The sequence below is a fragment of the Nocardia sp. NPDC004718 genome (assembly GCF_053601535.1).
Genome location: NZ_JBSGCA010000008.1, coordinates 1 through 54,583, shown reverse-complemented (window position 1 = coordinate 54,583; position 54,583 = coordinate 1). Strand labels below are relative to the sequence as shown.

Here is a 54,583-nt window from a genome sequence, read left to right as displayed (position 1 = left end):
ACGTGGCCGCGGTATCGGCGAACTGGGCGCTGGCGCAGCCCGACGCGAGCCGGGAGCATCGCGAGCGCACCGACGACGACCTGGAGATCCTCGCCTACACCGTCGCCGCGGAACTGCCCGCGGCCATGCAGAAGTGCCATCACCTGCACGGCGGCCTCGGCGTGGACGTGACCCACCCGATGCATCGCTACTACTCACAAGCCAAGGACATCGCTCGCTGGCTCGGCGGCGCGTCGTTCCGGCTCGACCGATTGGGGGCGAGATGTTCATCGACCTGACCACCGAGCAACGCGCGCTGCGCGACGAATTACGTGCCTACTTCGCCGATCTCGTGACTCCCGAGGAGGAGGCCGAGATGGCGGTGAACCGGCACGGTGACGCCTATCGCGCCGTGGTGCGCCGGATGGGCCGCGACGGCTGGCTCGGCGTCGGCTGGCCCAAGGAATACGGCGGCCAGGGCTTCGGGCCGGTCGAGCAGCAGATTTTCTTCAACGAGGCGGTCCGGGCCGACGTCCCGCTCCCGCTGGTGACGCTGCTGACCGTCGGACCGACTTTGCAGCAGTTCGGCACCGAGGAGCAGAAGCGGCGGTTCCTGCCCGGAATCCTCTCCGGCGACGTCCATTTCGCGATCGGCTACTCCGAGCCGGACGCGGGCACCGACCTCGCCTCGCTGCGCACCTCGGCGGTGCGTGACGAGTCCGGGGACTGGATCGTCAACGGGCAGAAGATCTTCACCACGGGCGCGCACGAGGCCGACTTCATCTGGCTGGCCTGCCGCACCGGCTCGACCGAGTCGCGCCACCGCGGCATCACGATCCTGATCGTGGACACCACCGACCCCGGCTACTCGTGGACGCCGATCATCACCTGCGACGGCGCTCACCACACCAACGCGACCTATTTCGACAATGTGCGCGTCCCGGCGAACATGCTGGTCGGTGCGGAGAACCGGGGCTGGAAGCTGATCACGACGCAGCTCAACCACGAGCGGGTGAGCCTGGGGCCGTCCGGCAAGATCGAGCAACTCTACGACCGGGTGCGCGACTGGGCGCAACCGCGCGGCGTGCTCGCCGAACTCGACGTGCGCAGGGCGCTGGGCCGCATCCACGCCATGGTCCGGTTGAACGAACTGCTGAACTGGCAGGTCGCCGCGGCGTCTGATGGGCGGCGGTCGCAGGGCCCTGCGTGGTCACGCTCCGCTACCGCCTCCGGGCCCGGCGCTCCCGCCGCCGGCGGCGACGGCGACCAGGCGCAAGTGATCGCCGACGCGTCCGCGACCAAGGTCTACTCCACCGAATCGCTCCAGGAGGCGGGCAGGCTCGCCGAGGAGATCGTCGGCCGCTACGGCGACCCGGCCGACCCGGCCACCGGCGAGCTGCTGACCTGGCTGGACCGCAGGACCAAGCAGAACCTCGTGGTCACCTTCGGCGGTGGCGTCAACGAGGTGATGCGCGAACTGGTCGCCTCGTCCGGTCTGCGGTTGCCGCGAGTACCCCGATAACGAGACAAGGAGCAGCGCGTGCCGGAAACCACTACTCCGGAAGCGATCGTCGCCGCAGCCGAAGCCATCAAGGCGGCGGGTGCGAGCGCGCCCCGTTTCGGGCGCGATCCGGTGAACCAGCCGATGATCAACAACTGGGTCGAGGCGCTCGGCGACGCCAATCCGATCTATGTCGACGAGGAGGCGGCGCGCGCGGCGGGACATCCCGGCATCGTCGCGCCGCCCGCCATGGCCCAGGTGTGGACCATGTTCGGGCTCAACGGTTCTCGTCCCGCCGACGACCCGATGGGGTCGGCCACGGAACTGCTCGACGCCGCGGGCTACACCTCCGTGGTCGCCACGGATTGTCAGCAGACCTACCACCGCTACCTCGCTGTCGGCGAACAGGTCTCGGTCACCAGCACGCTGTCGGACATCCGCGGCCCGAAGCGCACCGCGCTGGGTGAGGGATGGTTCGTCACCTTCCAGACCACCTGGCGGGTCGGCGATGAGGTGGTCGCCGAGATGCTGTTCCGGCTGCTGAAATTCGCTCCCGGCACCGCCGCGCCGAAAGCCGCGGAGGGCGCGCGGGTCAAGCCGCTGGTCTCCTGGGACACCGAATTCTTCTGGGAAGGAACGAAAGCGGGCGAGCTGCGCATCCAGCGGCTGCCGGACGGCTCGCTGCGGCATCCGCCCATTCCGGCCATCTGGCAGGACAAGGCGAAACCGACCGATTACGTGGTCGCCTCCGGGCGCGGCACCGTGTTCAGTTACGTCGTGCACCACGCGCCGAAGGTGCCGGGGCGGCAGTTGCCGTTCGTGGTGGCGCTGGTCGAATTGGAGGAAGGCGTGCGCATGCTCGGTGAACTGCGCGGCATCGACCCGGCCGAGGTGCGGATCGGTCTGCCGGTCGAGGTGGGGTTCGACAGGCTCGACGACGACGCGACACTGCCGGTCTGGCAGGTGGTCTCGTGAGCGCCGCCGTGCGCGTGGGCACGGTCCTGCCCGAGCTGGTGATCGACGCCGACCCCACGTTCGTGATCAGCACCGCCCTGGCCACCAGGGACTTCCAGGACGTGCACCACGACAGGGACAAGGCCGTCGCCCGCGGCTCGAAGGACATCTTCGTCAACATCCTCACCGACACCGGCTTGGTGCAGCGTTTCGTCACCGACTGGGCGGGCCCGCGCGCCGTCGTCAAGTCGATCGCGCTGCGCCTCGGCGTACCGCTGTACGCCGGGGACACGCTGACGCTGACCGGCACGGTGACCGCGCTGGAGGGCGACGACATACACATCGACGTGGTCGGCAAGGACAGCCTCGGCGACCACATCACGGCTACGGCCGTCATCGCGTTGCGGAGGGCCGATGTCTGAGCAGAAGATTTCCGGCCGCGCGGCCATCGTCGGCATCGGCGCCACGGATTTCTCCAAGGACTCCGGACGCAGCGAACTGCGCCTTGCCGCCGAGGCGGTCACCGCCGCACTGGCCGACGCGGGCCTGACGCCCGCCGACGTGGACGGCCTGACGACGTTCACCATGGACACCAACACCCAGGCCGCCGTGGCCAGGGCGGTCGGCATTCCGCAGCTGAAGTTCTTCAGCCACATCGGATACGGCGGCGGCGCGGCCTGCGCCACCATTCAGCAGGCCGCCATGGCGGTGGCCACCGGCGTCGCGGACGTCGTGGTGGCCTACCGGGCGTTCAACGAACGGTCGGTGTCGCGGTTCGGGCAGTTCTCCACGGCGCTGGCCAGCGCGCCCACCTCGTCGGGCATCGACGCGGGCTGGTCCTATCCGCAAGGGCTGGGCACCCCGGCCGCGCAGGTCGCGATGGTCGCCCGGCGCTACATGCACGTCTACGGGGCCACCAGCGAGGACTTCGGCCGCGTGGCCGTCGCCGACCGCAAGCATGCCGCGGTGAACCCCGCGGCCTTCTTCTACGGCAAGCCGATCACGCTGGCGGATCATCAGAATTCCCGCTGGATCGCCGAGCCGCTGCACCTGCTGGACTGCTGCCAGGAGTCCGACGGCGGCGTCGCGATCGTGGTCACCAGCGTCGAGCGGGCTCGCGACCTGCCGCAGCGGCCCGCCGTCATCGCCGCGGCCGCCCAGGGTTCCGGCGCCGATCAGTACGTGATGACCAGCTACTACCGCGACGCCATGACCGGCCTGCCGGAGATGGGCCTGGTCGGAGCGCAGCTGTGGGCGCAGAGCGGGTTGCGTCCGGAGGACATGCAGGCCGCCATCCTGTACGACCACTTCACCCCGTTCGTCCTCATGCAACTGGAGGAGCTCGGGTTCTGCGGCCGGGGCGAGGCGAAGGAGTTCATCGCCGACGGCGCCATCGAGGTCGGCGGACGCCTGCCCCTCAACACGCACGGCGGCCAGCTCGGCGAGGCGTACATCCACGGCATGAACGGCATCGCCGAGGCGGTGCGCCAGATTCGCGGCGTCTCGGTCAACCCGGTCTCCGACCTGACCAACATCCTGGTCACCGCGGGCACCGGCGTGCCGACCTCCGGCCTCGTACTCAGCGCGGATTGATCAGGTCGGCCGCGCCTGCTCGCGTCAGCACTCCGGCACCCGTCATGGTGGGTCCGGAGTGCTGACGGGTGTGCGAACAGTCGCCGGTGCGGGGGTGGCGCGTAGCTTGGGGCAAGTGGTGGCCAGGCATTTGGTGGATGTGCATGTGTTGCTGCTGCGCGGCGCGGAATTGTTGCTGAGCAGGCGGCGCAGCGCGGACGAATTCGACGGGTTGTGGCACCTGCCCGCCGGAAAGCTCGAGGTGGGGGAGTCGGTGCTCGCCGCGGTGGTCCGCGAAGCGCACGAGGAGGTCGGCGTGGTGATCGACCCGGCGGATCTGCGGCACGTCCATTCCGCGCATGTCGTCGATTCCGAACGGGAAGCCCGGGTCGGGTTGTTCTTCCAGACGCGCCGCTGGTCGGGCGAGCCGGTCAACCGCGAGCCGGACAAGTCCTACGAGCTGCGGTGGTTCCCGCTCGCGAACCTTCCGGAAACCCTCATTCCGTATCCTGCCGCCGGTATCCACGGTTACCTCACCGGCGTGACCTACAGCCAGCGGGGCTGGCCGAGCTGATCACACACGCAAGTGCGCGGCGAGAACGCGGGCGAGCTGCCGGACGCTCTCCGGTGTGTCCGGGCGCAGGGCGGTGCGATTGCCCGCGAAGCGGTCGAAGACTACTCCCTCGATGACGGCGACGAAATCCTCGGCCCTGGTATCCGGATCGGGCGCGCCCATGGCGCGGAACAGGTCGCGGGCGCGGTCGATGGAGAACAGGCTGTGCACCAGCCGGGGATGCAGGTCGGGATCGTCCAGCAGATCGATCAGCAGAGCGTGCCGTGCGATCAGGTGAGCGCGCCGTTGCGCGAGTAGCCGGTCCAGCCAGGCCGCGATGGCTTCCGCGACCGGTTGCCGGTCGGCGGTGGGCGTCAACGCGGCAGCGGCGAAGTCGTCGCGGGAGCGGGTGGTGATCCGCTCCACGATGGCCTCGATGAGGGCGCGCTTGGTGCGGAAGTAGTAGGAAGCCGAACCGGCGGGCAGGCCCAGCGCCGTGTCCAGCGCGCGGTGGGTGAGCGCGCGCAGGCCGCGTGCCGCGATCACTTCGATGGCCGTGTCGACGAGGAGCGCACGCCGGTCGCCTGTGGACATGATCACCCTTCCTGGCCGCCGCGCGACCTCGTCCTCTACAAATGTAGAGGACTTTGGAGGTGCCGTGGAACTACGGTGGGATGCCGAGCAGGCGCGGGCGGCGGCGCGGTTGCGCGAGTTGGTCGATCGGCGCGGCAGGCCGAGCCGACGGCGCCGTGGCGTCTACCTCCACGGCAGGCCCGGGCGCGGCAAGACCATGCTCATGGACCGGTTCTTTGCCGAGGTGGCATCGGAACGCAAGCGGCGCTACCACTTTCACCAGTTCTTCGCGAGCCTGCACGCCGCGGCACACGTGTCCGGCTCGATCGATGCCGCGGTGGACGCGCTGCTCGGCGACGCCCTGCTGGTCTGCTTCGACGAATTCCACGTGCACGACATCGGCGACGCGATGCTGATCGCCCGGCTGCTCGACGCGCTGTTCGCCCGCCGTATCGCGCTGGTGGTGACGTCGAACTATCCGCCCGCCGAGCTGCTGCCGAATCCGTTGTTCCACGACCGGTTCGTGCCGACGATCGAGCGAATTCTCGCCAACATGGACGTGGTCGCCGTCGACGGCGCGATCGACTATCGCACCATCGAATCCCGAAGCGCCGGTTGCGGATTCACGGCGGGGCGATACGTCGTGGCGCCCCGGCGGCGCATGAGCGTGGATGCGCCGCCGGCTTCGTCCTCCCGCAATAATGATGCGGCACAACAGGAAATCGAATCGATCGTCGAGATATCCCTCGGTGCTCGAAGTTTGCGGGCGATTGCGACGGACGGAGGCGCACTCGTCATCGACTTCGCCGCATTGTGTGGGACCCCAACTTCGGCGACGGATTATGTTGCGCTGGCCCAACGTTTTCCGCGCTGGGAAATCCGGGATGTACCACCGTTGCGTGCAGTTCCGCCCGACTGGGCGATGCGTTTCGTGAACGTCGTCGACGTGCTTTATGACGCCGATCGCGCACTCACCGTCGTCGCGTCTTCCGCGCTCGGCGAGCTGGTGCGGGAGGTGCGGGAAGTGCCGGATATCTCACGTTTGACGAGTCGGCTTTGTGCATTGTCCCAATCCTCGGCCGAAATCGCCCGGTAGTCACCGTCGCGATGGCCGACCCGCCGCCTCCCCGCACAGTTGCGGTTTAGGAGGAGGGACGCCGAAGTATTCCATTCCATCCCGAGCGGACCGCCCGGCATGTAACTATGTGGCTGTTTTGTGGAGTACTCAGATTTGGTGGTAACGCAGTGGCCAGGGCGCGAGCGCCGATATCGCGCGTGATCGTGCTGATCACGCTGCTGGCTTTTGCCGCCATCGCCTTGCACGGATACATCCCAGGAATCACGGCGAGCGAGTCGCGCAGGCAGGTCCCCTCCGCGTTGTCGGTCGCTCTGATGCCCGTGTTGCTGACCGTGTCCATCGTCATCCTGCTGGCGGGCGTCATCGCGAGCCAGCACCGGTTGCCGCTGGCCATGCCGGAGCCCGAACGCGCGGACGAGCGCAAGCAGTGGCGGCTGGGGCGCGTGGGCCTGGCAGTGCTCGGCGCACTCGCGCTGCTCGGCGTGCTGTTCGCGGCCGTGACGGCGATCTACTTCATCGGCGCGGGCAGGCCGAGCGAACCCGCGCGCCCGGCGACCCCCGCAACCACTACGGGCGCCGCGCCGGAGCAGGGGACCCCGCCGCCCGCCGAACGCGAGCCCAGGTCGGCGGAGTTGACCGGAACGGCGCTGGTGCTGGCCGGAATCGCGGCCGCGGGCCTGGTGACGGTGGCGATGAGCGGTTTGGTCGCGGTCGCGGTGTCGTCCCGGCGCAAGCCCGTCCCGGCGCAGGCGCCCGTGGTCGCGCCGACCCCCACCGTGACCGACTCGCTGGCCCGCGCGGCCGAGATGGGCTTGGCCGCGATGAACGCCCCGGGCCAGGACCCGCGCACCGCGATCATCGCCTGCTACGTCGCGATGGAGCGCGGCCTCGCCTCCGACCGCGCCGCCGCTCCGCTCGCCTCGGACACCCCGATGGAAGTGCTGGCCCGCGCGTTCGAACGCGGCGCGCTGCACGACGCGTCCGCCCGCGAACTGGTCGCCCTGTTCGAGGAGGCCAGGTTCAGCCCGCACGCCATGCTCGAATGGCAGCGCATGCGAGCCGAGCAGCTGCTGCGCATCGTGCTCGCCGATCTGCAAGGGGACCCCGCGTGACCGGCCGGGTGAGAAAGGACATCGCGTGAATCGGATGGGGGTGGTGATCACCGGGGTGATCGTCATCGCGGTGACCGAGCTGGTCGCCGTCGAGCGCGCCCGCGGGCTGCTGCTGATCGTCGCGGGCATCCCGGTCGCGGTGGCGCTGGGCTGGCTGATCTGGTCGCTGCTCGAGCGCGCCGAGGCCGGCGACGCCGACGAGTTCGACGACATGGAGAACGGCCCGGCCGAGATGCTGCAGCGCTGGCACGCCAGGGCGGAGATGCTCGCCGACCGGGCGGACGGCAGTCGTGCCGATTGGGACCGGCACCTGCGTCCTCTGCTGGCCAAGGAGTTCGAGCTGTCCAGCGGCCAGCGGGTGGCGAAGAACCGCAGAGCGGTCGAGGCGGCGGGTGTCCACCAGTTCGGGCCGGAACTGTGGCGCTGGGTGGACCCGGCCAATTCGGCCCTTCGTGATCAAGCCGGCAGGGCACCGGGACGTGCGGCGCTGGACGAGATCCTGAGCCGCCTGCAGAGAATGTGAAATGGGTTGAGGCAAGTGCGGGTACACACATGACCATGCCGATGGACGTGACCATCCAGCGCAGCGAGGCCGTGCTCCGGGAGTTGTCCCGGGTCGTGGTCGGCAAGCAGGACGAGTTGCAGTTGATCATGATCGCGGTGCTGTCCGGTGGGCATGTGCTGATCGAGGACTTACCCGGCCTCGGCAAGACGCTCATCGCGAGATCCTTCGCGGCCGCGCTCGGGTTGCAGTTCACCCGGGTGCAGTTCACCCCGGACCTGCTGCCCGCGGATCTGCTCGGTTCGACGATCTACGACATGTCCTCGGGCCGGTTCACCTTCCGTCGCGGGCCGGTGTTCACCAACGTGCTGCTGGCCGACGAGGTGAACCGCACACCGCCGAAGACACAGGCCGCGCTGCTGGAGGCGATGGCGGAGGGACAGGTCAGCATCGACGGCGAGACGTTCCTGCTGCCGCAACCGTTCATCGTGCTGGCCACCGACAACCCGATCGAGTACGAGGGCACCTACCCGCTGCCGGAAGCGCAGCTCGACCGCTTCGCCATCCAGCTGCGGCTGGGCTACCTGTCCGAGCACGACGAGACGCAGATGATCCGCCGCAGGCTGGAGCGCGGGGCGCAGGTGCAGCAGGTCAACCAGGTCGTCGACGCCAACGGTTTGCTGGAGATGCGGCAATCCGTCGAGTACGTGACCGTGCACCCCGACGTGGTGAGCTATGTCGTCGCGCTGGCGTCGGCGACCCGAGGGCACCCTCAGGTCGAGGTCGGCGCCAGCCCTCGCGCGGAACTGGACCTGGTGCAGATGTCCCGTGCGCGGGCTCTGCTGCTCGGCCGCGACTACGTCATTCCCGAAGACGTCAAGGCGCTGGCGGTCCCGGCCATGGCGCACCGGATCACGCTGCGGCCGGAGATGTGGGTGCGCCGCATCCGCGGCGAGGACGTGATCACCGAACTGCTGCGCCGTCTGCCGGTACCGCGCGCCACCGTGACATGAGGCACCGCGACGCCAGCTCCGCGGTCGACGCCGAATTGCGGTGGCGACCCGCACCGCTGGTCTTCATGCTCGCGGGGTGCGCCGCCGCGGCCCTGGTGCTCGCGGTGGTCCTCGGCCGGTGGCAACTGCTCGTGTTCGCCGCGCCGCTGCTCGGCGTGCTGGCCACCGCGCCATGGCAGCAGTCCTCGACCAGGATCCAGGTCGACGGCGGCGGCACGCTGCGCTGTTTCGAGACCGAGGAAGTGACCCTGACCGTCGCCGCCTTCGTGGAGAAAGGGCACGCGCTGCTGCGCCTGAAGCCGGAGAGTTCGGCCGGCCTGGAGGTCCAGGTCGAGGAGGCCAGCGATTCCGGAATCGCGCCCGCCGGGTTGCGGCTCGCGCTCTCGGCGGCCAGGTGGGGACGCTACCCGATGTCGGTGCGGGTCTCGGCGCTGAGCCCCGCCGGGCTCGCCGTCGCCACCGCGGTGCTGCCCGCGGGGCAGCTGTTCGTGTACCCGATCACCGATCCGCAGCGAATGCGGCTGCCGCGCACCGAACTTCCCGAGCGGCTCGGCACCCACCTGACCCGCAGGCACGGTCCCGGCGTCGAGTACGCGGACATCCGCGCCTACGCCCCCGGCGACCAGTTGCGCATCGTGAACTGGCCGGTGAGCGCGCGGCGCGGGCGGCTGTACGTCACCGAGCGGCTGACCAATCGTTCGGCGGACGTCGTTGTGCTGGTGGACACTTCGCAGCAAGCACCGGGACCGGCCACCGATTCGCTGGAGCTGTCGGTGCGCGGCGCGGCGCAGGTGGTGCAGTCGACCTTGCAGGCGGGCGACCGGACCGCGGTGGTCTGCTTGGGACAGGCGCCGCGCTGGCTGCGGCCGGACATCGGGCGGCGCCAGTTCTACCGCATCGTGGACACCGTGCTCGACGTGGGCGACGAGCACATCCCGACCACCGGCACCCTCGCGCCGCACTCCGCCGTGCCGCTCGGCGCGATCGTGGTGGCCTTCTCCACCCTGCTGGACACCCAGTTCGCGCTCGCGCTGATCGATCTCCGCAAGCGCGGGCACGTGGTGGTCGTGGTGGACGTCCTGCGCGGCACGCCGTTCCGGGAGGACCTCGACCCGATCCTGGCCAAGATGTGGCAGCTCGAGCGCGCGGCGATGTACCGGGACATGGGCACCGTCGGCGTCGACATCGTCGCGTGGCCGGAAGACGCGCGCCTGGACCAGATCATGCGGGTGCTGCCGGAGCACCGCAGGACCGTACGGGTGCGCCGATGACCAGATTCCTCGCCGTTCTCTCCGGGGTGCTGCTGGTGGCGTCGGTGGCGCTGCTGGAGCCGTGGATCGGCATTCCCGCCCTGGTCTTCGTCGCGCTGGGCTGGTGGCTGCGGCCGCTGGCGGTCTGCGCGGTGCTCCTCGCGCTCGCCGTGCTGGCCATCGCCGACGCGGGTGTGCTCGCCTCCGCGGCGACGGGATTGGTGGCCACGACCTATCTGCTCAACGCCGCGACCGTGACCGCGCCGCACGGAGTGGTGCCCACCACGATCCCGTCGGTGACCGGGGCGGTCGGCTTCGCGGCGGTCGCGGTCGTCGCCGCCCTCGTCCCGCTGCGCCTGGCATGGGCGCCGCTGGCCGCGCCGGTGCTCGTGCTGCTGTTGTACGCGCTGGTGATCCAGGGCGCCGCGGCCCGGCGCGGGCGCGGCGATCGCGAACTTCCGGCGTCGGGTGCAGTCTGACGCGCCGACACACCGCAGCCCGCGAGCGCGCCCGCAGGCCGGGACGCCGACCGACCCGCCACCCGAAGGACCCACCGAGGAGTCTCACGCTGTCTGCAGAACTCCTCATGAGTTCGACTTCGCCGACAAAGTGAGGTGCCCCCACGCGTGGAGGTCTCAGGCGGGCCGGAATCGCAGCTCGACGTCGCCGAGGACCGCTGCCTCGTCGCGTTCGACCACGGTGGCGGCGATGGTGAGCTCGTCGTCTTGGCGCCAGATTCGGGTGCGGATCGTCTCGCCCGGGTAGAGCACCCCGGCGAACCGGGCGCGGAAACCGATGACGCGGCTCGCGTCGGAGTCGAGCACGATATCGGTCGCGGTCTTGCACACGATGCCGTAGGTGCACAACCCGTGCAGGATGGGCGCGGGAAACCCGGCGGCGCGGGCGAATTCGGGGTCGGAGTGCAGCGGGTTGCGGTCGCCGGACATCCGGTAGAGCAGCGCCTGCTGCGGCAGCGTCGGCGTGGTGACGTCGAAATCCGGGGCGCGATCGGGCAGTTCGCTCTTGGTGCTCGGTCCGCGCTCGCCGCCGAAGCCGCCCTCGCCTTTGGCGAAGATCGAAGAGCGCTCGGTCCACAGCGGCGCTCCGTCGGAGCCGGTGACGGTGTGCTCCTGCACGATGACCGCGGCCGAGCCCTTGTCCCAGATCTCGGCGATCCGGCTGACCTTGGTCGCCTTGCCCGCGGCCGGGATCGGCCGGTGCACCTCGACCTCCTGATGACCGTGCACCACCTTCGCCAGATCGATCTCCACGCCGGGGAAGCTCACCCTGGGCGGCTCGGTCTCGTGCACGGTGGCCGCGACGGTGGCGAAGGTCGGCAGCACCTGGGGTTCCCGATCGTCGAGATAGCGCAACTCGGCAGGCTCGGTCCAGCGCGTGCCCGCGCCGAGGCCCAGTTGATAGAGCTGCACGTCCGACGGGGTCCAGGCGAACTCCCGGCTCGGGAGCTCCGCGCCGAGCGCGATCTTCGGGTCGATGGGCATCAGTTCTCCTTGTGCATGAATGTGGATCGATCCGGATCTACCGCGCCGCGCCCGCGGCCGCGCCGGAAATAGCTGCGCCTTCGGTTCGATCCTGCTCAGCGCGACCGCGGCTCGCCAGTGCGCCGTCCGGTCGGTGGGATGGGCGAGTCGCGGTACGGCTCGTGCTCGGCCGCGCCCCGCATCTCGTTCTCGTGGTCGGCGCCCAGTTGTAGCCGAGGGCGCTCCTTTCGCGGTAGCGGCGGGCTTTCCTTCGTCAGGCCTCTGCCGCGGCGACTGCGGGCTGCTCCTTCTTGCGCTCGACGATGTCCAGCACCGCGAGGTAGCCGAAGGCGATCGCGGGGCCGATGGTGGCGCCGGGCCCGGCATAGGTGTGGCCCATCACCGGTGTGGAGCAGTTGCCGGAGGCGTACAACCCCTCGATGACGCTGCCGTCCTCGCGCAGCACCCGTCCGGCGGTGTCGGCCACCAGCCCGCCCTTGGTGCCCAGATCGCCCGGCACGATCTTGGCGGCGTAGTACGGGCCCTCCACCAGCGCGGCCAGGCACGGGTTGGGCCGCACGGTCGGATCGCCGTAATACCGGTCGTAATGGCTGTCGCCGCGGCCGAAGTCCTCGTCCTTCCCGGTCTCGGCGAAGCCGTTGAAGCGGGTGACGGTCGCGGCCAACTCGTCGGCGGGCACGTCGATCTTGCCTGCCAATTCCTCGATGCTGTCGGCCTTGACGATGAAGTCGTTTTCCATCCACCGGGACGGAAAACGCTGACCGGGCTGTAGCCCGGCGAAGATGTAGCGGTTCCGGTAGCGCTGGTCGAACACCAGCCACGCGGGGATGTTCTCGCCCGGCCCCTCGCCCTGCCCGTACTCGCCGCCGTACATGGTGTGCACTGCCTCGACGTAAGGAGCGGACTCATTTCCGAATCGCTTGCCGTCGGCGTTCACCATGATGCTGCCGGGCAGGTTCCGTTCGGCCAGCGCGAACCACGGTTTGCCGCCCTTGAAGATGGTCGGCCCCCACCAGGCGTCCTCCATGAAACCGATGGCCGCGCCCGCCGCCATGCCCGCTTGGATGCCGTCGCCGGTATTGGCGGCCGCGCCGGTGGTCCACTCGGTGGTGATGGGCTGGCGCTGGTATTTGGTGCGCATTTCCGCGTTGTGCTCGAAACCGCCGCTGCCGAGGACGACGCCGTAGCGGGCGGTGAAGGTGACCTGCTCGCCGTCGTGCAGCGCGCTGACGCCGGTGACGACGCCGTTCGTCACCACGAGGTCGGTCATCGGGGTGTTCAGCAACAGCGGCACGTTCGCGTCCATGAGCCCCTTGCGCATGCCCGCGATGATGGCCTGCCCCATGCCGACGATGTGTTTGCGGGTGAACTTGGCCCAGTAGGTGCGCGCGCCGACGCGCATCGCCCGGAGCATGCCCTTCGGATGCCGCCGAATCAGATTGAGCTGGACGAAGTCGGCCTGCATGACCACCACGTTCAGCGGAGCCTTCGCGTACGGCGGCTCCAGGTTGAACCGCTCGTCGCCGAGGATCTTCGTGTCGAACGGCTTGGGCTCGCACGAGCGCCCCTCGGGCCGCCCGCCCGGCGCTTCGGGATGGTAGTCGGAGTAGCCGGGCACCCACGTCATCTTCAGGGGCGAGTGATCGAGCACGAAGTCCAGCGCTTCGGCCCCGCGATCGATGAAGGTGTCGACCCGTTCGGAGGGGACGACGTCGCCGATGATGCTGTGCAGGTAGGTCCGTGCGTCCTCGCGGTCGTCGGGCCGACCGGACGCGCGCAGCGCCTTGTTGCCCGGGATCCACACGCCGCCGCCGGAGCGCGCGGTCGACCCGCCGTAGTGCGCGGCCTTCTCGATGACCACCACGCTCAGGCCGTTGTGGGCCGCGGTGAGGGCGGCGGTCATGCCGGCGGCGCCGCTGCCGACCACCACCACGTCGTATTCCCGATCAGTCATGTAGAACACGTTATAGAATGGACGCGCCATTGGTCTATGTTGTGTGGCAGAAGACTTGCTCGACGTTCCGTTTGTCGAGGAAACTTGTTTCAGTTTCAGACCGGAGTTAAGAACATGGGCCTCGAATGGGACCTGGCCACCGACGTTGTCGTGGTCGGATACGGCGCCGCGGGGGCGGCGGCCGCGCTGGAAGCGACCGAGGCGGGCGCGCAGGTGCTCGTGCTCGAACGCTTCGCCGGAGGCGGGACGTCGGCGCTGTCGGGCGGCATCATCTACGCGGGCGGCGGCACCTCCGTGCAACGGGAGGCCGGGGTGGAGGACACCCCGGAGGCCATGTACGCCTACCTCGAGCGGGAGGTCGGCGACGCGGTCGCCCCAGAGACGTTGCGCCGGTTCGTCGACGAGAGCCCGGAACTGATCGAGTGGCTGAAGGCGCACGGCGTTCCGTTCGAAGCCTCGCTGTGCCCGTACAAGACTTCCTACCCCAACGACCACTACTACCTGTACTACTCCGGCAGCGAGATCTCCGGCGCGTTCCGCGACATCCCGGCCGCCCAGCGCGGACATCGGGTGAAGGGAAGGGGCACTTCGGGAAAGAAGCTCACCGGCCCGCTCGCCGCCGCCGCGTCCAGGGCGGGCGTGCGCGTGGAGACCCTCACCCGGGTGACCGGATTGATCACCGACGGCGCGGGCGAGGTGATCGGCGTCGAGTGCCACACCCTGCGCGACGCGCCTGGCCGGGTCCGCGACCGCTACACCCGCATGGCGAACGTCGCGGCCAAGCCCGGCATCTACTACCCGCCGCTGCGACGGGCGCTGGAACAGCGGCTGGACCGGCTGGAACGCCGGTACGGCAGCACGATCCGGGTGCTCGCCCGGCGCGCAGTGGTGCTCAGCGCGGGCGGTTTCATCGCCAATCGCGAGTTGGTGCGACAGCACGCGCCCGCCTTCCACGGCGGTCTCGCCCTCGGCACCACCGCCGACGACGGCAGCGGCATCCTGATGGCCGAGCAGGTCGGCGCGGCCGTGGATCACATGGACAACGTCTCCGCGTGGCGATTCCTGCTCCCGCCCAGCGCGTTCACCGCGGCGCTGCTGGTGGACGCCGATGGCAGGCGGGTGATCGACGAGACGCGCTACGGCGCCGCGGTCGGCAACAAGCTGATCACCGAGCACGGCGGCAAGGGGTGGCTGCTGGCCGACAACCCGCTGATGCGCGCCGCGATCGGGCAGATCGGCAAGCAAGGAGCCTGGTTCCAGCGCGGGCAGTTCGAGGCCATGCGGCGCACCGCGATTCGCGGCGCGACGCTGGAGGAAGCCGCGGCGAAGGCGGGCATCGACCCGGCCGGGCTGCGCGCGACGGTCGACGCGCACAACACCGCGATCGAGACCGGCGCCCCCGATCCGGTCGGGAAACCCGCCGAGTTCACCGAACCGGTCCGCACCGGCCCATTCTGGTTGTTGGATGTGGGCATCAAACCGAGCCTGGCCAACCCGTGCCCCATGCTCACCCTCGGCGGCGTCGTCGTGGACGAGCGCACCGGCGCGGTCAAGACGGCCGAGGGCGCCGACATCCCCGGGCTCTTCGCGGCCGGGCGCACCGCGGTCGGCGTCTGCTCCAAGTCCTACGTCAGCGGGTTGTCGCTGGCCGACTGCGTCTTCTCCGGCCGCAGGGCGGGGCGGTCCGCCGCGAGCGAGCAGGTCTCGGCGCTGGAAAACGTAACAGTGGAAGGAAATTAGCGTGCTGTCCGACGCGGTACGAACCGAACTGGCCGACGAACTCGAGCGCGCCGAGCGCGACCGGGTGGCGATCGATCCGCTGATCGCCCGTCACCCCGACATCGACGTGGTCGACGCCTACGAGATCCAGCTGATCAACATCCGCCGCAGGCTCGACGCGGGCGCGCGCGTGGTCGGGCACAAGGTGGGCCTGTCCTCGAAGGCCATGCAGCAGATGATGGGCGTGGACGAGCCCGACTACGGGCATCTGCTCGCGGAAATGGAAGTGTACGAGGACGTTCCGGTCGAAGCGGGCCGGTACCTCTTCCCCAGGGTCGAGGTGGAGGTCGGGTTCGTGCTCGGCGCCGACCTGCCCGGCGCGGAGTGCACCGAAGAGGACGTGCTCGCCGCCACGGTCGCCTACGCACCCGCGATCGAGTTGATCGACTCGCGGATCAAGGACTGGAACATAGGCCTGGCCGACACCATCTCCGACAACGCGTCTTCGGCGGGCTTCGTGCTCGGCGCGCAGCGTGTCGCGCCTAAGGACATCGACATCAAGGCCATCGACGCGGTGCTCACCCGCAGCGGCGAGGTGGTCGCCGAGGGCCGCAGCGACGCCGTGCTGGGCGATCCGGTGATCGCGGTGGCCTGGCTGGCGCGCAAGGTCGCGGGCTTCGGCGTCCGGTTGAAGGCCGGTGACATCGTGCTGCCCGGCTCGTGCACCCGCGCCATCGACGCCCGTCCGGGCGATGACTTCCACGCCGAGTTCGCCGGACTCGGCTCTGTCCGTTTGCAATTCACCTAGGGAGGCTGTCGTGTCCAACGGGACCGTCACCGCCGCGATCGTCGGGTCCGGCAACATCAGCACCGATCTGCTCTACAAACTGCTGCGCTCGCAGAAGATCCAGCCGCGTTGGATGATCGGGATCGACCCGGACAGCGAGGGGCTGAAGCGGGCGCGCGGGCTCGGGCTGGAAACCTCGCACGAAGGCGTGGACTGGCTGCTCGGGCAATCCGAACTGCCCGACCTGATCTTCGAGGCGACCTCGGCGTACGTGCACCGCGCCGCCGCCCCGCGCTACGCCGAAGCGGGCATCCGCGCCGTCGACCTCACCCCCGCCGCCGTCGGCCCCGCCGTCGTGCCGCCGGTGAACCTGGGCGCGAATATCGACGCGCCGAACGTCAACATGATCACCTGCGGCGGCCAGGCGACGATCCCGATCGTCGCCGCGGTGTCGCGGGTCGTCCCGGTGCCGTACGCGGAGATCGTCGCGTCGGTGTCGTCGGTCTCCGCGGGCCCCGGCACCCGTGCGAACATCGACGAGTTCACCAAGACCACCAGTCGCGGCGTCGAGACCATCGGCGGGGCGCAGCGCGGCAAGGCCATCATCATCCTCAATCCGGCCGAGCCGCCGATGATCATGCGCGACACCATCTTCTGCGCCATCCCCGACGATGCCGACACCGACGCGATCGCCGACTCGATCCACCGGATGGTCGCCGACATCCAGCAGTACGTGCCCGGCTACCGACTGCTCAACGAGCCGCAGTTCGACGAGCCTTCGGTGGTCTCCGGCGGCATGGCCAAGGTGTCGGTGTTCGTCGAGGTGGAGGGCGCGGGCGACTTCCTGCCCCCGTACGCGGGCAACCTCGACATCATGACCGCCGCCGCTACACAGGTCGGCGAGGTCATCGCCGAGCAGATCGTCACGGCCCGGGTGTAAGGAGCTTTCGACATGGCCTACTCAGCAGAACTCGACATCCGCGTCACCGACACCTCGCTGCGCGACGGATCCCACCACAAGCGCCACCAGTTCACCGCCACCGAGGTCCGCGACATCGTGGCCGCGCTGGACGGCGCGGGCGTGCCGGTGATCGAGGTGACCCACGGCGACGGCCTCGGCGGTTCGTCGTTCAACTACGGCTTCTCCAAGACGCCGGAGCAGGAACTGGTCACCATCGCGGCCCAGACGGCGAAGCGGGCGAAGATCGCCGTGCTGATGCTGCCCGGCGTCGGGGTGAAGGAAGACATCAAGATCGCCCAGGACAACGGCGCGTCCATCTGCCGGATCGCCACGCACTGCACCGAGGCCGACGTCTCGATCCAGCACTTCGGCCTGGCGCGGGAACTCGGACTGGAGACGGTCGGGTTCCTGATGATGTCGCACACCCAGCCGCCGGAGGTGCTGGCCAAGCAGGCGCGCATCATGGCCGACGCGGGCTGCCAGTGCGTCTACATCGTCGACTCGGCCGGTGCGCTGGTGCTCGAGCAGGTTTCCGACCGCGTCGCGGCGCTGGTGGCCGAACTCGGCGACGACGCGCAGGTCGGCTTCCACGGGCACGAGAACCTCGACTTGGCCGTGGCCAACTCGATCTACGCCATCCGCGCGGGCGCAAAGCAGATCGACGGCAGCGCACGGCGTTTCGGCGCGGGCGCGGGAAACACCCCGGTCGAGGCGCTGGTCGGCGTGTGCGACAAGCTCGGGGTGAAGACGGGCATCGATTTCTTCGCCATCGCCGACGCCGCCGAAGACGTCGTCCGCCCGGCGATGCCGCAGGAATGCCTGCTCGATCGCCAAGCCCTGATGATGGGCTACGCGGGCGTCTACTCCAGCTTCCTCAAGCACGCCGAACGCCAAGCCGAGCGCTACGGCGTCTCGGCCGCCGAGATGCTCGTGCGCGCGGGCAAGCGCAAGCTGGTCGGCGGCCAGGAAGACCAGCTCATCGACATCGCGCTGGAACTGCAACGGGAGAAGTCGACCGTCTCCGCCTGACCGGGCGAACGCAGCGGGCCGCGAACGAAACCACCGTTCGCGGCCCCATCTTTATGGCGCTCAGGTCCGCCGTGCCGGCCGCGAGCCAGCAAGGCACAGCCGAGGCCGCCGGTGGCGCCCACCAGGCGCGGTTGTGCACAACCCCGCGTCTACGGCAACGGCGGGAGGGGGAAGCGGAGTAGTGCCCCGGCCAGGTGTTCCTTCAGTTCGGTGTCGGCCTTGATGTGCCGGACGGAGCCGCTCTCGTCGATCACGCTCTGGGCGAGTTCGTCCAGGATGTCCTCGGTCGGCCGAAGCCGGTCGCCGGACACCGGGCACTCGTCGCCGGACAGGCCCAGCCAACCGCAGCTGTCGCAGACCATCCCGTTGACCATCGCGCCGTCCTGGATGAGCAGGGTGTCCACCGCCTTGGCGGTAGCGGACCGCAGGCAGTCCGCGACGTCCACGACGGCCGGGTTGCCGGTGGCGATTCGCTCCAGCACCTCGCCCACCCGGCGGACATCGACGTCCCGCTCGTAATGCGTCACGATCTCGGTCGCATCCTGTTTCACCTCACCGACCGTCACCGAGCCGGTGTCGATGGTGAACGTGCCCGCGACGCGCTCCCGGAGTTCGCGCGGCAGGGTGTCCACGAAGCGCGGTATCTCGTCGCGATGGCCACCCACCGCGAGCAGGTCGTAATCGTCCTCGGCGAACATCTCCGCCACCTTGGCCGCCGTATGCCGGTAATGCTTCTTGAGCAGCTCGTCCGCCTTGTGGTGCACCTTGTTCTCGAGCCGGTTCGCCGCGTAGTTGGGATCGCGCAGCGCGGGATCCCGGATCTGGCGCGCCTCCTCGATCTCATCGGCGAACAGCTCCCACACCGCCGCGGTCGCCCGGTCCACCACCGCCACGCAGCAGCGGGCGTATTCCTCGAGCACGGCCAGCAGCGGCCGGGTCCAGGCCACCGCGTCCACTACGACTCGGTCGTGAACGGCGTGCGGAAGTTGCACCGCCTCGAACATGTTCTTGCCGCCGCAGGCGAACATCGCGACCGCGCCCGGCTGCCAGTTGTCCGACTGGACGGTTTCGCGCATCCGGTCCAGGTCGTCGCGGACCGACAGCCTGGCCGCATGGTCCGACGACTTGCCCTTCACCACCGGGTTGACCCCGTCCGCCATGCTGTTCACCCGGCTCAGCAGCCCCGAGCGCTCGCCCGGATCCACCGGAACGTGCGCGTACATCGATACGACGGGAATGCCGTCACCGTCCATCCGGCGTATCCGTCCGATCGTCTCGGCTGTGATCATCGCTCCTCGCTTCCAGCGTGGTTCCCGCGGGCCGCGATCTGCGGCGCTTCGTACACCACGGCGTCGAGCTGGGCGTGGCAGAACCTCCAGAACGCCCGGACGACTCGCTCGACCTCATTATTCTCCTTTGTCGCGGCGGCCGCGCCTGGGTTCGCTGGGTCCAGCGCCGGGGCGCACGTTCACCCGGCGCGGCCAGCGCGTCCCCACCCACGGGTGTGAGTGCGGCAGCCACCGAAGCCGGGATCTCCGGCGCATACGGCCCGGCGAGGGCGAGAACTCCCTCGCCCGGCATCGACGTGGCGGGCGGCGCGGACGAGGTCGACGGTCGCCGTTGTGGGTATCTCGGGTTTCGCCGCGCTCATGTGCCACTCGCGCAGGAGGTCGGGTGTGGGATCGCTGCCCCGGTACGTTGAACCCGTGGCGGCGATGATCGCGAGGCCACTCGGATCGTCGCGGTCTGCTTCGCAACCGTCGAGAGGAGAACGAATGACCAACGACATTCGCAAGGTGACCGTTCTGGGCACCGGGGTGCTCGGTTCCCAAATCGCCTATCACACCGCCTTTCGCGGTTTCGAGGTGACGGCATACGACATCGATGACGAAGCGCTGGCCGCGGCCAGGGAGCGGTTCGACAAGCTCGCGGCGGTCTACCGCGAGCAGGTACCCGGCGGCGAGGACGGCAAGGCGGAGCAGACGGCGGCGGGCATCACGCTCAGTTCCGATCTGGCTCGAGCGGTGCAGGACGCGGACCTGGTCATCGAGGCCATTCCCGAGGTGCTGACCATCAAGCAGCAGACCTACGAGAAGCTCGGCCAGGTCGCACCGGAGCGCACCATCTTCGCCACCAACTCCTCCACCCTGCTGCCCAGCGCCATGAAAGACTTCACCGGCCGCCCGGACCGGTTCCTCGCGCTGCATTTCGCGAATCAGGTGTGGCACTTCAACACCGCCGAGATCATGGGCACCGCCGACACCGACCCGGCGGTGTACCGGGCCGTGGTCGACTTCGCCTCGGAGATCGGCATGGTGCCGATCGAAATCCACAAGGAGAAGGCCGGTTACGTCCTGAACTCGCTGCTGGTGCCGTTGCTCAACGCGGGCATGAGCCTGGCGGAGGGCGGCTACGCCGATCCCGAAGCGGTGGACAAGACCTGGCAGATCGGCACCGGCGCGCCGGCCGGTCCGTTCCGCATCCTCGACATCATCGGACTGACCACGCCGTACAACATCCTCGTCAACAACGAGGACGAGGACTCCCAACGGCTGGCCCGGTGGTTGAAGCAGAACTACATCGACAAGGGCAAGCTCGGCATCGCCACCGGCGAGGGTTTCTACAAGTACTGACCAGCGAGAGCGGTGAACGTGAGTTTCGCCGCGCTCATACACCACTCGTGGAGCAAGGGCGGCTGATCGAGGTCGAGCGCTTTATGCGCTATACCGCGACGATCTCGAGCATGCTTTCCAGCCCGCGGAAATCCGCGCTGTTGCGGGTGTAGAGCGGTAGTCCACGTGCTGACGCGATTGCCGCGATGAGCAAATCCATCCGGCGAGGCCGCGGGTCGCGTTGCGCTGCCAGGGCGAGTGCTATTAGGGTGCCGTAGCGTGTCGCGGCGTCCTCGTCGAAGGGCAGCGGATCAAAATCGACGATGGCGGCACCGAGTTGCTCGGATCGCGCGGCTCGAGTGACAGTGTCTTTCGCCATGGCGACGCCTTGGTGCAATTCGGCTGACGTGATCGCCGTTATCTCACACGACTCCGGCAAAGAAGCGGGATCCAGCGTGCCCAGGTCGATGTAGGCGCAGGTGTCCAATACGCCCGACGCATGCCGCTGGGTCATGAACGCGATCCCCACGCATCGTCGTCGCCGACTCGATCTTCCGTTCCGAAGAATTCGTCGGCCTCTTGCCGCATGCGGGCGAAGTCGACACGCGGTAGTTTGCGATGCCGTTCAACGAGTTCTTCCGTCGTCAGGCGGCGCTTTCGGCTGACCGGCCGCACTTCGGCGACCTCGACCCCATTTCGGGTTACGCGGAAGGTCTCCCCGGCCTCGACCGCATCCATAACCGCCGCTGAGTGGTTGCGGAACTCGCGCTGAGTGATCACCTTCATAACGTCATTGTAGCCCGCTGTAGCGCGGGGAGCTACGGCGTTACCCCCTCGGCTCGCGCCCCTACAACCAGGTATCCAGCGTGGTCGTCGTAAGGAAATGCTCCAGGTCGGCGCGCCACGGGGCCGGGGTGGTCTTCTCCGGTTCGATGGCGGTGTACTGGCCCCGGTAGAACAACAGGGGGCGGCCGGTGGTGGTCGTCTCGGACAGGACTTGGACCCGGCCGATCACGATGTAGTGGTCGCCGCCGTCGATGACGTTGTCCACCTTGCACTCGATGGTGGCCAGCGCTTCGTCCAGGACCGGGAGTTGCAGGTCGGAGGTGTGCCACGCCGCGCCGGCGAACTTGTCGGGCTCGCGGGAGCCGAAGCGGGCGCACAGTTCGCGCTGCTGTTCGGCGAGGACGTTCACGCAGAAGTGCCCGGATTTCTCGATCGCCGCCCAGGACCGGGACGCCTTGGTGGGGCAGAACAGCACCAGCGGCGGTTCGAGGGAGAGGGCGGCGAAAGACTGGCACGCGAAGCCGATCGGCACTCCGTCGTCGTCGAAGGTGGTGATCACGGTGATGCCGGTGCAGAACTGCCCCAGCACATTCCGGAACTGCCGTGGATCGATCTCGGATCCGTCCGCGGTCATCGCTTCGCTCGCCCTCTCGGTCACTGCTGCCGTTGCCCCACGGTGAAGTCGTGGCCCCACAGGCTCACCGCGGTCGATTCTCGCGCGATCCAGTCGTGGTCGTCCACTTCCAAGCCCTCACAGCCGAATTCGACGTCGAATCCGCCAGGCGTCTTCATGTAGAAGGAGAGCATCTTGTCGTTGACATGCCGTCCGAGCGTCGCCGACATCTTGACCTTCTTGCGCAGCGCGCGGTCCAAGGTCAGGCCGACGTCGTCGGCGTTCTCCACCTCGAGCATCAGATGCACAATGCCGCTCGGCGTCGGCATGGGCAGGAACGCCAGCGAGTGGTGACGCGGATTGCAGCCGAAGAAGCGCAGCCAGGCGGGCTCGCCGTCGGCCGGGCGACCGACCATCTGCGGTGGCAGCCGCATCGAGTCGCGCAGCCGGAAGCCCAGTACGTCGCGGTAGAACTCCAGCGCCGCTTTGTCGTCCTTGGTGCTGAGCACCACGTGCCCGAGCCCCTGCTCCTCGGTGACGAACCGGTGCCCGTATGGACTGACGACCCGGCGATGCTCCAGTGCCGCGCCGTGGAAAGCCTCGAGCGTGTTGCCGGACGGATCGTCGAACTTGATCAACTCGTACGCCCGGCGATCGGCCAGTTCGGTGGCCGTGCCCTCCTTGTAGGGCACGCCCGCCGCGTCGAGTCGGTTGCGGACGTCCTGCAACTCCTCGGCATTCGCGGTCTCCCAGCCCGAGACCTGTAGCCGGTCCTTCTCGCCGGGGACGATCACCAGCCGGGCCGGGAACTCGTCCATGCGCAAGTACAGCGCTTCGGGGTCGGTGCCCTTGCCCTCGACCATGCCGAGGACCTTCAGGCCGTACTCCCGCCAGGCGGCCATGTCGGTCGCCTCGATACGCAGATATCCCAGTGAGCGGATGCCCATCACTTCTCCTTGACGCCCGCGAGGAAATCGATCGCGAGCCGGTTGAATTCGTGGAACTTCTCCAGCTGTGCCCAGTGCCCACAGCCACCGAAGACGTGCAGCTGCGCGCGCGGGATCACCTTGGTCGCCAGCAGCGCGCCGTCGAGCGGGTTGACCCGGTCCTCCCGGCCCCAGATCAGCAGCACGGGCTGACGCAGTTGGTAGGCGTCGCGCCAGAGCATGCCCTTCTCGAAGTCCGCGCCGGCGAACGACTTGCCCATCGCCCTGGTCGCGGCCAGCGCCTCGGGCGTGCTCGCCGAGGCGAATCGCTCCTCGATCAGCTCCTCGGTGATGAGCGACTGGTCGAAGACCATGATGCGCAGGAACGCCTCCAGGTTTTGCCTGGTCGGCTCGAAATTGAACTTCGAGAGCAGCTTGACGCCCTCGGTGGGGTCGGGCGCGAACAGGTTGGTGCTCAGCCCGCCCGGCCCCATCAGGATCAGCTTTCCGGCCCGGTCCGGGTAGTCCAGTGCGAACCGGACCGCGGCGCCGCCGCCGAGCGAGTTACCCAGCAGGTGCACTCGCGACGTGATCTCCAGGTGGTCGAGCAGGTCCTTCAGCGCCGACGCGCTGTGCACGAAGTACTGCGGATGCTCGGTGGGCTTGTCCGAGCGGCCGTAGCCCGGCTGGTCGACCGCGATCACGTGGAAGTGCTCGGCCAGCACCGGGATGTTGCGCGCGAAGTTCGACCACGAGGACGCGCCAGGCCCGCCGCCGTGCAGCAGGACGATCGTCGGCCCGTTCCCGACGCCCGCCTCGTGGTAGTGCAGCCGCAGATCGGGCCGCACCTGCGCGTAGCGCGAGGTCGATTCGGCGGTGAGTTCCGCGGTAGAGGTCACGGTCGTCCTCCTAGACCATGCCGTCGGTGACGGGCAGGCCGAACTCGTGCGTGCCGTACATCAGGTAGGCGCGCTCGGGATCGTTGGCCGCGTGCACCCGGCCCGCGTGCGCGTCACGCCAGAAGCGTTGCAGCGGTGTGCCGTTGGCCAGCGCGGTGGCGCCGGAGCTCTCGAACAGCTTGTCGATCGCGGCGATCGAGCGGCCGGTGGCGCGCACCTGGTCGCGCCGCGCCCGCACGCGCAGGTCGAACGGGATCTCCTTGCCCGCCGCCAGCAGTGCGTACTCGTCGGCGACGTTGCCCGACAGCTGCCGCCACGCGGCGTCGATGTCGCTGGCCGCCTCCGCGATGCGCACTTTGGCGAACGGGTCCTCCTTGGCCTTCTCGCCCGCGTAGGCCGCGCGCACCCGCTTGCCCTGGTGCTCGACGTGCGCCGCGTAGGCGCCGTAGGCCATGCCCACGATCGGGGTGGAGATGGTGGTGGGATGGATTGTGCCCCAAGGCATCTTGTAGACCGGATCGGTATTCTGCTCGAGACCGGGCGATTTCAGTTCGCTCATGGCACGGAAGCTGAGGAACCGGTGCGAGGGCACGAAGACGTCCTTCACCACGACGGTGTTGGAGCCGGTGCCGCGCAGGCCGACCACGTTCCACACGTCATCGATGCGGTAGTCGTCGCGCGGGATGAGGAAGCTGCCGAAGTCCACCGGCTTGCCGTCCTTGATCACCGGGCCGCCGAGCACCGCCCAGGTGGCGTGATCGCAGCCGGACGACCAGGCCCACGCGCCGTTGACGAGGTAGCCGCCGTCGACGACCGTGCCCGCGCCCATGGGCGCGTAGGAGGAGGAGATCCGCACTTCGGTGTCCTCGCCCCAGACGTCCTCCTGCGCCTGCTGCGCGAACAGCGCGAGGTGCCAGTTGTGCACGCCGACAATGCCGGCCACCCAGCCGGTGGAGCCGCACGCGCCGGCGATCTTGCGCACGGTGTCGTAGAAGACCACCGGATCGGCGGCGTGACCGCCCCACTGCTTGGGCTGGAGCAACCGGAAGAAGCCGGTCTCCTGCAACGCCTTCATGCTTTCGTCGGGGATGCGCCGCAGGTCCTCGGCCTCCTGTGCGCGTTCACGCAACGTCGGCAACAGCGCTTCGACCCGTTCGGTCACTTCTTGCGTCATCTCGGGACCTGCTCCTGCCTGGTCGGTTGATGTCCGGAATCTCATTTGTCTCTGAGACTAGAACACGTTCCTATTTATGTCGAGAACCGGTGTTCACCCTCGCGTGGACATGCGCTCATGCAGGAAGTGAGGTGAATCGCTGGCGTCCAGGACGCCAGTTTTGTAACGTGTTCTAGTACAGAAGGAGGAGGAATCGCGATGGCAGTTACCCCACCGCCGCCGAGCGACGGGCCCGGAGGCGGCAGCCTGCGTCACCCCGCAGGGACCCGCGAGGCGGCGAATCCAACGCCGCGGAGCGGTGCGAAGGTCCGGGATCTGGATGTCGGCACCGCACCGACCCGCTATGCGCGGGGATGGCATTGCCTGGGTCTGGCCAAGACGTTCCGGGACGGCAAGCCGCACGCGGTGAACGTTTTCGGCACCAAGCTCGTCGTCTGGGCCGACAGCAGCGGTGAACTGCGGGTGCTCGACGCCTACTGCAGGCACATGGGCGGCGACCTGAGCATGGGTGAGGTCAAGGGCGACGACATCGCCTGTCCGTTCCACGACTGGCGCTGGTCGGGGACCAACGGCAAGTGCACCGCGATTCCGTACGCGCGGCGGGTGCCGCCGCTGGCGCGCACCAGGAAGTGGACCACGCTGGAGCGCAACGGCCAGCTGTTCGTCTGGCACGACCACGAGGGCAGCCAGCCGCCGCCCGAGGTCACGATCCCGCACATCAAGGGTCCCTACACCGACGCCGACGGCAACCCCAGCGAGCAACTCGACAGCGGGTGGACCGACTGGACCTGGAATTCGATGCTGATCGAGGGCGCCAACTGCCGCGAGATCATCGACAACGTGGTCGACATGGCCCACTTCTTCTACATCCATTTCGCCTTCCCGACGTACTTCAAGAACGTCTTCGAGGGGCACATCGCCACCCAGTTCCTGGAGACCAAGGGCAGGCCGGACATCGGCATGGCCTCCAAGTACGGCGGTGACACGCTGCTGAAGTCCGAGGCCTCGTACTTCGGGCCTTCGTACATGATCAACCCGCTGATCAACATCTACAGCGGTTACGAGGTCAAAAGCGTCCTGATCAACTGCCACTACCCGGTCACGCAGGACTCCTTCGTCCTGCAATGGGGCATCACGCTGGAGAAGCCCAAGGGCGTCGAGGGCGAGATGGCGACCAAGCTGGCCGAGAAGATGACCGAGGGCATCAGCGTCGGCTTCCTGCAGGACGTCGAGATCTGGAAGCACAAGTCCAAGGTCGAGAACCCGCTGCTGTGCGAGGAGGACGGGCCGGTCTACCAGCTGCGTCGCTGGTACGACCAGTTCTACGTCGACCTGGCCGACGTCACCGAGAAGATGACCCAGCGCTTCGAGTTCGAGGTGGACACCACCAAGGCGAACGAGGCGTGGGAAGCCGAGGTCGCCGAGAACCTGCGGCGCAAGCGCGAGTCAGAGGAAGCCGAGGCGAGCGTCTGATGGCGGCCACCTGGGCGAAGGCACCCGATTTCGCCGATCAGCCCGCTCGGCGAGCCGAAGTGCGCGCCCAGACGGTGGTCGACAGGCAGCGGTATCTGGAGGACGGCCTGACACCCCTGCGGTGCCGGGCCTGCCAGAGTCATGTGCTGGTGCGCAAGAGCAGCACCCACCAGACATCGGTGCAGTGGACCGGCAACCCGGCCGAGCACTGCCCGGTTTTCGCCGCACTGAGCGCGACCGGTCACGGGCCGGGTCGCCCGGACTCGTGTCCGGATCTCGAGCGCACCATCGCCTGGGCCGTGGACGAGGGCGTGCTCGAAATTCCTGAGTGATCAGGCTGTTCGGGATCGGCGGGCGGCGATCGATTCGCCCGCCGATCACCGCGGCGGTGACCGCGCTGTCGCGGCCGAGTCGTGCTCCGACTACGTTGACGGGAACAAAAGAGACCTTCGTGCCGAAACGGATCAGTCCGATTCGGCGCCGCAGGAGGGAGTTTCCGCGATGCTGGTGCGGCATCTGGACTGCGCGACCATGTGCCCGGTCGGCGGACGAGCGCTGCTCGGCAGCGGTGGTCTGCTGACCGGCGGCCTGGTCGGCCATTGCCTGCTCGTCGAGTCCGATGACGGGCTGGTGCTGGTGGACACGGGCTTCGGCATGGCCGACGTGCTCGACCGGGGCAGGCTCGGTTTCGGTACCTCGCGGTTGCTGCGTCCCCGGTTGCGCCCCGAACTCACCGCGCTGCACCAGATCCGCGGGCTGGGCTATCGGCGCGAGGACGTCCGGCACATCGTGCTCACCCATCTCGATCTCGATCACGCGGGCGGGCTGTCCGACTTCCCCGACGCCACCGTGCACGTCTTCGCCGACGAACTCGACGCGGCGACCCAGCGCCCCACCCTCGGGGAGAAGCTGCGGTATCAGCCGCGCCAGTGGGAACACGGCCCCCGCTGGCTGGCCCACGAGACCGGCGCGGACACCTGGTTCGGCTTCACCGCCGTCCCGGTGCTCGAGGACATCATGCTGATCCCGCTGGTCGGCCACACGCGCGGGCACAGCGGCGTCGCGGTCCGGCAGAGCGACGGATGGTTGCTGCACTGCGGCGACGCCTATTTCCACCACCGGCAGCTGTCGGCGGGGAAGGCGCGTCCTCCGGTCGGCCTCGGCGTGTTCGAGATGTTCGCGAGCACGCTCGGACGCGAGCGGGTGGAGAACCTGGAACGGCTGCGCACGCTGCACGCCGACCACGGCGACCGGGTGCGGATGTTCTGCGCGCACGATCCGCACGAACTCATGCGATTCGCCGCCGTGCCGGTGCGCTGAGCCCGGTCAGTCCAGCCGGAAATCCGCGAAGTCGAATCCCGGCGCGACGATGCAGCTGACCAGCACGTATTCCGCAGTCGCCGGCCGCGCCGACTGGCTGACCCCGCCCGGCACCACGGCTTGGAGCGCTTGACCGTGTTCCAGCTCGGGGCCGAGGATCACCTCCTCGCCGCCGATCTCCAGCGCCAGCGGTCCGCCGCGGTGCCAGAGCCACAGCTCGTCGGAGCGCACCGTGTGCGGGGCGGACCGCTCGCCCGGCAGCAGCAGGAAATGGATCGCGGTGGCGGCGGCGCGCGGGCCCGGATAACCCTCCGGTGTGAATTCCACCGGGCTGCGCCAGGTTTGGCGGTACCAGCCGCCTTCGGGATGCGGCGCGAGATCGAGTGCGACGGCGAGCGGCGGTCGATTGTCGGTCATCGTTCGACTATGCCCGATCCTTCGCCGACGCTCAGCTTCCCTCGATACGCCAGGTGATACCGAAAGGCGCCAGCGCGTCCAGGAAATCGGCGGGGTCGAACGCCTCCGCCGGCGCGAGGGCACCGGGCGCCGCGGCTCCGTCGGCCAAGCGGACCGCCGACTCCACCGCCATCAACGCCGAATCGCGGTAGGAGTCGACGCCGCTGAGCACGCCGCGGACCTGCCGCCCGTCCGCGCCGAACGCGTCGACGACGAGGTCGTAGCGCAGGTCCGTGCCGGGCGCGTCGGGCAGCGTGTCGATCAGTTCGGCGGTGGACCCGCTGAGTGTGTCGAGGATCGAGGTGGCGAGGACGCCCTCGACGTAGGAGACGTCCGAGTGGCGCGGGATGGTCAGGACCGGGGGCTGCGGAAATTTGGCGACGGTGGTCGGCTCGGTGTCACCGGGGAAGGTCATCTTCTCGCGGCGCGCCGTCGCGCCGGTGCGCAGTTCGCCGTCGGCGTAGTGCCAGCCGCCGCCGCGGAACCAATCCAAACTGGCGAGCACCGTCTTCGCGCTGCCTTTGGAACCATTGCCGCCGCTCTTGCTCAGGTGGCTCAACACCACCTCGGCGGGCCCGGGCACCCGGCGCGTGACGAGGTGTGCCAGCAGATCGCCGGGGAGGTTGCTGTCGGTGACGCCGGAGACCACGGTGACGCCGGCCGCCGCCGCGCGCGGTCCGAACTCGTCGAGCACGCGCTTCAGGAAAAGCTGCTCGCCGGACATGTCGGTGTAGTGCGCTCCCGCGTCGATCGCGGCGGCCAGCACCGCCGCGCCGTGCTCGACATAGGCGGGCAAGCTGCTGATCACCACATCCGCTCCGGTGAACGCGGTGACGAGAGCCGTGTGATCGGACAGGTCGGCTACCCGGATGTCAGCTCCGGGCAGGTCCGCGGCATCGGCAGCGGCTCGGACGCGATCGGCGTTGCGGCCCACCAGGATCGGGTCGACGCCGCGGCGGCGCAGTTCGGCGAGCAGGTAGCCGCCGGTGTGTCCGGTCGCGCCGTAGACGGCGATGGTGGCGGTGGTTTCGGTCGATGTCATGAATAGAAAGCTATTGGCATCTCATGATCCGGACAATGCGTAGACCGCTCGATATTTTGTCCGAAACACTCATACTCGGAGTGCTACGGTGAATGGGTGGACATTCTCAGCGAGGCCATCGCGGCCATCCGCACCGGCAGTCCCACCTCCGGCCTGTTCATCCGGCACGCTCCGTGGGGCCGGCGGTATCCGGTAGTGCCGGGCGCGGGTTTCCACGTGGTCTTGCAGGGCTCTTGCTGGGTGGTGCCGCCGGATGGCGAACCCATCGCACTCGGCGTGGGGGACGTGCTGTTCATGCCGCGCGGGGCCGACCACGACTTGGTGGACAGTCTGAACACCCCGGTCACGGAGACCGCGCAGCCCGGTGAGCCACGGGAGATCGTCGGGCCGGGCGTGCGGACCGCCTTGCTGTGCGGCGCTTACGAACTCGGCCGCAGCCGCACCCATCCGATCCTCGACGAGTTGCCCGAGTTCATCCATCTGCCCGCGCGTCCGGGGCGACATCCCGCGCTGCGCGGCGCGGTGGACCTGCTGGCCGCGGAGATCGCCGAGCCCCGTCCGGGCAGTGACGCGGCCGTGCCGGCGATCCTCGAGACGTTGCTGCTGTTCATCCTGCGCGCCTGGTTCGACGAGCAGTCCGACCTGTGCTCCTCCGGCTGGGCGGGCGCCTTCGCCGATCCCGCGGTCGCGGCGGCCCTGCGCGCCGTGCACGAGGAGCCCGCCCGCGCCTGGACCGTCGCCGACCTCGGTGACATCGCGGGCGTCTCCCGCGCGACCCTCGCGCGTCGCTTCCTCGCGACGGTCGGCGAACCGCCCCTGGCTTATGTGACCCGCTGGCGCATGCTGACCGCCGCCCGCTTGCTCCGGGACACCGACAGCAGCCTCGGTGCGGTGGCCCGCCGGGTCGGATACGCCTCGGAGTTCGCCTTCGCGAAGGCCTTCAAACGCGAATACGGTGTGGCGCCAGGCCGATATCGCCGTGCGGCCGACAGCCCGCCGCTGGTCGCGGTCTGACCAGGCAGCAGCCGCCCGTTCATCGGCCAGACCGGCGGATGAAACTCCGTGCGCGGTCGCGGTGTGCGCGGGGTCGGCTACGTGCGAGGACTATCCGGCCTGCCCACGCCGCAAGACGCGGCGGACGGGAACGACGCCGAGCGGACGAGCCAGCGGGCTGTCGTCGGACTCAGCTGAACGGCGAGCGGGGCCGTTCCTGGAGTGCGCCGTCGACGTAGATGTCGACTTTCTCGTTGTAGAAGCAGACCAGCCCGGCGACCTTCTGGCTCTCCGGAAGCGGCGTGCGGTAGCCCCACACATAGTCGGGATACTCGTTGCCGCCGACGCGGACGGTCCAGTAGTCGGCGGTGCCCTTGTACGGGCAGCTGGTGTGGGTGGCCGACGGAAACAGCAGATCCATGCGGACGTCCGTCATCGGCAGGTAGTACCGCGCGGGCAGACCCGTTTCGAAGAGGATGCGCGGCCCGTGCGAGTCGGCGACGGTGACCCCGTCGATCTCCACCCGCACATGCCGGGAGCTGGCCAGGATGTCGACGCGCGAGTACGGGTTGCGCGGGTGGACGTAGATCGGTTCGTCCTCCTCGAACCACTCGTCCATCGCGCCCCACTCCAAGCGAACCAGCTCGCGCAATTCGGTCAGCGGCGACTCGTGGTAGCGCAGCGCAGCGCCGCCCGCTGTCGTGCCGTCGACCATGAGGTCGTAGACCGTCGCGTCGCCGCGGCTGGTGGAGTGCTGGGTCTGCCCGTTCGGTTCGAGCTTGGCGCGCAGGTCGGTGACGGGCAGATAGTAGGTCGGATAGTGCGGGTTCTCCCAGACCAGCACCGGCCGCGCGCTGTCGGCCACCAAGTGCCCGCCCAGATAGACGCGCACACGCTTCTGGCTGGTCTCGACGCTGACGCGCCCCCGCTTCGCTTCGGTCATATCTCCTGACCGTACTCCTCGCACCGGCCCGCGCCAGGGTGCGAGAACGACGAAGGCAGCCACGCTGGTGGCTGCCTTCGGTGCGCTCGGGGATCAGTCGTCGCCGACCGTGATGGCCTGGGCTTCCTCGACGCTGTGCGGTGCGGGATCGTGGTCGTCGAGGTGGGCCAAGGCGGCGCGCCCGGCGAGCAGGACGACGACCGCGGCGGCGGTGCACGCCGCGCCCACCCAGAACGGCAGCGAGATGCTGTGCTCGCCGAGCTTGCCCGCGAGGTACGGCGCCGCGGCGCCGCCCGCGAAGCGGACGAAGCTGTAGGCCGCCGAGGCGGTGGACCGCTCCACCGGCGCCGAGATCATCACGGCCTCGGTGATCAGCGTGTTGTTCACGCCGAGGAACAGGCCTGCCAGCACGGTGCCGACGATCAGCACCGGCTTGTGCTCGGCGAACACGGCCATCATCGCCAGGTCGGCGGCGAACAGGCCCAGGGAGAGTCCCATCATCGGCAGCGAACCGAACCGGCGCTGCAACCGGGGAGCGAGGAAGACGGACGCGATCGCCAGCAGCACACCCCAGCCGCAGAAGATGAAGCCGATCGCATAGGTGCCCATGTCCAGCGGGAACGGGGTGTAGGCGAGCAGGGTGAAGAAGCCGAAGTTGTACAGCAGGGCGGTGACGCTCACGATCAGCAGCCCCCGGTAGCGCAACGCGCGGAACGGCGCGGCGATCGAGGTGTGATGCGTCGGCTTGGGGCCTTCCGGCAGCAGGACGACGATGCTCACCAGCGCGACGGCCATCAGCACCGACACGCCGAAGAACGGGCCGCGCCAGCTGATTCCGCCGAGCACGCCGCCGACCAGCGGACCGGTCGCGATGCCGATGCCGAGCGCCGCCTCGTAGAGGATGATCGCGCGGGCCACGCCGCCGCTGGCCGCGCCGACGATGGTGGCCAGCGCCGTGGCGATGAACAGCGCGTTGCCCAGGCCCCAGCCCGCGCGGAAACCGACGATCTGCGCCACCGTATTCGACATACCGGCCAGCGCCGCGAACACGATGATGATCGCCAACCCCGCCAGCAGCGTCTTCTTCGCGCCGAAACGGCTGGACACGACGCCCGTGACCAGCATGGCCACGCCGGTCACCAGCATGTAGCTGGTGAACAGCAGCGACACCTGGGACGGGGACGCGTTCAGTTGCTCGCCGATCGGTTTGAGAATGGGATCGACCAGGCCGATGCCCATGAACGCGATCACGCTCGCGAACGCGACCGCCCAGACGGCTTTCGGTTGCTTGGTGTTGTCCGCGACCGGGGCGCGGGTGGGAGCCAAAGTGCTCATCAGTGTTCCCTCGAGATCGGATCGTGCTGTCGCGTAGCCGTTTTCAGGGCCTCCAGCAGGTCGTGCAGTTCGGTGTCCAGCCGGGCCAGTCGCTCGGTGTCGAAGCCGGGCAGGTGTTCGCCGATCGCGGTGGCGAATGCGCGGCGGAACTCGGCCAGCCGGGTCCGCCCGGCCGGGGTGAGTTCGACGATCACGGCCCGGAAGTCCTCCGGGTCCTTGCGCCGCGTCGCGTAGCCTTCCGCGACCAGCTTGCCGATCAGCGCCGTCGCCGCCGGCTGTGAACATCGGTCGATCCTGGCGAATTCGCTGACCCGCAGCGCGCCGTGTTCGTCGAGCACCGCCAGCGCCCGCAACATGGCTCGCGGCAGGTCGTCGCCGCTGATCACCCCGGCCAGCCGAGTGAGCCTGCCCGCGGTGACGAGAAGGTCGACGACGATGTCATCCGCTACGTTCACCTGAGCTTGCCGCACAAGAAATATTATTACATAGGCTAACTATCTATTGGTGGTGAAGTCGGGCACATGAGGTGGATCCCGGCGGAACGGTGGGTTCCGCCGGTTGCCCAAGTCGGCGGTGCGGCAATCAATCCACCTGTCCGGCAACGGGACTTGCCGATTCTTCGTAGTGGATGTGATATGCCGCCGCGATGGGATTGATCTTCACCGGATCCAGCACGCCCTCGGTCAGCACCGATGCTCCGGCTTCGAAAAGGTCCTCCAGATAGCACTCCCAGCCGCCAGGTGAGGAGATCTGTAGCACTCGGGGCGGCGGCTGCGATCCGCAGCGCAGGGCATGCGGCACGCCGTGTGGCAGCAACACGAACATGCCTTCCGTCGCGGAAAGGGTTCGGTCGTCGAACTCGACGTCGAGCGTGCCTTCGAGCACGTAGACGCATTCGTCCGCGATGTGGTGCGTGTGCCGGGGGATGTCGCGCGCGAGGGTCACTTCCAGCAGGGAGAACCTGCCCTCGGTGTCGGCGGTGGTGGCCTTCACCGCGAACGCGGGCGGCAGCGGCACTCGGCCGGGCCGTGCCTCGCCGGCGATCAGAAGGCGGAAACGATTGTGGGACATGAAGTGCTACCCTTCGACGCGATGAAACGGAACCGGAATCCGATTCCGTTTGAAGCGTAAACCCGGAGGGATCGTCAGTGTCAAGGCCACCATCGGCCCGCAAGCAGCGCGCCGACGCCACGCTCAACCGCGCCCGCATCGTGTCCGTGGCGCGCACGCTGTTCGCCGAGCACGGCAGTGCCGTGCCACTGACCGAGATCGCGCGCGCCGCCGGAGTCGGCGTCGGAACCGTCTACCGCCATTTCCCCACCCATGCCGACCTCATCGAGGCCGCGGCCGAGCAGCGCTTCGCCGAGATCGAGGAGTTCGCCCGCACCGAATGCCTGCGCGCCGAGCCCGGCGAGGGGCTCGCACGCTACCTGCTTCATGTCGGTGAGGTGCTGGCGGCCGACCGGGGCTTGTCGGCGGCGATCGAGACGGCGCGGCAGTCGGCGGGCAGCGAGCCGAGGGGCGAATCCCGCGGCAGGCTCGAGGACGTGATCGGCGAGCTCGTCGAGCGGGACCGGGCCGCCGGAACATTGCGCGACGACTGCACGGTGGCGGACGTCTACATGATCGTCGGCGCGTTGTCCGCCACCATCGGCAGCGGCAGCGGTGATTGGCGCAGGTTCGTGCGGATCGTTCTGCACGGCCTGCGCCCCGATGCGGCCGAGGGACACTCGGACGAGTGAACTCGGAGGTCAGCCGGGGGCTATGTTGGCGTTGCGGTGGAAGACGTTGCCCGGGTCGTAGTCGGCTTTGATGTGCGCCAGCTTCGCGTATTTCGTGCGTCCGTACGATTCACGAACCCGGGTATGGTCCGGGTCGGCCATGAAATTGACATACCCGCCATGGTTGGAAGCCAATGGACGCAGCGCGTCCCACGTCGTGCGGACCCATTCCCGGTCCAGGGCGAGCGTCTCGGTGTCGGGAGTGATCGCGGTGATGTTGCACTCGTAATGCGAATGGCGCGTGCCGCCGAATGCCGTGTCGTCCTCACCGACAGTGCTGAACGTGCCGCTGAGCGGGAAGATCGGCATGAACGACAGCGGCGCGGTTTTCCTGGCCGCGTTCGCGATCAGCACCGCGATGACGTCGTTGGAGAAATCGTCGAGGTCGAGCGCCTTCTCGTAGCCGTACAGGCCCCACGGCGCCGCCGCGTCGAGCATCCGCTGCAATCCGGCATACGGCATCGGGGTGCGGAATTCGAACAGCGGCGGCAGTGCGTTCCGGATCGGCGCCACCGCGGCGGCGTGCTCCTCGGCCGTGCCGAAACCGGCGACGATCAGGGCATGGCCCGCGTGGCCGTGGTATCGCTCCGGGACGAAAGGCGCGGGCGGCGCCGACATCGCCAGCGCGATCAACGCTCCCGACCGGCGCGGCAGAGTGGGGATGAACTCACGGATCAGGCGGAGTGCGTCGGTGCCGTCCGGCATGTCCCAGAAGAGCAAGCCGAGGTGGATTTCCGGCCCGACGTGATGCAGGCGGTACTCGAATTCGGTGACCACTCCGAAGTTTCCGCCCCCGCCGCGCAATGCCCAGAACAATTCCGCGTTCTCGGTCTCCGAGGCCCGTACCACTTGGCCGTCGGCGAGCACCACCTGGGCCGAGACGAGGTTGTCGATGGCCAGCCCCGCCATGCGGGTCAGCCAGCCCATGCCGCCGCCGAGGGTGAGGCCGCCGACGCCGGTATCGCTGATCACCCCGCCGGTCACCGCCAACCCGTACTTCTGGGTCGCGGCGTCCATGTCCGCCATCGTCGCTCCGCCGCCGACCCGGGCGCGCTCGGCTTCCGGATTCACCACGACGCCCTTGAGGGCGCTCAGGTTGATCATCAGGCCGCCTTCGCCGACCGCGGTCCCACTGTAGGAGTGGCCGCCGCCGCGAACGGATATCTCCAACCCCCGGTCCCGGCCGAAGGCCAACGCCGCGGCCACGTCACGCGGCGACAGGCACTGGGCGATCACGGCGGGGTGCCGGTCGATGTCGCCGTTCCAGATGGCGCGGGCCCGGTCGTACCCGGTATCCGCTGGGCCGTACACCGGCCCGTCCATGGTGGACCGTAATGCTTCGAGATCGGAATGCACTGTTTGCGTCATGGCATCCTCCCGGCTGGTGGGCCCCGACGACTTTTTGGGAGGCGAGCCGGCATGTCGACTCGCTACGGCACCGATTCCGACCTGCGGTGCCACTCGAAAACGCATCCCCCGGCATGCGCGTGTGGCGCTTGTCACATCTTAGTGCATCGGGACCACGCCGGACAGCCTATCGAGGAAGGGCGCGCCGCCGGCCAGGTCGGTGCGCCCTGCCCCGGCTCAGGCGGGCTGCGTCATCGGGCGGTGCGCGGCACCGAACAGCTGTGCGTCCGCGTGGGCGCGCTTGAAGAAGAGATGCGCGTCGTGTTCCCAGGTGATCGCGATGCCACCGTGCAACTGGACGGTCTCGGCCGCGATGGCGGTGAGCGCATCCGAGCAGTGCACGCGGGCGACCCAGACGTCCTCGGCGGCCGACGGGCTGTTCGCCGCCACCGCCGCGGTCGCCGCGACGGACGCGGACCGGGCCGATTCCAGCAGCACGTACATGTCCGCCATGCGGTGCTTGAGCGCCTGGAAACTGCCGATCACCCGGCCGAACTGCACGCGCGATTTGGCGTAGTCGACCGTCGTCTCCAGGCAGCGGTCGGCGGCGCCGACCTGCTCCGCGGCCACCGCCGCCCACGCGATCTCGCGCAGCCGGGCGACCGTCCCGGATTGGTCACCCGAGCCGAGCCGTCGCGCGTGCGCGTCGGCGAAACCGACTTCGGCCAGTTTGCGGGTGGGGTCCATGGTGGGCGCGGGCCTGCGGGTGACGCCCGGCGCGGTGGGTTCGATCTCGAACAGGCCGGTCGGCGTGACGACGACGAAGGTGTCGGCCGACATCCCGTCGAGCACGTAGTGCGCGGTCCCGGTGAGGGCGCCGTCCGTCTCGTGCACACCCGGCTCGTCCCAGCCGCGCTCGTCGGCCCAGCAGACCGCGATCGTGCGCGTGCCCTCCGCCACCTCGGCCAGCAGCCGTGCGCACGCTTCGTCGTCGCCAGAAAGCAGCACCGCCTGCCCACCGAGAACGGCCGAGCCGAGCATCGGCACTCCGGCGAGCGTGCGACCCAATTCGCCTACCACCAGCAGTGATTCGACCAGGCTGGCGCCGAAGCCGCCGTATTCCTCGGGAATCGCCAGCGCCGCGACGCCGATCTGCTCGCACAGCAGCCGCCACAGCGCCGGGTCGTAGCCGAGTTCGGTATCCATCGCGGCGCGCACCGCCGCGGACCCGGCGTGCTTGGTCAGCAACGCCCGCACCGAGGCGAGGAATTCCTGGTGTTCGGCGGTCATGCGATGCCTCGCTCGGTGCGCTCCCGGTCGGTATCCTCCCGCAGCGCCCGTGCGATCCGGGCGCGATGCAGGTCCGGTGTGCCCCAGGCCGAACGCAGCGCGGTCACCTTGGTCAGCCACAGCGACAGGTCGTACTCGGCGGTGTAGCCGATCGCGCCGTGCACCTGGAGCGCGGTGCGGGCCGCGCGGTAGGCGGCGTCGCCGCAGGCGATCACGGCGGCCGAGACGTCGCGGCCCCGAGTGGGTCCGGTCATGGTCAGCGCGGCCCGGTAGAGCAGCGGCTCGGCCAGGTCCAGCGCGATGAGCACGTCGGCCAGCTTCTGCTTCACGGCCTGGAACTCGCCGATCGGTTTACCGAATTGCTTGCGCTGCTTGGCGTATTCGGTGGACGCGTGCAGCAGGGCCTTTCCCGCGCCGAGCAGCTGCGCCGCGCAGGCCAGCGCGCCGGTGTCGAATCCGGCGGCCACGGCCGCGGCGACCTGCTCACCCTCGGCGACGGGCTCGGCCGCGGCGACCGTGAACAGGCGGCGGGCGGGATCGACCGATCGCACCAGGCCGCTGCGGTGCCCGATGGACAGCTGCTCGCCGGCCAGCAGGACCACCTCGGCGGTGTCGGCGTCCAGCGCGACACCGCTCGCGAAGGCGACGGTGCCCAGCGCCGTGCCCTCCGCGAAGGCGGGCAGCCAGCGTGCGGCCGGGTTCCGGTCCGGGAGCGCTTGCAGCAGAGCCGGAATAGCGGCGGCGGTCTCCAGCACCGGTCCCGGCACGGCCGCCCGGCCGATCTCCTGGAACGCCACGACCAGATCGATCGGTTCGGCGCCGATGCCGCCGTGCTCCTCCGCCACGGCCAGACCCAGCACACCGGCCTCGGCCAGTTGCCGGATCAACGCGCGACCGGGCCCGCTGTCACCGGACGCCCACGCGCGCACGGCGGAGGGCGCGCGGCCCGCCTCCAGCAGTTTGCGCAGACTGGCGGCGAAATCGAGTTGTTCGGGACTGAGCGCGAATCTCATCGGCTGCTTCCTCTCGGTAGTCCGAGCAGCCGCTCGGCGATGATGTTGCGCTGGATCTCGTTGGTGCCCGCGTAGATCGGTCCCGACAGCGCGAACAGGTATCCGTCCGTCCACGGCCCGGAACGCTCCGCCGCCGGACCGAGCACCTCGAGCGCGGTCTCGTGCATGGCGATGTCGAGTTCGGACCAGAACACCTTGGTGATCGAGGATTCCGCGCCGAGCTTGCCGCCTTCGTTGAGCCGGGTGACCGTGCCGAACGTGTGCAGCCGGTAGGCCTCGCTGCCGATCCAGGCGTCCACCACCGCGTCGCGCTGCGCGGTGTTGTCCTCGTCGCCCGCCTCCCGCCACAGATCGATCAGCCGTCGCGCGGTGGCGCTGAACCGCCCGGGGCTGCGCAGCGAGAGGCCGCGTTCGTTGCTCGAGGTGCTCATCGCCACGCGCCAGCCCTCGCCGGGCGCGCCGATGACATCACGATCGGGCACGAAAACGTCGTCGAGGAAGATCTCCGCGAAGCCGGGTTCGCCGTCCAGCTGCGGGATCGGGCGCACCGAGACCCCATCGGCGGACAGCGGGAACATCACGTAGGTGAGGCCCTTGTGCCGCTCGGCCTCGGGATCGCTGCGGAACAGCCCGAATGCCCAGTCCGCGAAGGCGGCGCGCGAACTCCACGTCTTCTGGCCGCTCAGCAGCCAGCCGCCGTTGGCGCGCCGGGCGGTCGAGCGGATACCGGCCAGGTCGCTGCCTGCTTCGGGCTCCGACCACGCCTGCGCCCAGATGTCGTCGCCGCGCGCCATCCGCGGCATGATCCGTTCCAGCTGTTCCGGGGTGCCGTGCTCGAAAAGCGTCGGCGCCAGCAGGAATATGCCGTTCTGGCTGACCCGCCCCGGTGCGCCCGCCGCGTAGTACTCCTGCTCGAACAGCACCCACTCCAGCAGCGAGGCGTCGCGCCCGCCGAACTCCTCCGGCCAGGCCACCACCGAGAGCCGGGCGTCGGCGAGGGTGCGCTCCCACGCGCGGTGCGCCTCGAATCCCGCCTTGGTGTCCATGGAGGGCAGCGGTTTCGCGGGCTTGTTCGCGGCCAGGAATTCGCGGACCTCCCGCTGGAATTCCTGGGTCGCCTGATCGAGATCCAGATCCACTAGGTCGTTCCGTTCTGTTCTGCGGTGCTCGCTGAGGCCTTCATCGACTTGGCGTTCATGCCGCCCAGCGAGTCGGCGCCGACCTCGGCGTTGTGCGCGTGCGCGAAGTGGTGCAGGCCGAAGACCGAATCCATACCCGAGCGCATGCCCATCAGGTCCTCGGCCTGATTGACCGCCTTCTTGGTCAGCGCGAGACCGAATTGCGGCATGGCGGCGATCTTCTCGGCCAGCGCGAGAGTTTCGGCCTCCAGTTCGGCGCGCGGCACCACCCGGTTGACCATGCCCCACTCCTTGGCCTGCGCGGCCCCGAACCGGTCGCCGGTGAACAGGAACTCCTTGGCCGCGCGCGGACCCATCACCCACGGGTGCGCGAAGTACTCGACGCCCGGAATGCCCATGCGGACCACGGGATCGGAGAAGAACGCGTCGTCGGAGGCGATGATCAGATCGCACACCCAGGCCAGCATGAGTCCGCCCGCGATGCAGGCGCCCTGCACCATGGCGATGGTCGGCTTGGGGATCTCCCGCCAGCGCCTGCACATGCCGAGGTAGACCTCGAGCTCGCGGGCGAAGCGCTGGTCGCCGCCGGCCCGGTCCACGTGGTCCCACCACAGCGCGGCCTTGTTCTGGTACCGCACGTGGTGGTCGCGGCCGGGCGTGCCGATGTCGTGCCCGGCGCTGAAGTGTTTGCCGTTGCCCGCGAGCACGATCACTCCGACTTCGGGGTCCTCCACGGCGCGCTCGAACGCGGCGTCGAGGGCGTAGGTCATCACCGAGTTCTGCGCGTTGCGGTAGTCCGGCCGGTTCAGCGTGACGATCGCGACGCGTCCGCGCCGCTCGTAGGTGACGACCTCGCCTTCGTCCGGGATCGCCGGACCCTCGTCCGGTGTTGCCGGTTCCGACATTACGACTTCTCCTCACGTAGTTGACGCTTGAGCACTTTCCCGGCGGCGCTGTAGGGCAGCTGGTCGCGGAATTCGACGAACCGCGGCACTTTGAAATTGGCCAGCACGGTGGCGGCGTGGGCGAGCACCTGGTCCTCGGTCACGCCCGAGCCGGGCTTACGCACCACGTACGCCTTGCCCACCTCACCCATTCTGGTGTCGGGCACGCCGATGACCGCCGATTCCGCGACGCCGTCCAGGCGGGCCAGCGCCTGTTCCACTTCGGCCGGGTAGACGTTGAAGCCGCCGGAGATGTACATGTCCTTGAGCCGGTCGGTGATCTTCAGGTATCCGCGGTCATCGACCGTGCCGATGTCGCCGGTGTGCAGCCAGCCGTCCGCATCGATCGTCTCCGCGGTGCTCTCCGGGTCGTCCAGGTATCCGAGCATCACGTTCGGCCCGCGCAGCAGGACCTCGCCCGCCTCGCCGAGGCGCAACTCGAAATCCGCGATCGGCCTGCCGCAGGTGTTCGCGATGGTCTCGGCGTCGTCGTCGACGCGGCACATGGTGCCGAAACCCGCGCTCTCGGACAAGCCGTAGGCGGTGATGACGACGTCGAAGGCCAGCTCCGAGCGCATCCGCTCGATCAGCACCACCGGCACCGTCGCCGCTCCGGTGACGGCCACCCGCAGGGAACTCAGGTCGAATTCGGCGCGGCGCGGGAAATCCAGGATCGTCTGATAGATCGTCGGCGGGCCGGGCAGCACGGTGACCCGCTCCGCGCCGATCAGCCGCATCGTCTCCGGCACGTCGAAGGTGACCTGCGGGATGATCGTGGCTCCCGTGACCAGGCAGGCGAGGATGCCCGCCTTGTATCCGAAGTTGTGGAAGAACGGGTTCACCACCAGATACCGGTCGTCGCCCCGCAAAGTGGCGCACTCGGCCCAGGCCCGCACCACCGACAGCGCCTGCCGGTGCGCGACCAGCGTGCCCTTGCTGCGGCCGGTGGTGCCGGAGGTGAACAGGATGTCGGAGATGTCGTCGGGACGGACCGACTCGGCGCGTTCCTCGGCTTCGGCCACGGTGACCGGCGCGGCGACGGTCGCGAGTTCCGACCAGTCCAGCGCGGCGATGTCGGTGTTCTCCGTGCCGGGTTCGACCGGGATCACCACCACCGTGTCGATGGCCAGATCGGACGCTGACGTGCGCAGTTCGGCCAAGCGGTCGCGGCCGAGGAAGGGTCCCGCGATGAACAGGGCTTTCGCGTCCACTCGTCCGAGCACGTCGGCGGCCTCGTCGGCCACGTAGCGGGTGTTCAGCGGCACCAGCGCCGCGCCCGCGTAGTGCGCGGCGAGCGCGGCGATCACCCAGTGGTGGGTATTGGGCGCCCACATGGCCACCCGGTCGCCCGTCCGCACCCCGCGTGCGATGAGCGCCCGTGCCACTTCCTGGACCGCCTCGAGCAACTGGGCCCAGTTCAACCGCACCTCGCCGTCGGCGATCGCCGGGGCGTCGCCGAAGGTCCGAGCGGCATGGTGCAGTGCCATCGGTGTCGTCTGTGCAGGGGTTGTCACGGTTGTCCTTACCGTCCGCGAGCGAGTTATGCGTGCACTCTACAAAGCAAGTGCTTGGTAGGTTATCCTACCGACGTGGGTGCGATCCAGACCTCAGAATCCGACACCGCCGCTCCGGATGGGCGGTTTTCCGCCATGCAGGACGAGCGATTCGCCGCCGAAGTGCGCGAGTGGCTGGAGGAGAACCTCAACGGCGAATTCCGCGCGCTGCGCGGCCTCGGCGGTCCCGGCCGCGAACACGAGGCGTTCGACGAACGCCTCGCCTGGGACCGGCACCTGGCCGCGGCCGGGTGGACCTGCCTGGGCTGGCCGAAGGAGCACGGCGGCCGCGAGGCCACGGTGCGCCAGCAGGTGATCTTCCACGAGGAGTACGCCAAGGCGAACGCCCCCGCGCGGGTGTCGCACGTCGGCGAGGAACTGCTCGGCCCGACCTTGCTCGCGTTCGGCACCCAGGCCCAGAAGGACCGGTTCCTGCCCGGCATCCGCAACGTCAGCGAACTGTGGTGCCAGGGTTATTCGGAACCCGGCGCAGGCTCCGATCTGGCCGCCATCACCACCTCGGCGCACCTGGACGGCGACGAGTGGTCGATCAACGGGCAGAAGATCTGGACCTCGCTGGCCCACGTGGCCGACTGGTGCTTCGTCGTCGCCCGCACCGAGCGCGGCTCCGCCAGGCACAAGGGCCTGTCCTACCTGCTGGTTCCGATGAAGCAGCCGGGCATCGACGTGCGCCCGATCATCCAGCTGACCGGCACCTCGGAATTCAACGAAGTCTTCTTCGACAACGCCCGCACCGCGGCCGACCTGGTGGTCGGCGAGCCGGGCGACGGCTGGCGGATCGCCATGGGCACGCTCACCTTCGAGCGCGGCATCTCCACCTTGGGTCAGCAGATCCGGTTCGCCCGCGAGCTGGCCGATATCGAGGCTCTGGCCCGCCGGATCGGCGCGGCCGACGACCCGCTGATCGCCGACCGGATCGACCGCGCCTGGGTCGGGCTGCGGGTGCTGCGCGCGCACGCCATGCGCACGATGGAGGGCGCGGGCGTGGACGACGGCGCGGGCCAGGCCTCGGTGGCGAAACTGCTGTGGGCCAATTGGCATCGCGGGCTGGGGGAGCTGGCGATGGCCGTGCTCGGCGCCCGCGGCCTGGTGGCGGGCGAGAACGATCTCAACGAATGGCAGCGGCTGTATCTGTTCACCCGCGCCGACACCATCTACGGAGGTTCGAACGAAGTGCAGCGCAACATCATCGCCGAGCGGGTGCTCGGCCTGCCGCGCGAGGCCCGCCCGTGACCGGGCCGCTGTCGGTCGCCCCCGCGCCCGTTCCCGGGCACGGCCTGCTGACCGGACGTTCGGCCGTGATCACCGCGGCGGCGGGCACCGGCATCGGCTCGGCCACCGCGCGCAGGCTGCTGGCCGAGGGCGCGGACGTGGTGGTCTCCGACTGGCACGAGCGGCGTCTGGCCGAGACCGCGACCGAGCTGGCCGCCGAGTTCCCGGACCGGCGCGTCGCCTCGATCCCGTGCGACGTGCAGAGCACCGAACAGGTGAACGCGCTGATCCGCGGCGCCGCCGAGGCCGTCGGCCGGATCGACATCATGGTCAACAACGCCGGGCTGGGCGGGGAGACGCCCGTGGTCGACATGACCGACGAGCAGTGGGACCGCGTCCTCGACATCACCCTCAACGGCACCTTCCGCTGCACCAGGGCCGCCCTCGGTTACTTCCGCGACGCAGGCCACGGCGGCGTGATCGTGAACAACGCCAGCGTGCTCGGCTGGCGCGCGCAGTACGGCCAGGCGCACTACGCGGCGGCTAAGGCGGGCGTCATGGCGTTGACCAGGTGCAGCGCCATCGAGGCCGCCGAACTCGGCGTCCGGATCAACGCGGTCGCGCCGAGCATCGCCAGGCACGCCTTCCTGGACAAGGTCAGCTCGACCGAACTGCTCGACCGGCTGTCGGAGCGCGAGGCGTTCGGCCGCGCGGCCGAGCCCTGGGAGGTCGCCGCCACGATCGCGATGCTGGCCAGTGACTACACCACCTACCTGACCGGCGAGGTGGTCTCGATCAGCAGCCAACGCGCCTGAGCCCACGGGCTTTCCGGGCTCGTCCGCTCCGCGCGGGGCGGACGAGCACACCCGGCGACCGTCGAGCAGCCGTTCGTCCGCCACGCCAGGAGAGATCTTCCACGCCGTATTGCGATCGCCTTCTCGCATCGTGTCTGCCGCGTGAAATGGGCGGCTGATCAGGTGGAAAAGGACGAGCCGGAGCGCGGCGCGGTGTGCCATGCTGGATGAGATCGGATCCGCGCTCTTCAAGGGGGCGATGGCTATGGGCCGGGATCGCCCACCTGCCCGCGAACAACTGGAACTCGATGTGGTGCGCGAAGTCGTGCTGGCCAGGCGGCGGCTCGACAGCCTCGTCCTCTCGGCCCTCACCCTCGGCGCCGAGCTCATCGAGCACACCTCAGAAAGCGCGGTCGCCACGGCCGCCGCGCGGATTCTCGAGCAGCACGCCGTCGACGAGGGAGAGGTCGCCCGCGATCCGCGGGGCGCCCTGCGAGCCGATCTGGCGCGCGATCGCGAGCGCGCCCGGCGCATCGGCCTCAGCGCCGGCAGCACGGAGAGCGAGCAGGAGCAGCGCAGGCAGCGCCAGACGGACTTGCTGTGCGAGGTGCGCGCCGACCTGCTCGCGGTGGTGGCGAAATGCCGGAAATTCCGCTTCGACCAGGTGACCTTCGCGGACGAGATCGCGCAGGGCCTGTGCGCGGCCACCGACAAACTGGTGATCGGGGCCGACATGGACACCTACCACGCCTGGCAGCGCGGCATGGTGCTGAAGCTGAGCGAGGAGCCGGTGCGCGGCGGCCCGCCACGAGTGATGGCCACGGTGGACGCCGGTCCCGATCGCGGTCAGCTCACCGTGGAGTGGGACAGCTGCGAACGTCGTCTCGCGCTCGTCGCCCGGATGGCGCGCGCGGGCGTCTCGCCGGTGATCATCTGCGATCGCCTGCTCGCCGATCTCTCGGTGTCCTCGCCGCTGCGCTATTCGGCCCGTTGACCGGGGCCCCTATACCAAGCAAATGCTTGGTTGTATGATGGCCGTGTGCCCGCACCAGACGCCTCTAAATCAGCACGGCGCAGCGAGTTGCTCGCCTTGGCGGCCGAATTGTTCGCCGAGCGGGGATTGCGCGCGACCACAGTGCGCGACATCGCCGACGCGGCCGGGATCCTATCGGGGAGCCTCTATCACCACTTCGATTCCAAGGAGTCGATGGTGGACGAGATCCTGCGCGGGTTCTTGGACGAACTGTTCGGCCGCTACCGCGAGATCGTCGCCTCCGGTCTGAGTTCGCGAGACACCTTGGAAGCCTTGGTGCTCGCGTCCTACGAGTCGTTCGACCGCTGGCACGCCGCGGTGGCGATCTACCAGGCCGAGGCGAAGCGGCTGCGCGACTCCGAGCGGTTCACCTACATCGCCGCGTACAACCGCGAATTCCGCGAGCTGTGGCACCGGGTGCTGACCAACGGCGTCCAGGACGGCAGCTTCCGGCCGGAGCTGGATGTCGAACTGGCCTACCGGTTCCTGCGTGACACGGTGTGGGTCGCGGTGCGGTGGTACCGCCCCGGCGGCTCGGTCACCGTCGAGAACCTCGCGAAGCAGTACCTGACCATCGTGCTCGACGGGCTCACCGCCGGCGAGCGCACCACGTAGGAGTCCTTACATGTCAGCACCTTCCGCGTCCCGTCGTCCGTATGCCCCGCTGCGGGACGCCTACGTGATCGATGCGGTACGCACCCCGGTCGGCAAGCGCGGCGGCGCACTGGCGGGCGTGCACCCGGCCGATCTGGGCGCGGCCGCGCTGCGCGGCCTGCTGGACCGCAACCCGGTCGACCCGGGGAATGTGGACGACGTCATCGTCGGCTGCGTCGACAACGTCGGCCCGCAGGCGGGCAACATCGGCCGCACCATGTGGCTGGCCGCTGGCTATCCCGAAGAAGTGCCCGGCGTCACGGTGGACCGGCAGTGCGGATCCAGCCAGCAGGCCATCAATTTCGGCGCCCAAGCCATCATGAGCGGCACCGCCGAGGTGATCGTCGCGGGCGGCGTGCAGAACATGAGCGCGATCCCGATCTCCGCGGCCATGTTCGCGGGCAAGGAGTACGGCTTCGACTCGCCGTTCGTCGGATCGCAGGGCTGGGATCACCGCTACGGCACCGCCGAGGTGACCCAGTTCCGCGCGGCCCAGCTGATCGCCGAGAAGTGGGACATCAGCCGGGCGGAGATGGAGCGCTGGGCGCTGCGCAGCCACGAGCGGGCCCGCGACGCGATCAAGAACGGCCGCTTCGACAACGAGATCGTGCCGGTCGGCGATTTCTGGATCGACCAGGGCCCGCGCGAGACCAGTCTGGAGAAGATGGCTTCGCTGCCCGCGCTGGCCGAGGGCAGCCCGCTGACCGCCGCGGTGGCCAGCCAGATCTCCGACGGCGCCAGCGCCACCCTGCTCGCTTCGGACTGGGCGGTGCAGGAGTACGGCTTGACGCCGCGAGCGCGCATCCACCACGTGAGCGCGCGCGGCGCGGACCCGATCTACATGCTCACCGCGCCGATCCCGGCGACCAAGTGGGCGCTGGAGAAGTCCGGTCTCACCATCGACGACATCGACGTGATCGAGATCAACGAGGCGTTCGCGCCCGTGGTGCTGTCCTGGCTGAAGGAGACCGGCGCGAATCCCGAGAAGGTCAACGTCAACGGCGGCGCCATCGCCCTCGGTCATCCGCTCGGCGCGACTGGCGCGAAGCTCTTCGCGACGCTGCTCAACGAGCTCGAGCGGATCGAGGGCCGGTACGGCCTGCTCACCATCTGCGAGGGCGGCGGCACCGCCAACGCCACCATCATCGAGCGCCTGCCGCGCTGATCCGCGCGAGCGAGCGGCACGCCGAGAGTTCGACGTGCCGTTCGTGTGTCGTGGATGGCGAGAGGCCGGGGTCAGTCGGATTGCGCCTCGTGGTCCGACTGGCCCTGAGACGAACCATCTTTGATGGCGCCACGGCTGCGGTGGACCCGCCATTCGCGCGGTTCCTACCGCTGCGAGCGCAGGTATTCGTCGTGTTCGCGGTCCTCGCGGTGGTAACGCTGGGTCAGCACGGTGAGGCGGTTGATCTCGGCGGCCATGGCGGCGGCCGCGAGCGGTTCGGCGACGATGGGGTCGCCGGTTTTCACGTAGTAGCGGCCATCCGTGTAGTCCATCCACCAGAACCCGCGCCCGAAACTCGCGCGGGCGTCGACGGCCGGGCCGGCGAACACCGTGACTTCGCCCAGCCCGAGGCGTTCCCGCTTGAAGATCTGATCCAGCCGCGCCACGGTGCCGACCTCGTACGGCTTGCGTACCGGCCGTTCCCGGTCGGCGGTCACTTCTTCGCGGCGCACTTCGATCGGCGGATGCGTGCCCGCAGGCATCTTCGGCAGCGCGGCCACCGCTTTGGCGGCGACCCGTGCTGCGGCGCAATAACTCACGATTACGTCACCGCCGGTGTCCGGTGCGTGGCCGGGGAGCTGGACCAGGGTCGCGCCCATCTGCCCGCGTACCGCGCCGTGGAAACGGAATACGATCGACATGTCCCGGCCGCCCATGCCTTTGGACTCGACCCGCACCTCCGGCTCCAGCAATACGTCGAGCGCCCGTTCCAGCTCGACGGCGTATCGCCCGAGCAGCGCGTCGACCGCTTCCTCGCGTTGACGCTTCAGATCGGCGAAATCCATCTCTTCCGGCCGGTATTGCAGCGGGTAGGGCAGACGGTCGCGACCATAGGCGGACCAAAGGATCTCGAATTCCTGCCCGGTGAAGCGCCAGTCAGCCATGCGGGTTCTCTCCGATGACCGGGGGAACGGCCTTCGGCAAGGAATCCAGACCGGTGAGTTCCTCGCCGTTGTGCTGGTTGATCAAATAGTCCTTGACGCCCGATGTCTCGCGTTCGTCGTCCTTGCCGCGAGACCCCATCCCCGGGGCGATGCCGCTCGTTCCGGTCGTGCCGGTTCGCGCCGTCTGTGCTCGGGTCGCCGTGGCGGCCGGAAGCGCGTTCGGCTGCCGCGGAGCCGCCGGGACGTTGCGGCCTGGTGCAGGAGTTCCGGTGATGTTCGGTGCACCGGATACGACGGGGGTGCCGGGACGCCCGGGTGTATTCGGGCTCGTCGTCCCGGGCCGACCCGGCGTCGCCGGAGCGGTGGTGATATTCGGGCTCGGCGTAGTGGTGCTGCTCGGTGTCGTCGACGGCGTATTCGACGTGGTCGGCTGCACGCCGGTCGACTGGTCCACACTCGCCGAGGTGGCCGACTGAGGCGTGGTGGCGGGGTCGGTCTCGGGCGACTGTCGTGGGTCGCCGTCGGACTGCTCGGTGGTCTCCGGCTTCGTGGCTTCGGGTTGGCCGGACTCGGTATCAGCCTGCGGTGCGGACGTATTCGGAGCGCCAGGTGACGAGATATCCGGCTGCCCGGGATCTGCCACGATCTGCGGAGCCGTCGGCAGGACGGGCACACCGTGGTCGGTCTGATTCGCTACTTGGCCGTACACCGTGCGCAGAATCCTCCGCGCTTCCTGCGTGGCCTCCTCATCGGTGTAATCGCCCGCCTTCATGACGCCGTCCTGGGGCAACGTCTTATCCCTCAGGTCCGGGCGTTCGGTGGCCTGCGGCATCAACGCCTGCGTCTGCTCGAGACCGGTGTGCATCTCCGACAACTTGAAACTCACCAGACACGCGGCATCCGCGAGATTCCCCGACTGATTCCGGTAGTTCGTCACCGCGTCCGCCGCCGCTTTCCCGGATTGCCCGGTCCAGCCCGGATTCGTGCCGTCCCCGGTCACGGTGCGGCCGAACTGCTCGTTGAACGCCTGAATCGCACCGGTCAGATTCATCCCGATATTCAGCCAGGCCTCCGACGCCTCGCGCACCGTACCCGGCCGCATCGCGTTCACGGCGTCCACCATCTGCGCCAACGTCATGCTGTCGTAGTTGTCCGGCCCCGGAATGCGCGGCGGCTCGTATTCCCCTTGAAACGACGTGCCCAACCGGTTGGTGAAGTCGTAGATCGTGTCGCGCTCCCGATTCCACTGCTCCTGCGCGGCGATGATCCGGGCGCGGTACTCCTCGTAGGTCATGGTTGCGCGTCCAAGCCGGTGAACTGGTCGGCTCTCGACTGGTCCAGCTCGACGAAGTTCGCGATCGCTTTGGCGACAACCTCTTTCGCGATCTTCACCGCGTCGATGTGCTGCATGAGGACGGCGTCCAAGGATTGGTCGGTGCCGGTTGATTTCAGGCTGAACTTCTCTTGTAGGGCCTTACTCGATGGAAAAACGCCGAACCCACTCACGAGCCTGACGCGCCGCGTCATCTGCAGCAACCCGTCGAGCCGGTTCAGGTAATCGTCGCAGGCCTTGTCCAGCCCACGTCCCACGTCAGGATGTAAGGCGATCTCACCCGAGTTGGTCAGGTCCAGAACCCTTCGCCATTCTTGCGCGTCTGCGCCCGATATCATGGCATCTCCTCAGCTTCCGGGCAGGTACTTCACCAAATCGTCTACGTGGCGGTGAACTTGGACGCACGGATCGCCCTGCTTGCCGACTGAATACCGGGTGAGGACACCGAACGACACCGTTCCTCCCCGCACTGCGATCGCGATGCTGCAACCGAGACGTTGAGTGTCGCCGACATCCGAGAATTCGACGGCGCGACGCGAGCCGACGGTCTGGGGCACGAAGTGCTCGAAGTCAGGACGCTGCATGTACTCGTCGAGTGTCGGCGTCCCGGAGAAGATCGTCAGGTCGTACCAGCGTGAGTTCGCTCGCCAGCCGCACACCTTCCAACCGGTGAAATCCACCCCAGCAACGTCTTTTTCTTTGCTTGCCGGGTCCAAGCTTGTCCCCGATATCGCTGACTCAGGCAGATCGCAAGGATTCCACAGTGCGGCATCGGGATCGGGCGACTTCGTGGCCGAAGTCGTCGGGAGCGCCGACGTGGTCGGAGTCGGTGTGCCTCCGGTGGAGTCACCACACCCAGCCAGCACCACCACCGCGCTGGTGGTGAGCACCGCGCCGCGCAGGCCTTTCCCCCAGCTCGTCATCGGTTCCTCACCGCCGGTGCCGTAACGCATCGAAAGGGGCCGGACCGGCTCCTCCGCCCCCTGCAAGCTGGGATCGACGCTACTGGGCGGTTCCCAGGGTCGCAACAGTCGCCGCCGGGGTGAGGCGACGAGAGGGTCACGCGGTCGTACGTCGAGGGACATCTCGCAGCGGCTGGTTCCAGCGAGGACGCGGCGTCCGCGGGCAACTCGGTCGATTACTTGCGGGATGTATTCGCGGCGTGTCGGTTTCACCGCGGCCTGCGAAGGCAGTGGTGTCACGTTCGAACCAGGGCCGGTGAACCCGCACAACCTATCCGAAACACAACCGTCGCACAGTCATTCACATAGCGGACACGCAGGCGCGGTCCGGCGCAGGAGAAACGCTGTCCCCGCCCTGCCCTCCCACGGGCTGCTTCCCATTCCAGCATCGCGATGTAGGCAATAGCCGTAGCCCCGGACACATCGGCCGACCAGCTGATCACCGAAGAACCCCACGCTCTCCGAAACAACGCGATCGCCGCAACCTCCCGAATCGAGAGTGTTGCGACGATCGCGTGAGCCCGCCATATCCGGGCGGTAGAGCCTCGTTCCCTCTGGTTGGGCGCCCTTTCCGTCGGCAGCACACCGACCGAACACACCCGGCACGGCACACTGCCTGACAGCTTCGGGATTCGAGGCCGAATACTACGGCTGAGCTGGCCGGACTTCGCTTGCCTTGCTGTATTTTCCGTGTCGGCCTTCGCCGGTGACCCATGTCACCGGCATGCCCGGTGTGATGAGTTGTTCGTCGCCCTGGTACTGCCAGAGGGAGAACCACACGTCGCCGGAGTGGCTGGCGATGAGTCCCTCGTAGGTGTCGGGCAGCCACCAGCGGACCACACCGTCGAGGCCCGGATCGGGATCCTTCGCCGCCTTGACCTGTCCGAACGGTATCGAGCCGCCCGGCCCGCGCCATCCGTCGAGAGTGGGGAGCAACGGCTGATCCCCACCCGCGGGGTCGGCGGGCCAGATCTTTCCACTACGGGACAGGACGTCGTCGTGAACTTCCCGGGCCAGTCTGCACGCCACACCGTTGGGCGTGCGCTCGACGGGGGTGGTGCCAACCACGACGCTCAAGGCCGGGACGATGAATTCGATCCGCCATCCCGGTGGATCGGGCAGGCGGCGAAGACGCTCGGGGATCGTTTCATCGATGTGTACCTCGAAACCGAGAGCCGACTCGATGTCGGCCGCCAGCAGGTCGGCGCCTCGCCTCGAAATCTCCTGACCCATAGAGCTATCCTGCCGTGTAGGGGACTGTGCAGCGGTTGATGGGGGTCACGTACAGGTTCTTGCCGGCGGCGTGGGAGGCGATGACCTGGATTTCATCCCCCGACTCGTACCGGTGATGCCCATCCAAATATCGGGGGATTGTCATGTGAAAATTGTCGTCCTTGAACCTGTTATCCGTCTCGATGACCCTGCCGTTGACCAAGATCTGGTAGTCGTACCTGCCGGGGACGTCGCCGATGTTGTTGAGGAACATGGCCCAAGCGATGTTGCCGATGGGGTCCCCGTCCCTCGGCCTGGTGTCGACTTCAACTCTGCCCCACTGGGTCGTGACTCTGTAGTTGGTACACGGCTGATACGAGGCTTGTGCGGAACCGAAGGCCAGCACGCCCGCGATCATAGCGATCGTGAGTGCCGCTGCGAAGAGAAGCGTTCGACCGACTCGGCTCGTCGGCGCGGCTGATGGGTCATTGCGAACCTTCATGGGATATCCCCCTCTTTCGTCGAAACACGAATCGACTTGCCCACCCCGGAACCGGATTCTGTGTCACCCCCGAGCACGAGACACCCCCGATCTGCGAATAAGGCAGTCGATTCATTGGACGCACTCGGACCCTGAGCGGTTCCATCACAACGAAATTCACATATGCTGGCGGTCGCCGGAGCGGGAACCTGGCGCGGCTGGCGCACATCCCCGACCCCGGCTCGGATCCGCTGGTGGTGGCCGCGATCCTGCTCGATGGCCTCGACGTCGTCGTCGTGGACGTCTCCCCGGCTCCGCGGCGCCGTCGCGGATGCGGGCGGTGCTCGCCGGAGTCCGCAGCCACGACGCCGTCCTCATCACCGTCGAGGTACTGCCACTGGTTCTCGGTCGGCTCGGACACGTAGACCGAGGCGTCGGTGATCCCCTCCCGTGAGAAGGTGGCGGAGAACTCACCGGTGAAGTCGAAGTCGGCGTATCTGCTCGTCGTATGCGGTTCCCACCATTCGCGGTCGTCGACATCCTCCTCAATGTGGGCGGTGAACGTGCCCTCCAGCCCCCCGGTCAGCCGGACCTTGCTGTTGACGTATCGCAGCTCATGGACGTACAGCCCGATCGGATTCGAGCTCGGCTGCCGCCACGCCTGCGTGTCGCGGAAGCGGTTCGCGGTGCTGTACCGGATCCAGTGGTCCACCTCGTCGCCGACGCGCTCGCGGACCTGATCACGCACACAGTCCAGCGCGTAGGCGATCGGAGTGTCGAGGACATCTTCGAGGATCACCAGTGCGCGGCGCGACGTCACGTCCCACTCGATCATCGACCGTACCTCGGGCAGCTGGACTCGCCGGCCTTCGAACTCGACGATCGGGCGCTGCTCGGTGTAGTCCTACCAGTACGGTGCGTCGAGGATCTGCGGGAACCGTTCCCGGAAGACAGGCAGGATCACCGCTCCGAACGCCGCGACCGAGTCTGCGACCTCGTTGTTGCCGAGGTCGGCCGCGGTCACCGCGAGGAGCGCCCGGACGATGCTGTCATTGGCGCGGAATCTCGTGAGGTGGCGTTGGACCTTCGGGGCGGCATCAGCGGCGGCCTTGATGACGGAGGCGATTCGGGGGATGTTCCAGTACTTCTCTTGATTGCAGGGCCCGCAGATCGAGCGGCAGATCGCGCACGACCGCCGCCGCGTGGTCTTGCGTCTCACCGAGGCCGGACACCGGCCCTCGCCGCATCCCGTGACTGGCAACGCCGCTGCTTCGACCAGCTCACCGCCACCTGGGACGAACCGGACCGCCGCCGGTTCGCCGCCTACCTGCAACGCCTGGCCGACGAAGCCACCGGCTGAGTATCCGGCCAACTCGGCGCAAGAGAGCGGGCCCGGTTCACAGCGAACACATAGACACGGCCTAGCTCACACCAACGTTGCTCCTCGAGGATTCTCTCGCCGGTCCGGAAGCCGCGAATCCGGACCGGCACCCATCGAAGAGAGGATTCGAATGAGCATCAAGTCGACGCTGGCGAAGACCGTTGTCGCTGCCGGCGTTGTGGTCGGGCTGGTAGGCATCGGGACCGGTATGGCGAGCGCCGATCCGGGGCCGGACCAGCGTCCCCCCGCTCCCGCGCAACCGCAGGATCCGCATTGCCCGCCACCGGGTCAGCCGCAGGGCCCCGACCAGCCCGGCTGCCCGCCCCAGTAACGCACGGATTCCTGACGACGTTCGACCCGACGGGAGAGTCCCCATGCTCCACTGGTTGCCGCCGACCGGCAGCTATCTGCCCCCAACGGGCAGCTGGCTACCCCTGCTGATGTCGATCTGGCCCCCGCGCACTATCTGAACCTGCTCCGATAGTGACCGGGTGAGCGGCCGAATTCCGAGCTCTCCAGAGCGGCGTCTGGCGCGGTCGGCTTCCGGGCCTTCCGCGCCAGGCATATATGCGTCCGCTGTGGACTTCTCGCGCTGATCGAAGGCGGAGATCGTTGATCTGGCCCAGCGTCAGCGGTCCGCGCTATGGCTGCCTTTCACGCCCAGACCTTCGCATGTGGTGCGGCGGGATGGGGCGGACCGGCGAGCCATTCCTGAGGTGTAACATATATGGTACGGTCGACTGGATATGGCGGAGGTGAACGGCGATGAGCGGCGAGAGCCTGTTCTGGGATGACCTGGGGGATGACCTGCAGGATCCTGAGTTTCTCCGCGAGTTCGTCTTGGAATCCATTCGAGTCAAGACTGTTGACGCGATCATCAATGCACTCGACGACGCACGGGCCGCAGCCAGCTTGTCGAAGGCGGAACTCGCGCGTGCTGCCGCAATCGAACCGGCGGCAGCACGGCGTCTGCTCAGCGCCAAGGCAGTGAACCCCACACTGCGCACGGTGTCGGAGCTGGCAGCTGCCCTGGGTTTCAGGTTGAGGCTGGAGCCGCTGAGTGGGTCAGGTGGCAAAGCCCTGTCGACCGCTCTGGTGACCGGCAGAGCGGACGACCTCGCAGAACTGAAGGACGCGGTGGAGCAGTTCGATCGCCGCTAGGCGATCGAGCGCGGATTCTCTGCGAAGTACTCGGCCCCCAGCCCGCGAACGCGGGCGTAGTCGCGGTCGGAAAGGGTCGTCCGAAACGGTTTACTCAGCCCGGTGATGATGACCAGCAGCGGCTTGTCGACTCCCTCGGCTTCGTAGTCCAGTCGGCGGTAGAGACGGTGGTGGGTGCGATCGGGACCATCGCAGCGGAGCTCGAACCATCCGGTCATGTTGCCGTGCATGGCCTCCCAGTAGCCGCCCCCGGCGAACCTTTTCGGCGGCGCTTTGGCGACGGCGATCAGTCGTGCGTTGAACTTCGCCCGTACCCCGGCTGGTAGCGCCCGAAGGTAGTCACGGCCGGGAATCGTTCCGTCTGCCCGGCGCTGGAAGTAGACCACATCGTGATGGTCGTCGGAGGACGGTTTCGTTTGGGCCACGAACGAGGCGGGTTTGGTCGGTTTACGACTTTTGAACCGCCCCGGCTTTTCTGCCGCCCCGTTATGGGGTAGCAGGAAGGATATGGGCCATGCCCAAAAAGATCGACCCAGTGCTTCGGAGCCAGGC

60 protein-coding genes (1 of these 60 cut by a window edge) are annotated in these 54,583 nt (G+C 68.5%); 29 read left to right on the top strand and 31 right to left on the bottom strand.

Annotation, left to right across the window (positions count from 1 at the left end; all coding sequences use genetic code 11):
* From ACWEH3_RS08580 to ACWEH3_RS08555, 6 genes are all read left to right on the top strand, one after another.
* Nucleotides 1-278 carry the final stretch of an acyl-CoA dehydrogenase family protein gene (locus ACWEH3_RS08580; protein WP_450019791.1) on the top strand. Its footprint begins 787 nt before the window's first position, so the window shows 278 of its 1,065 coding nt (coding positions 788-1,065); its start codon lies beyond the left edge, outside the window; its stop codon occupies nt 276-278.
* Nucleotides 263-1,501 carry an acyl-CoA dehydrogenase family protein gene (locus ACWEH3_RS08575; RefSeq protein WP_450019793.1) on the top strand — a complete coding sequence of 413 codons (1,239 nt, stop codon included), beginning with the start codon at nt 263-265 and terminating at the stop codon, nt 1,499-1,501. Before ACWEH3_RS08580 ends, ACWEH3_RS08575 begins: the two co-directional genes overlap by 16 nt.
* Nucleotides 1,502-1,519: 18 nt before the next feature.
* Nucleotides 1,520-2,455, top strand: a complete 936-nt coding sequence (locus tag ACWEH3_RS08570) for a bifunctional MaoC family dehydratase N-terminal/OB-fold nucleic acid binding domain-containing protein (protein ID WP_450019795.1) — start codon at nt 1,520-1,522, stop codon at nt 2,453-2,455.
* Entirely contained in the window at nt 2,452-2,856 is a 405-nt protein-coding gene (locus ACWEH3_RS08565; RefSeq protein ID WP_450019797.1) for a MaoC family dehydratase, read from the top strand. The genes ACWEH3_RS08570 and ACWEH3_RS08565 overlap by 4 nt, the downstream gene beginning before the upstream one ends.
* Nucleotides 2,849-4,027 (top strand): lipid-transfer protein, encoded by a 1,179-nt coding sequence (locus ACWEH3_RS08560; protein WP_450019799.1) that lies wholly within the window; start codon nt 2,849-2,851, stop codon nt 4,025-4,027. Before ACWEH3_RS08565 ends, ACWEH3_RS08560 begins: the two co-directional genes overlap by 8 nt.
* A 94-nt stretch (nt 4,028-4,121) precedes the next feature.
* Nucleotides 4,122-4,580 carry an NUDIX hydrolase gene (locus ACWEH3_RS08555; protein ID WP_450019801.1) on the top strand — a complete coding sequence of 153 codons (459 nt, stop codon included), beginning with the start codon at nt 4,122-4,124 and terminating at the stop codon, nt 4,578-4,580.
* On the opposite strand, the gene ACWEH3_RS08550 is transcribed toward ACWEH3_RS08555, so the two are convergent.
* A complete protein-coding gene (locus tag ACWEH3_RS08550) occupies nt 4,581-5,153 on the bottom strand; it encodes a TetR/AcrR family transcriptional regulator (RefSeq protein ID WP_450019803.1) in 573 nt (190 codons plus the stop codon).
* Here ACWEH3_RS08550 and zapE point away from each other — a divergent pair.
* The 6 genes from zapE (at nt 5,152) to ACWEH3_RS08520 (ending at nt 10,566) form a co-directional block, all read left to right on the top strand.
* Nucleotides 5,152-6,228 carry a cell division protein ZapE gene (zapE, locus tag ACWEH3_RS08545; RefSeq protein ID WP_450019805.1) on the top strand — a complete coding sequence of 359 codons (1,077 nt, stop codon included), beginning with the start codon at nt 5,152-5,154 and terminating at the stop codon, nt 6,226-6,228. The genes ACWEH3_RS08550 and zapE overlap by 2 nt on opposite strands.
* A 179-nt stretch (nt 6,229-6,407) precedes the next feature.
* On the top strand, nt 6,408-7,322 hold the full coding sequence (locus ACWEH3_RS08540; RefSeq protein WP_450019807.1) for a DUF4129 domain-containing protein: 915 nt from the start codon (nt 6,408-6,410) through the stop codon (nt 7,320-7,322).
* 34 nt (nt 7,323-7,356) lie between these two features.
* A complete protein-coding gene (locus ACWEH3_RS08535) occupies nt 7,357-7,845 on the top strand; it encodes a hypothetical protein (RefSeq protein WP_450019901.1) in 489 nt (162 codons plus the stop codon).
* 29 nt (nt 7,846-7,874) lie between these two features.
* On the top strand, nt 7,875-8,837 hold the full coding sequence (locus ACWEH3_RS08530; protein WP_450019809.1) for an AAA family ATPase: 963 nt from the start codon (nt 7,875-7,877) through the stop codon (nt 8,835-8,837).
* A complete protein-coding gene (locus ACWEH3_RS08525; protein ID WP_450019811.1) occupies nt 8,834-10,108 on the top strand; it encodes a DUF58 domain-containing protein in 1,275 nt (424 codons plus the stop codon). Before ACWEH3_RS08530 ends, ACWEH3_RS08525 begins: the two co-directional genes overlap by 4 nt.
* Nucleotides 10,105-10,566 carry a hypothetical protein gene (locus ACWEH3_RS08520; protein WP_450019813.1) on the top strand — a complete coding sequence of 154 codons (462 nt, stop codon included), beginning with the start codon at nt 10,105-10,107 and terminating at the stop codon, nt 10,564-10,566. The genes ACWEH3_RS08525 and ACWEH3_RS08520 overlap by 4 nt, the downstream gene beginning before the upstream one ends.
* Before the next feature lie 156 nt (nt 10,567-10,722).
* Here ACWEH3_RS08520 and ACWEH3_RS08515 read toward each other — a convergent pair whose 3' ends face one another.
* Both ACWEH3_RS08515 and kstD read right to left on the bottom strand, forming a co-directional pair.
* Nucleotides 10,723-11,589, bottom strand: coding sequence for a MaoC/PaaZ C-terminal domain-containing protein (locus ACWEH3_RS08515; protein WP_450019815.1), 867 nt, complete (start codon nt 11,587-11,589; stop codon nt 10,723-10,725).
* A gap of 253 nt (nt 11,590-11,842) precedes the next feature.
* Complete coding sequence (gene kstD, locus ACWEH3_RS08510) at nt 11,843-13,552, bottom strand: 3-oxosteroid 1-dehydrogenase (protein ID WP_450019817.1); 1,710 nt, start codon at nt 13,550-13,552, stop codon at nt 11,843-11,845.
* A 105-nt stretch (nt 13,553-13,657) separates the two neighbouring features.
* Here kstD and ACWEH3_RS08505 point away from each other — a divergent pair, with 105 nt between their 5' ends.
* Genes ACWEH3_RS08505 through dmpG form a run of 4 tightly spaced genes read left to right on the top strand, consistent with a single transcriptional unit; the run spans nt 13,658 to nt 18,039 of the window.
* Nucleotides 13,658-15,283 carry an FAD-binding protein gene (locus ACWEH3_RS08505; RefSeq protein WP_450019819.1) on the top strand — a complete coding sequence of 542 codons (1,626 nt, stop codon included), beginning with the start codon at nt 13,658-13,660 and terminating at the stop codon, nt 15,281-15,283.
* Nucleotide 15,284: 1 nt separating this feature from the next.
* A complete protein-coding gene (locus ACWEH3_RS08500) occupies nt 15,285-16,070 on the top strand; it encodes a 2-keto-4-pentenoate hydratase (protein WP_450019821.1) in 786 nt (261 codons plus the stop codon).
* 10 nt (nt 16,071-16,080) lie between these two features.
* Nucleotides 16,081-16,989, top strand: coding sequence for an acetaldehyde dehydrogenase (acetylating) (locus ACWEH3_RS08495; RefSeq protein ID WP_063022250.1), 909 nt, complete (start codon nt 16,081-16,083; stop codon nt 16,987-16,989).
* Nucleotides 16,990-17,001: 12 nt separating this feature from the next.
* Nucleotides 17,002-18,039 (top strand): 4-hydroxy-2-oxovalerate aldolase, encoded by a 1,038-nt coding sequence (gene dmpG / locus ACWEH3_RS08490; RefSeq protein WP_450019823.1) that lies wholly within the window; start codon nt 17,002-17,004, stop codon nt 18,037-18,039.
* Nucleotides 18,040-18,188: 149 nt separating this feature from the next.
* On the opposite strand, the gene ACWEH3_RS08485 is transcribed toward dmpG, so the two are convergent.
* A complete protein-coding gene (locus ACWEH3_RS08485) occupies nt 18,189-19,328 on the bottom strand; it encodes a baeRF10 domain-containing protein (protein WP_450019825.1) in 1,140 nt (379 codons plus the stop codon).
* Nucleotides 19,329-19,814: 486 nt separating this feature from the next.
* Between ACWEH3_RS08485 and ACWEH3_RS08480 the strand changes: the two genes are divergently transcribed.
* The gene (locus ACWEH3_RS08480) at nt 19,815-20,672 is read left to right on the top strand and encodes a 3-hydroxyacyl-CoA dehydrogenase (protein WP_450019827.1); all 858 of its coding nucleotides are present in this window, start codon (nt 19,815-19,817) and stop codon (nt 20,670-20,672) included.
* Between the two features lie 88 nt (nt 20,673-20,760).
* On the opposite strand, the gene ACWEH3_RS08475 is transcribed toward ACWEH3_RS08480, so the two are convergent.
* The 6 genes from ACWEH3_RS08475 to hsaA all read right to left on the bottom strand — a co-directional run bounded on the left by ACWEH3_RS08475 (nt 20,761) and on the right by hsaA (nt 25,049).
* Nucleotides 20,761-21,165 (bottom strand): type II toxin-antitoxin system VapC family toxin, encoded by a 405-nt coding sequence (locus ACWEH3_RS08475; protein WP_450019829.1) that lies wholly within the window; start codon nt 21,163-21,165, stop codon nt 20,761-20,763.
* A complete protein-coding gene (locus ACWEH3_RS08470) occupies nt 21,162-21,437 on the bottom strand; it encodes a type II toxin-antitoxin system Phd/YefM family antitoxin (RefSeq protein ID WP_281877072.1) in 276 nt (91 codons plus the stop codon). Before ACWEH3_RS08470 ends, ACWEH3_RS08475 begins: the two co-directional genes overlap by 4 nt.
* Before the next feature lie 61 nt (nt 21,438-21,498).
* Entirely contained in the window at nt 21,499-22,071 is a 573-nt protein-coding gene (gene hsaB, locus ACWEH3_RS08465; protein WP_450019832.1) for a 3-hydroxy-9,10-secoandrosta-1,3,5(10)-triene-9,17-dione monooxygenase reductase subunit, read from the bottom strand.
* Between the two features lie 20 nt (nt 22,072-22,091).
* On the bottom strand, nt 22,092-22,997 hold the full coding sequence (gene hsaC / locus ACWEH3_RS08460; RefSeq protein ID WP_450019834.1) for an iron-dependent extradiol dioxygenase HsaC: 906 nt from the start codon (nt 22,995-22,997) through the stop codon (nt 22,092-22,094).
* Entirely contained in the window at nt 22,997-23,875 is an 879-nt protein-coding gene (gene hsaD, locus ACWEH3_RS08455; RefSeq protein WP_450019836.1) for a 4,5:9,10-diseco-3-hydroxy-5,9,17-trioxoandrosta-1(10),2-diene-4-oate hydrolase, read from the bottom strand. The genes hsaC and hsaD overlap by 1 nt, the downstream gene beginning before the upstream one ends.
* Nucleotides 23,876-23,885: 10 nt before the next feature.
* Nucleotides 23,886-25,049, bottom strand: a complete 1,164-nt coding sequence (hsaA, locus tag ACWEH3_RS08450) for a 3-hydroxy-9,10-secoandrosta-1,3,5(10)-triene-9,17-dione monooxygenase oxygenase subunit (protein ID WP_355076804.1) — start codon at nt 25,047-25,049, stop codon at nt 23,886-23,888.
* A 198-nt stretch (nt 25,050-25,247) separates the two neighbouring features.
* Between hsaA and ACWEH3_RS08445 the strand changes: the two genes are divergently transcribed.
* The 3 genes from ACWEH3_RS08445 to ACWEH3_RS08435 all read left to right on the top strand — a co-directional run bounded on the left by ACWEH3_RS08445 (nt 25,248) and on the right by ACWEH3_RS08435 (nt 27,842).
* Nucleotides 25,248-26,522 (top strand): Rieske 2Fe-2S domain-containing protein, encoded by a 1,275-nt coding sequence (locus tag ACWEH3_RS08445; protein WP_450019838.1) that lies wholly within the window; start codon nt 25,248-25,250, stop codon nt 26,520-26,522.
* Nucleotides 26,522-26,854 (top strand): hypothetical protein, encoded by a 333-nt coding sequence (locus ACWEH3_RS08440; RefSeq protein WP_450019840.1) that lies wholly within the window; start codon nt 26,522-26,524, stop codon nt 26,852-26,854. Before ACWEH3_RS08445 ends, ACWEH3_RS08440 begins: the two co-directional genes overlap by 1 nt.
* A gap of 169 nt (nt 26,855-27,023) precedes the next feature.
* Complete coding sequence (locus ACWEH3_RS08435; RefSeq protein WP_450019842.1) at nt 27,024-27,842, top strand: MBL fold metallo-hydrolase; 819 nt, start codon at nt 27,024-27,026, stop codon at nt 27,840-27,842.
* Nucleotides 27,843-27,848: 6 nt separating this feature from the next.
* On the opposite strand, the gene ACWEH3_RS08430 is transcribed toward ACWEH3_RS08435, so the two are convergent.
* A complete protein-coding gene (locus tag ACWEH3_RS08430) occupies nt 27,849-28,259 on the bottom strand; it encodes a cupin domain-containing protein (protein WP_450019844.1) in 411 nt (136 codons plus the stop codon).
* Nucleotides 28,260-28,290: 31 nt separating this feature from the next.
* Nucleotides 28,291-29,340, bottom strand: coding sequence for a saccharopine dehydrogenase NADP-binding domain-containing protein (locus ACWEH3_RS08425; protein ID WP_450019846.1), 1,050 nt, complete (start codon nt 29,338-29,340; stop codon nt 28,291-28,293).
* 96 nt (nt 29,341-29,436) lie between these two features.
* Here ACWEH3_RS08425 and ACWEH3_RS08420 point away from each other — a divergent pair, with 96 nt between their 5' ends.
* Nucleotides 29,437-30,354 carry an AraC family transcriptional regulator gene (locus ACWEH3_RS08420; RefSeq protein WP_450019848.1) on the top strand — a complete coding sequence of 306 codons (918 nt, stop codon included), beginning with the start codon at nt 29,437-29,439 and terminating at the stop codon, nt 30,352-30,354.
* 169 nt (nt 30,355-30,523) lie between these two features.
* Here the strand turns inward: ACWEH3_RS08420 and ACWEH3_RS08415 are convergent, their stop codons facing one another.
* The 4 genes from ACWEH3_RS08415 to ACWEH3_RS08400 form a co-directional block, all read right to left on the bottom strand.
* On the bottom strand, nt 30,524-31,276 hold the full coding sequence (locus tag ACWEH3_RS08415; protein ID WP_450019850.1) for a DUF427 domain-containing protein: 753 nt from the start codon (nt 31,274-31,276) through the stop codon (nt 30,524-30,526).
* A gap of 93 nt (nt 31,277-31,369) precedes the next feature.
* Nucleotides 31,370-32,611 carry an MFS transporter gene (locus ACWEH3_RS08410; RefSeq protein WP_450019852.1) on the bottom strand — a complete coding sequence of 414 codons (1,242 nt, stop codon included), beginning with the start codon at nt 32,609-32,611 and terminating at the stop codon, nt 31,370-31,372.
* A complete protein-coding gene (locus tag ACWEH3_RS08405; RefSeq protein WP_379250351.1) occupies nt 32,611-33,081 on the bottom strand; it encodes a MarR family winged helix-turn-helix transcriptional regulator in 471 nt (156 codons plus the stop codon). The genes ACWEH3_RS08410 and ACWEH3_RS08405 overlap by 1 nt, the downstream gene beginning before the upstream one ends.
* Before the next feature lie 112 nt (nt 33,082-33,193).
* Nucleotides 33,194-33,682, bottom strand: coding sequence for a cupin domain-containing protein (locus tag ACWEH3_RS08400; RefSeq protein ID WP_450019854.1), 489 nt, complete (start codon nt 33,680-33,682; stop codon nt 33,194-33,196).
* Nucleotides 33,683-33,759: 77 nt separating this feature from the next.
* Between ACWEH3_RS08400 and ACWEH3_RS08395 the strand changes: the two genes are divergently transcribed.
* A complete protein-coding gene (locus tag ACWEH3_RS08395) occupies nt 33,760-34,353 on the top strand; it encodes a TetR/AcrR family transcriptional regulator (protein ID WP_450019856.1) in 594 nt (197 codons plus the stop codon).
* A gap of 9 nt (nt 34,354-34,362) precedes the next feature.
* Here the strand turns inward: ACWEH3_RS08395 and ACWEH3_RS08390 are convergent, their stop codons facing one another.
* From ACWEH3_RS08390 to ACWEH3_RS08365, 6 genes are all read right to left on the bottom strand, one after another.
* A complete protein-coding gene (locus ACWEH3_RS08390) occupies nt 34,363-35,760 on the bottom strand; it encodes an FAD-binding oxidoreductase (RefSeq protein ID WP_450019858.1) in 1,398 nt (465 codons plus the stop codon).
* Nucleotides 35,761-35,976: 216 nt separating this feature from the next.
* A complete protein-coding gene (locus ACWEH3_RS08385) occupies nt 35,977-37,029 on the bottom strand; it encodes an acyl-CoA dehydrogenase family protein (RefSeq protein WP_450019860.1) in 1,053 nt (350 codons plus the stop codon).
* Entirely contained in the window at nt 37,026-38,042 is a 1,017-nt protein-coding gene (locus tag ACWEH3_RS08380) for an acyl-CoA dehydrogenase family protein (protein WP_450019862.1), read from the bottom strand. The genes ACWEH3_RS08385 and ACWEH3_RS08380 overlap by 4 nt, the downstream gene beginning before the upstream one ends.
* Nucleotides 38,039-39,181 (bottom strand): acyl-CoA dehydrogenase family protein, encoded by a 1,143-nt coding sequence (locus ACWEH3_RS08375; protein ID WP_450019864.1) that lies wholly within the window; start codon nt 39,179-39,181, stop codon nt 38,039-38,041. The genes ACWEH3_RS08380 and ACWEH3_RS08375 overlap by 4 nt, the downstream gene beginning before the upstream one ends.
* Complete coding sequence (locus ACWEH3_RS08370; protein WP_450019866.1) at nt 39,181-40,086, bottom strand: enoyl-CoA hydratase; 906 nt, start codon at nt 40,084-40,086, stop codon at nt 39,181-39,183. Before ACWEH3_RS08370 ends, ACWEH3_RS08375 begins: the two co-directional genes overlap by 1 nt.
* Nucleotides 40,086-41,639 (bottom strand): FadD3 family acyl-CoA ligase, encoded by a 1,554-nt coding sequence (locus ACWEH3_RS08365; protein ID WP_450019868.1) that lies wholly within the window; start codon nt 41,637-41,639, stop codon nt 40,086-40,088. Before ACWEH3_RS08365 ends, ACWEH3_RS08370 begins: the two co-directional genes overlap by 1 nt.
* A 135-nt stretch (nt 41,640-41,774) precedes the next feature.
* Here ACWEH3_RS08365 and ACWEH3_RS08360 point away from each other — a divergent pair, with 135 nt between their 5' ends.
* The 5 genes from ACWEH3_RS08360 (at nt 41,775) to ACWEH3_RS08340 (ending at nt 46,557) form a co-directional block, all read left to right on the top strand.
* On the top strand, nt 41,775-42,932 hold the full coding sequence (locus ACWEH3_RS08360; protein WP_450019903.1) for an acyl-CoA dehydrogenase family protein: 1,158 nt from the start codon (nt 41,775-41,777) through the stop codon (nt 42,930-42,932).
* The gene (locus ACWEH3_RS08355) at nt 42,929-43,726 is read left to right on the top strand and encodes an SDR family oxidoreductase (protein WP_355076832.1); all 798 of its coding nucleotides are present in this window, start codon (nt 42,929-42,931) and stop codon (nt 43,724-43,726) included. The genes ACWEH3_RS08360 and ACWEH3_RS08355 overlap by 4 nt, the downstream gene beginning before the upstream one ends.
* 199 nt (nt 43,727-43,925) lie before the next feature.
* Nucleotides 43,926-44,699 carry a hypothetical protein gene (locus ACWEH3_RS08350; RefSeq protein WP_450019870.1) on the top strand — a complete coding sequence of 258 codons (774 nt, stop codon included), beginning with the start codon at nt 43,926-43,928 and terminating at the stop codon, nt 44,697-44,699.
* Nucleotides 44,700-44,744: 45 nt separating this feature from the next.
* Nucleotides 44,745-45,353, top strand: a complete 609-nt coding sequence (locus tag ACWEH3_RS08345; protein WP_355076835.1) for a TetR/AcrR family transcriptional regulator — start codon at nt 44,745-44,747, stop codon at nt 45,351-45,353.
* Nucleotides 45,354-45,363: 10 nt separating this feature from the next.
* Nucleotides 45,364-46,557, top strand: coding sequence for an acetyl-CoA C-acetyltransferase (locus ACWEH3_RS08340; RefSeq protein ID WP_450019872.1), 1,194 nt, complete (start codon nt 45,364-45,366; stop codon nt 46,555-46,557).
* Between the two features lie 164 nt (nt 46,558-46,721).
* On the opposite strand, the gene ACWEH3_RS08335 is transcribed toward ACWEH3_RS08340, so the two are convergent.
* From ACWEH3_RS08335 to ACWEH3_RS08300, 8 genes are all read right to left on the bottom strand, one after another.
* A complete protein-coding gene (locus ACWEH3_RS08335; RefSeq protein WP_450019874.1) occupies nt 46,722-47,501 on the bottom strand; it encodes an ESX secretion-associated protein EspG in 780 nt (259 codons plus the stop codon).
* On the bottom strand, nt 47,494-48,795 hold the full coding sequence (locus ACWEH3_RS08330; RefSeq protein WP_450019876.1) for a hypothetical protein: 1,302 nt from the start codon (nt 48,793-48,795) through the stop codon (nt 47,494-47,496). The genes ACWEH3_RS08335 and ACWEH3_RS08330 overlap by 8 nt, the downstream gene beginning before the upstream one ends.
* A complete protein-coding gene (locus ACWEH3_RS08325; RefSeq protein ID WP_450019878.1) occupies nt 48,792-49,172 on the bottom strand; it encodes a hypothetical protein in 381 nt (126 codons plus the stop codon). Before ACWEH3_RS08325 ends, ACWEH3_RS08330 begins: the two co-directional genes overlap by 4 nt.
* A gap of 9 nt (nt 49,173-49,181) precedes the next feature.
* On the bottom strand, nt 49,182-49,787 hold the full coding sequence (locus ACWEH3_RS08320; RefSeq protein WP_450019880.1) for a DUF3558 domain-containing protein: 606 nt from the start codon (nt 49,785-49,787) through the stop codon (nt 49,182-49,184).
* Between the two features lie 654 nt (nt 49,788-50,441).
* Complete coding sequence (locus tag ACWEH3_RS08315) at nt 50,442-51,029, bottom strand: hypothetical protein (protein ID WP_450019882.1); 588 nt, start codon at nt 51,027-51,029, stop codon at nt 50,442-50,444.
* Between the two features lie 4 nt (nt 51,030-51,033).
* Complete coding sequence (locus ACWEH3_RS08310; RefSeq protein WP_450019884.1) at nt 51,034-51,510, bottom strand: hypothetical protein; 477 nt, start codon at nt 51,508-51,510, stop codon at nt 51,034-51,036.
* Complete coding sequence (locus tag ACWEH3_RS08305; RefSeq protein WP_450019886.1) at nt 51,494-52,324, bottom strand: hypothetical protein; 831 nt, start codon at nt 52,322-52,324, stop codon at nt 51,494-51,496. Before ACWEH3_RS08305 ends, ACWEH3_RS08310 begins: the two co-directional genes overlap by 17 nt.
* A 69-nt stretch (nt 52,325-52,393) precedes the next feature.
* Entirely contained in the window at nt 52,394-52,708 is a 315-nt protein-coding gene (locus ACWEH3_RS08300; protein WP_450019888.1) for a hypothetical protein, read from the bottom strand.
* Nucleotides 52,709-53,000: 292 nt separating this feature from the next.
* On the opposite strand from ACWEH3_RS08300, the gene ACWEH3_RS08295 reads away from it, so the two are divergent.
* Complete coding sequence (locus tag ACWEH3_RS08295; protein WP_450019890.1) at nt 53,001-53,201, top strand: hypothetical protein; 201 nt, start codon at nt 53,001-53,003, stop codon at nt 53,199-53,201.
* Between the two features lie 434 nt (nt 53,202-53,635).
* Nucleotides 53,636-54,031: an XRE family transcriptional regulator gene (locus ACWEH3_RS08290; protein ID WP_450019892.1), complete on the top strand. Its 396-nt coding sequence runs from the start codon at nt 53,636-53,638 to the stop codon at nt 54,029-54,031.
* On the opposite strand, the gene ACWEH3_RS08285 is transcribed toward ACWEH3_RS08290, so the two are convergent.
* On the bottom strand, nt 54,028-54,583 hold a 556-nt coding region (locus tag ACWEH3_RS08285; RefSeq protein ID WP_450019894.1), incomplete at its 5' end, for a hypothetical protein. The genes ACWEH3_RS08290 and ACWEH3_RS08285 overlap by 4 nt on opposite strands.

What these genes read in the sequence shown, in the direction of transcription:
- ACWEH3_RS08575 (WP_450019793.1), top strand. Translation starts at nt 263, where the DNA reads ATGTTCATCGACCTGACCACCGAGCAACGCGCGCTGCGCGACGAATTA.
- ACWEH3_RS08560 (WP_450019799.1), top strand. Translation starts at nt 2,849, where the DNA reads ATGTCTGAGCAGAAGATTTCCGGCCGCGCGGCCATCGTCGGCATCGGC.
- zapE (WP_450019805.1), top strand. Translation starts at nt 5,152, where the DNA reads ATGATCACCCTTCCTGGCCGCCGCGCGACCTCGTCCTCTACAAATGTA.
- ACWEH3_RS08550 (WP_450019803.1), bottom strand. Translation starts at nt 5,153, where the DNA reads ATGTCCACAGGCGACCGGCGTGCGCTCCTCGTCGACACGGCCATCGAA.
- ACWEH3_RS08535 (WP_450019901.1), top strand. Translation starts at nt 7,357, where the DNA reads ATGGGGGTGGTGATCACCGGGGTGATCGTCATCGCGGTGACCGAGCTG.
- ACWEH3_RS08530 (WP_450019809.1), top strand. Translation starts at nt 7,875, where the DNA reads ATGACCATGCCGATGGACGTGACCATCCAGCGCAGCGAGGCCGTGCTC.
- ACWEH3_RS08525 (WP_450019811.1), top strand. Translation starts at nt 8,834, where the DNA reads ATGAGGCACCGCGACGCCAGCTCCGCGGTCGACGCCGAATTGCGGTGG.
- ACWEH3_RS08520 (WP_450019813.1), top strand. Translation starts at nt 10,105, where the DNA reads ATGACCAGATTCCTCGCCGTTCTCTCCGGGGTGCTGCTGGTGGCGTCG.
- ACWEH3_RS08515 (WP_450019815.1), bottom strand. Translation starts at nt 11,589, where the DNA reads ATGCCCATCGACCCGAAGATCGCGCTCGGCGCGGAGCTCCCGAGCCGG.
- ACWEH3_RS08505 (WP_450019819.1), top strand. Translation starts at nt 13,658, where the DNA reads ATGGGCCTCGAATGGGACCTGGCCACCGACGTTGTCGTGGTCGGATAC.
- dmpG (WP_450019823.1), top strand. Translation starts at nt 17,002, where the DNA reads ATGGCCTACTCAGCAGAACTCGACATCCGCGTCACCGACACCTCGCTG.
- ACWEH3_RS08485 (WP_450019825.1), bottom strand. Translation starts at nt 19,328, where the DNA reads ATGATCACAGCCGAGACGATCGGACGGATACGCCGGATGGACGGTGAC.
- ACWEH3_RS08480 (WP_450019827.1), top strand. Translation starts at nt 19,815, where the DNA reads ATGACCAACGACATTCGCAAGGTGACCGTTCTGGGCACCGGGGTGCTC.
- ACWEH3_RS08475 (WP_450019829.1), bottom strand. Translation starts at nt 21,165, where the DNA reads ATGACCCAGCGGCATGCGTCGGGCGTATTGGACACCTGCGCCTACATC.
- ACWEH3_RS08470 (WP_281877072.1), bottom strand. Translation starts at nt 21,437, where the DNA reads ATGAAGGTGATCACTCAGCGCGAGTTCCGCAACCACTCAGCGGCGGTT.
- hsaB (WP_450019832.1), bottom strand. Translation starts at nt 22,071, where the DNA reads ATGACCGCGGACGGATCCGAGATCGATCCACGGCAGTTCCGGAATGTG.
- hsaC (WP_450019834.1), bottom strand. Translation starts at nt 22,997, where the DNA reads ATGGGCATCCGCTCACTGGGATATCTGCGTATCGAGGCGACCGACATG.
- hsaA (WP_355076804.1), bottom strand. Translation starts at nt 25,049, where the DNA reads ATGACGCAAGAAGTGACCGAACGGGTCGAAGCGCTGTTGCCGACGTTG.
- ACWEH3_RS08445 (WP_450019838.1), top strand. Translation starts at nt 25,248, where the DNA reads ATGGCAGTTACCCCACCGCCGCCGAGCGACGGGCCCGGAGGCGGCAGC.
- ACWEH3_RS08440 (WP_450019840.1), top strand. Translation starts at nt 26,522, where the DNA reads ATGGCGGCCACCTGGGCGAAGGCACCCGATTTCGCCGATCAGCCCGCT.
- ACWEH3_RS08435 (WP_450019842.1), top strand. Translation starts at nt 27,024, where the DNA reads ATGCTGGTGCGGCATCTGGACTGCGCGACCATGTGCCCGGTCGGCGGA.
- ACWEH3_RS08430 (WP_450019844.1), bottom strand. Translation starts at nt 28,259, where the DNA reads ATGACCGACAATCGACCGCCGCTCGCCGTCGCACTCGATCTCGCGCCG.
- ACWEH3_RS08425 (WP_450019846.1), bottom strand. Translation starts at nt 29,340, where the DNA reads ATGACATCGACCGAAACCACCGCCACCATCGCCGTCTACGGCGCGACC.
- ACWEH3_RS08415 (WP_450019850.1), bottom strand. Translation starts at nt 31,276, where the DNA reads ATGACCGAAGCGAAGCGGGGGCGCGTCAGCGTCGAGACCAGCCAGAAG.
- ACWEH3_RS08410 (WP_450019852.1), bottom strand. Translation starts at nt 32,611, where the DNA reads ATGAGCACTTTGGCTCCCACCCGCGCCCCGGTCGCGGACAACACCAAG.
- ACWEH3_RS08400 (WP_450019854.1), bottom strand. Translation starts at nt 33,682, where the DNA reads ATGTCCCACAATCGTTTCCGCCTTCTGATCGCCGGCGAGGCACGGCCC.
- ACWEH3_RS08390 (WP_450019858.1), bottom strand. Translation starts at nt 35,760, where the DNA reads ATGACGCAAACAGTGCATTCCGATCTCGAAGCATTACGGTCCACCATG.
- ACWEH3_RS08385 (WP_450019860.1), bottom strand. Translation starts at nt 37,029, where the DNA reads ATGACCGCCGAACACCAGGAATTCCTCGCCTCGGTGCGGGCGTTGCTG.
- ACWEH3_RS08380 (WP_450019862.1), bottom strand. Translation starts at nt 38,042, where the DNA reads ATGAGATTCGCGCTCAGTCCCGAACAACTCGATTTCGCCGCCAGTCTG.
- ACWEH3_RS08370 (WP_450019866.1), bottom strand. Translation starts at nt 40,086, where the DNA reads ATGTCGGAACCGGCAACACCGGACGAGGGTCCGGCGATCCCGGACGAA.
- ACWEH3_RS08360 (WP_450019903.1), top strand. Translation starts at nt 41,775, where the DNA reads ATGCAGGACGAGCGATTCGCCGCCGAAGTGCGCGAGTGGCTGGAGGAG.
- ACWEH3_RS08350 (WP_450019870.1), top strand. Translation starts at nt 43,926, where the DNA reads ATGCTGGATGAGATCGGATCCGCGCTCTTCAAGGGGGCGATGGCTATG.
- ACWEH3_RS08340 (WP_450019872.1), top strand. Translation starts at nt 45,364, where the DNA reads ATGTCAGCACCTTCCGCGTCCCGTCGTCCGTATGCCCCGCTGCGGGAC.
- ACWEH3_RS08335 (WP_450019874.1), bottom strand. Translation starts at nt 47,501, where the DNA reads ATGGCTGACTGGCGCTTCACCGGGCAGGAATTCGAGATCCTTTGGTCC.
- ACWEH3_RS08330 (WP_450019876.1), bottom strand. Translation starts at nt 48,795, where the DNA reads ATGACCTACGAGGAGTACCGCGCCCGGATCATCGCCGCGCAGGAGCAG.
- ACWEH3_RS08325 (WP_450019878.1), bottom strand. Translation starts at nt 49,172, where the DNA reads ATGATATCGGGCGCAGACGCGCAAGAATGGCGAAGGGTTCTGGACCTG.
- ACWEH3_RS08320 (WP_450019880.1), bottom strand. Translation starts at nt 49,787, where the DNA reads ATGCGTTACGGCACCGGCGGTGAGGAACCGATGACGAGCTGGGGGAAA.
- ACWEH3_RS08315 (WP_450019882.1), bottom strand. Translation starts at nt 51,029, where the DNA reads ATGGGTCAGGAGATTTCGAGGCGAGGCGCCGACCTGCTGGCGGCCGAC.
- ACWEH3_RS08310 (WP_450019884.1), bottom strand. Translation starts at nt 51,510, where the DNA reads ATGAAGGTTCGCAATGACCCATCAGCCGCGCCGACGAGCCGAGTCGGT.
- ACWEH3_RS08305 (WP_450019886.1), bottom strand. Translation starts at nt 52,324, where the DNA reads ATGATCGAGTGGGACGTGACGTCGCGCCGCGCACTGGTGATCCTCGAA.
- ACWEH3_RS08295 (WP_450019890.1), top strand. Translation starts at nt 53,001, where the DNA reads ATGAGCATCAAGTCGACGCTGGCGAAGACCGTTGTCGCTGCCGGCGTT.
- ACWEH3_RS08290 (WP_450019892.1), top strand. Translation starts at nt 53,636, where the DNA reads ATGAGCGGCGAGAGCCTGTTCTGGGATGACCTGGGGGATGACCTGCAG.